General features: G+C 57.5%; 56 protein-coding genes (2 of these 56 running past the window's edge). 17 read left to right on the top strand and 39 right to left on the bottom strand.

Annotation, left to right across the window (positions count from 1 at the left end; genetic code table 11):
* The 3 genes in view from rfbD to rfbC are tightly spaced (each overlapping or abutting the next) and all read right to left on the bottom strand, a layout consistent with a single transcriptional unit that may run on beyond the window.
* Positions 1 to 14, bottom strand: partial view of a dTDP-4-dehydrorhamnose reductase gene (gene rfbD / locus AC13DE_RS05475; RefSeq protein WP_483047290.1) — the beginning only. The gene continues 853 nt to the left of window position 1, outside the view; 14 of the gene's 867 nt are visible here — the first part of the coding sequence; the start codon lies at positions 12 to 14; its stop codon lies off the left edge, out of view.
* On the bottom strand, positions 11 to 1,048 hold the full coding sequence (rfbB, locus tag AC13DE_RS05470; protein WP_483047289.1) for a dTDP-glucose 4,6-dehydratase: 1,038 nt from the start codon (positions 1,046 to 1,048) through the stop codon (positions 11 to 13). Before rfbB ends, rfbD begins: the two co-directional genes overlap by 4 nt.
* Positions 1,049 to 1,621: a dTDP-4-dehydrorhamnose 3,5-epimerase gene (gene rfbC / locus AC13DE_RS05465; protein ID WP_483047288.1), complete on the bottom strand. Its 573-nt coding sequence runs from the start codon at positions 1,619 to 1,621 to the stop codon at positions 1,049 to 1,051.
* Positions 1,622 to 1,923: 302 nt separating this feature from the next.
* Between rfbC and AC13DE_RS05460 the strand changes: the two genes are divergently transcribed.
* The gene (locus tag AC13DE_RS05460) at positions 1,924 to 2,106 is read left to right on the top strand and encodes a hypothetical protein (protein ID WP_483047287.1); all 183 of its coding nucleotides are present in this window, start codon (positions 1,924 to 1,926) and stop codon (positions 2,104 to 2,106) included.
* Between the two features lie 66 nt (positions 2,107 to 2,172).
* On the opposite strand, the gene AC13DE_RS05455 is transcribed toward AC13DE_RS05460, so the two are convergent.
* The 7 genes from AC13DE_RS05455 to AC13DE_RS05425 all read right to left on the bottom strand — a co-directional run bounded on the left by AC13DE_RS05455 (position 2,173) and on the right by AC13DE_RS05425 (position 9,104).
* On the bottom strand, positions 2,173 to 3,270 hold the full coding sequence (locus AC13DE_RS05455; RefSeq protein ID WP_483047286.1) for a C45 family autoproteolytic acyltransferase/hydrolase: 1,098 nt from the start codon (positions 3,268 to 3,270) through the stop codon (positions 2,173 to 2,175).
* 1 nt (position 3,271) lies between these two features.
* Positions 3,272 to 4,348 (bottom strand): extracellular catalytic domain type 1 short-chain-length polyhydroxyalkanoate depolymerase, encoded by a 1,077-nt coding sequence (locus AC13DE_RS05450; protein WP_483047285.1) that lies wholly within the window; start codon positions 4,346 to 4,348, stop codon positions 3,272 to 3,274.
* 30 nt (positions 4,349 to 4,378) lie between these two features.
* Entirely contained in the window at positions 4,379 to 4,795 is a 417-nt protein-coding gene (locus AC13DE_RS05445) for a CopG family transcriptional regulator (protein WP_483047284.1), read from the bottom strand.
* Between the two features lie 79 nt (positions 4,796 to 4,874).
* Positions 4,875 to 6,296 (bottom strand): UdgX family uracil-DNA binding protein, encoded by a 1,422-nt coding sequence (locus AC13DE_RS05440; RefSeq protein ID WP_483047283.1) that lies wholly within the window; start codon positions 6,294 to 6,296, stop codon positions 4,875 to 4,877.
* The gene (locus AC13DE_RS05435) at positions 6,296 to 7,531 is read right to left on the bottom strand and encodes a putative DNA modification/repair radical SAM protein (protein ID WP_483047282.1); all 1,236 of its coding nucleotides are present in this window, start codon (positions 7,529 to 7,531) and stop codon (positions 6,296 to 6,298) included. The genes AC13DE_RS05440 and AC13DE_RS05435 overlap by 1 nt, the downstream gene beginning before the upstream one ends.
* A gap of 101 nt (positions 7,532 to 7,632) precedes the next feature.
* Positions 7,633 to 8,007: a response regulator gene (locus AC13DE_RS05430; RefSeq protein ID WP_446297590.1), complete on the bottom strand. Its 375-nt coding sequence runs from the start codon at positions 8,005 to 8,007 to the stop codon at positions 7,633 to 7,635.
* Positions 8,007 to 9,104: an HWE histidine kinase domain-containing protein gene (locus AC13DE_RS05425; RefSeq protein ID WP_483047281.1), complete on the bottom strand. Its 1,098-nt coding sequence runs from the start codon at positions 9,102 to 9,104 to the stop codon at positions 8,007 to 8,009. The genes AC13DE_RS05430 and AC13DE_RS05425 overlap by 1 nt, the downstream gene beginning before the upstream one ends.
* Positions 9,105 to 9,527: 423 nt before the next feature.
* On the opposite strand from AC13DE_RS05425, the gene AC13DE_RS05420 reads away from it, so the two are divergent.
* Positions 9,528 to 9,878 (top strand): MbcA/ParS/Xre antitoxin family protein, encoded by a 351-nt coding sequence (locus AC13DE_RS05420; protein ID WP_446297592.1) that lies wholly within the window; start codon positions 9,528 to 9,530, stop codon positions 9,876 to 9,878.
* A gap of 23 nt (positions 9,879 to 9,901) precedes the next feature.
* Entirely contained in the window at positions 9,902 to 10,390 is a 489-nt protein-coding gene (locus AC13DE_RS05415; protein ID WP_483047280.1) for an RES family NAD+ phosphorylase, read from the top strand.
* A 130-nt stretch (positions 10,391 to 10,520) separates the two neighbouring features.
* Here the strand turns inward: AC13DE_RS05415 and cyoD are convergent, their stop codons facing one another.
* Genes cyoD through AC13DE_RS05395 form a run of 4 tightly spaced genes read right to left on the bottom strand, consistent with a single transcriptional unit; the run spans position 10,521 to position 14,501 of the window.
* Positions 10,521 to 10,838: a cytochrome o ubiquinol oxidase subunit IV gene (gene cyoD / locus AC13DE_RS05410; RefSeq protein ID WP_483047279.1), complete on the bottom strand. Its 318-nt coding sequence runs from the start codon at positions 10,836 to 10,838 to the stop codon at positions 10,521 to 10,523.
* Positions 10,835 to 11,458 (bottom strand): cytochrome c oxidase subunit 3, encoded by a 624-nt coding sequence (locus AC13DE_RS05405; RefSeq protein ID WP_446297595.1) that lies wholly within the window; start codon positions 11,456 to 11,458, stop codon positions 10,835 to 10,837. Before AC13DE_RS05405 ends, cyoD begins: the two co-directional genes overlap by 4 nt.
* A complete protein-coding gene (locus AC13DE_RS05400; RefSeq protein WP_483047278.1) occupies positions 11,455 to 13,545 on the bottom strand; it encodes a cbb3-type cytochrome c oxidase subunit I in 2,091 nt (696 codons plus the stop codon). The genes AC13DE_RS05405 and AC13DE_RS05400 overlap by 4 nt, the downstream gene beginning before the upstream one ends.
* Positions 13,542 to 14,501 (bottom strand): cytochrome ubiquinol oxidase subunit II, encoded by a 960-nt coding sequence (locus tag AC13DE_RS05395; protein ID WP_483047277.1) that lies wholly within the window; start codon positions 14,499 to 14,501, stop codon positions 13,542 to 13,544. The genes AC13DE_RS05400 and AC13DE_RS05395 overlap by 4 nt, the downstream gene beginning before the upstream one ends.
* Before the next feature lie 358 nt (positions 14,502 to 14,859).
* On the opposite strand from AC13DE_RS05395, the gene AC13DE_RS05390 reads away from it, so the two are divergent.
* Complete coding sequence (locus tag AC13DE_RS05390) at positions 14,860 to 15,111, top strand: DUF6522 family protein (protein WP_483047276.1); 252 nt, start codon at positions 14,860 to 14,862, stop codon at positions 15,109 to 15,111.
* Between the two features lie 345 nt (positions 15,112 to 15,456).
* Here the strand turns inward: AC13DE_RS05390 and AC13DE_RS05385 are convergent, their stop codons facing one another.
* Complete coding sequence (locus AC13DE_RS05385) at positions 15,457 to 16,035, bottom strand: DUF1190 domain-containing protein (RefSeq protein WP_483047275.1); 579 nt, start codon at positions 16,033 to 16,035, stop codon at positions 15,457 to 15,459.
* Between the two features lie 45 nt (positions 16,036 to 16,080).
* A complete protein-coding gene (locus AC13DE_RS05380) occupies positions 16,081 to 17,307 on the bottom strand; it encodes a glutathionylspermidine synthase family protein (RefSeq protein ID WP_483047274.1) in 1,227 nt (408 codons plus the stop codon).
* A 276-nt stretch (positions 17,308 to 17,583) separates the two neighbouring features.
* Here AC13DE_RS05380 and dddP point away from each other — a divergent pair, with 276 nt between their 5' ends.
* From dddP to AC13DE_RS05360, 4 genes are all read left to right on the top strand, one after another.
* Positions 17,584 to 18,924 (top strand): dimethylsulfonioproprionate lyase DddP, encoded by a 1,341-nt coding sequence (gene dddP, locus AC13DE_RS05375; RefSeq protein ID WP_483047273.1) that lies wholly within the window; start codon positions 17,584 to 17,586, stop codon positions 18,922 to 18,924.
* A 203-nt stretch (positions 18,925 to 19,127) separates the two neighbouring features.
* Entirely contained in the window at positions 19,128 to 19,445 is a 318-nt protein-coding gene (locus AC13DE_RS05370; protein ID WP_446297602.1) for a DMT family transporter, read from the top strand.
* A gap of 261 nt (positions 19,446 to 19,706) precedes the next feature.
* On the top strand, positions 19,707 to 19,931 hold the full coding sequence (locus AC13DE_RS05365) for an AbrB/MazE/SpoVT family DNA-binding domain-containing protein (RefSeq protein WP_446297604.1): 225 nt from the start codon (positions 19,707 to 19,709) through the stop codon (positions 19,929 to 19,931).
* Entirely contained in the window at positions 19,928 to 20,311 is a 384-nt protein-coding gene (locus tag AC13DE_RS05360; protein WP_446313305.1) for a type II toxin-antitoxin system death-on-curing family toxin, read from the top strand. Before AC13DE_RS05365 ends, AC13DE_RS05360 begins: the two co-directional genes overlap by 4 nt.
* A 247-nt stretch (positions 20,312 to 20,558) precedes the next feature.
* Here AC13DE_RS05360 and AC13DE_RS05355 read toward each other — a convergent pair whose 3' ends face one another.
* The 5 genes from AC13DE_RS05355 to AC13DE_RS05335 form a co-directional block, all read right to left on the bottom strand.
* On the bottom strand, positions 20,559 to 21,260 hold the full coding sequence (locus tag AC13DE_RS05355; RefSeq protein ID WP_483047272.1) for an ABC transporter ATP-binding protein: 702 nt from the start codon (positions 21,258 to 21,260) through the stop codon (positions 20,559 to 20,561).
* Positions 21,253 to 22,032 carry an ABC transporter ATP-binding protein gene (locus AC13DE_RS05350; RefSeq protein ID WP_483047271.1) on the bottom strand — a complete coding sequence of 260 codons (780 nt, stop codon included), beginning with the start codon at positions 22,030 to 22,032 and terminating at the stop codon, positions 21,253 to 21,255. The genes AC13DE_RS05355 and AC13DE_RS05350 overlap by 8 nt, the downstream gene beginning before the upstream one ends.
* Positions 22,029 to 23,891 carry an ABC transporter permease gene (locus AC13DE_RS05345; RefSeq protein ID WP_446313725.1) on the bottom strand — a complete coding sequence of 621 codons (1,863 nt, stop codon included), beginning with the start codon at positions 23,889 to 23,891 and terminating at the stop codon, positions 22,029 to 22,031. Before AC13DE_RS05345 ends, AC13DE_RS05350 begins: the two co-directional genes overlap by 4 nt.
* A gap of 75 nt (positions 23,892 to 23,966) precedes the next feature.
* The gene (locus AC13DE_RS05340) at positions 23,967 to 25,184 is read right to left on the bottom strand and encodes an ABC transporter substrate-binding protein (protein ID WP_483047270.1); all 1,218 of its coding nucleotides are present in this window, start codon (positions 25,182 to 25,184) and stop codon (positions 23,967 to 23,969) included.
* A gap of 53 nt (positions 25,185 to 25,237) precedes the next feature.
* Positions 25,238 to 26,305: an aromatic ring-hydroxylating dioxygenase subunit alpha gene (locus AC13DE_RS05335; RefSeq protein ID WP_483047269.1), complete on the bottom strand. Its 1,068-nt coding sequence runs from the start codon at positions 26,303 to 26,305 to the stop codon at positions 25,238 to 25,240.
* 157 nt (positions 26,306 to 26,462) lie between these two features.
* On the opposite strand from AC13DE_RS05335, the gene AC13DE_RS05330 reads away from it, so the two are divergent.
* Entirely contained in the window at positions 26,463 to 26,900 is a 438-nt protein-coding gene (locus AC13DE_RS05330) for a MarR family winged helix-turn-helix transcriptional regulator (RefSeq protein WP_446297611.1), read from the top strand.
* Between the two features lie 3 nt (positions 26,901 to 26,903).
* On the opposite strand, the gene AC13DE_RS05325 is transcribed toward AC13DE_RS05330, so the two are convergent.
* The 7 genes from AC13DE_RS05325 to AC13DE_RS05295 all read right to left on the bottom strand — a co-directional run bounded on the left by AC13DE_RS05325 (position 26,904) and on the right by AC13DE_RS05295 (position 34,873).
* Complete coding sequence (locus AC13DE_RS05325; protein WP_483047268.1) at positions 26,904 to 27,488, bottom strand: amino acid synthesis family protein; 585 nt, start codon at positions 27,486 to 27,488, stop codon at positions 26,904 to 26,906.
* Positions 27,485 to 28,069 carry an amino acid synthesis family protein gene (locus tag AC13DE_RS05320; RefSeq protein ID WP_446297613.1) on the bottom strand — a complete coding sequence of 195 codons (585 nt, stop codon included), beginning with the start codon at positions 28,067 to 28,069 and terminating at the stop codon, positions 27,485 to 27,487. The genes AC13DE_RS05325 and AC13DE_RS05320 overlap by 4 nt, the downstream gene beginning before the upstream one ends.
* Positions 28,062 to 28,910 (bottom strand): UPF0280 family protein, encoded by an 849-nt coding sequence (locus AC13DE_RS05315; RefSeq protein WP_483047267.1) that lies wholly within the window; start codon positions 28,908 to 28,910, stop codon positions 28,062 to 28,064. Before AC13DE_RS05315 ends, AC13DE_RS05320 begins: the two co-directional genes overlap by 8 nt.
* Positions 28,907 to 30,394, bottom strand: coding sequence for a 6-hydroxynicotinate reductase (locus AC13DE_RS05310; protein WP_483047266.1), 1,488 nt, complete (start codon positions 30,392 to 30,394; stop codon positions 28,907 to 28,909). Before AC13DE_RS05310 ends, AC13DE_RS05315 begins: the two co-directional genes overlap by 4 nt.
* Positions 30,387 to 33,134, bottom strand: a complete 2,748-nt coding sequence (locus AC13DE_RS05305; RefSeq protein ID WP_483047265.1) for a molybdopterin-dependent oxidoreductase — start codon at positions 33,132 to 33,134, stop codon at positions 30,387 to 30,389. Before AC13DE_RS05305 ends, AC13DE_RS05310 begins: the two co-directional genes overlap by 8 nt.
* Complete coding sequence (locus AC13DE_RS05300; RefSeq protein ID WP_446313720.1) at positions 33,134 to 33,970, bottom strand: FAD binding domain-containing protein; 837 nt, start codon at positions 33,968 to 33,970, stop codon at positions 33,134 to 33,136. Before AC13DE_RS05300 ends, AC13DE_RS05305 begins: the two co-directional genes overlap by 1 nt.
* Before the next feature lie 87 nt (positions 33,971 to 34,057).
* Positions 34,058 to 34,873, bottom strand: coding sequence for a ferredoxin--NADP reductase (locus AC13DE_RS05295; protein WP_483047333.1), 816 nt, complete (start codon positions 34,871 to 34,873; stop codon positions 34,058 to 34,060).
* Between the two features lie 134 nt (positions 34,874 to 35,007).
* On the opposite strand from AC13DE_RS05295, the gene AC13DE_RS05290 reads away from it, so the two are divergent.
* The 8 genes from AC13DE_RS05290 (at position 35,008) to AC13DE_RS05255 (ending at position 43,650) form a co-directional block, all read left to right on the top strand.
* Positions 35,008 to 36,198, top strand: coding sequence for an amidohydrolase family protein (locus AC13DE_RS05290; RefSeq protein WP_483047264.1), 1,191 nt, complete (start codon positions 35,008 to 35,010; stop codon positions 36,196 to 36,198).
* A gap of 380 nt (positions 36,199 to 36,578) precedes the next feature.
* Positions 36,579 to 38,270 carry a class I adenylate-forming enzyme family protein gene (locus tag AC13DE_RS05285; protein WP_483047263.1) on the top strand — a complete coding sequence of 564 codons (1,692 nt, stop codon included), beginning with the start codon at positions 36,579 to 36,581 and terminating at the stop codon, positions 38,268 to 38,270.
* Between the two features lie 33 nt (positions 38,271 to 38,303).
* Complete coding sequence (locus tag AC13DE_RS05280; protein WP_483047262.1) at positions 38,304 to 39,596, top strand: 3-hydroxyacyl-CoA dehydrogenase; 1,293 nt, start codon at positions 38,304 to 38,306, stop codon at positions 39,594 to 39,596.
* Positions 39,593 to 40,372, top strand: a complete 780-nt coding sequence (locus AC13DE_RS05275) for an enoyl-CoA hydratase-related protein (protein WP_446297616.1) — start codon at positions 39,593 to 39,595, stop codon at positions 40,370 to 40,372. Before AC13DE_RS05280 ends, AC13DE_RS05275 begins: the two co-directional genes overlap by 4 nt.
* A gap of 58 nt (positions 40,373 to 40,430) precedes the next feature.
* On the top strand, positions 40,431 to 41,717 hold the full coding sequence (locus AC13DE_RS05270; protein ID WP_483047332.1) for an acyl-CoA dehydrogenase family protein: 1,287 nt from the start codon (positions 40,431 to 40,433) through the stop codon (positions 41,715 to 41,717).
* A complete protein-coding gene (locus tag AC13DE_RS05265; RefSeq protein ID WP_446313717.1) occupies positions 41,714 to 42,481 on the top strand; it encodes an SDR family NAD(P)-dependent oxidoreductase in 768 nt (255 codons plus the stop codon). The genes AC13DE_RS05270 and AC13DE_RS05265 overlap by 4 nt, the downstream gene beginning before the upstream one ends.
* Before the next feature lie 9 nt (positions 42,482 to 42,490).
* Positions 42,491 to 43,282, top strand: a complete 792-nt coding sequence (locus AC13DE_RS05260; protein WP_446313716.1) for an SDR family oxidoreductase — start codon at positions 42,491 to 42,493, stop codon at positions 43,280 to 43,282.
* Positions 43,279 to 43,650, top strand: a complete 372-nt coding sequence (locus AC13DE_RS05255; protein ID WP_483047261.1) for a VOC family protein — start codon at positions 43,279 to 43,281, stop codon at positions 43,648 to 43,650. Before AC13DE_RS05260 ends, AC13DE_RS05255 begins: the two co-directional genes overlap by 4 nt.
* 21 nt (positions 43,651 to 43,671) lie before the next feature.
* On the opposite strand, the gene AC13DE_RS05250 is transcribed toward AC13DE_RS05255, so the two are convergent.
* The 11 genes from AC13DE_RS05250 to AC13DE_RS05200 form a co-directional block, all read right to left on the bottom strand.
* On the bottom strand, positions 43,672 to 44,733 hold the full coding sequence (locus AC13DE_RS05250; protein WP_483047260.1) for an amidohydrolase family protein: 1,062 nt from the start codon (positions 44,731 to 44,733) through the stop codon (positions 43,672 to 43,674).
* Positions 44,717 to 45,601: an acyl-CoA thioesterase gene (locus tag AC13DE_RS05245; protein WP_446297082.1), complete on the bottom strand. Its 885-nt coding sequence runs from the start codon at positions 45,599 to 45,601 to the stop codon at positions 44,717 to 44,719. Before AC13DE_RS05245 ends, AC13DE_RS05250 begins: the two co-directional genes overlap by 17 nt.
* 15 nt (positions 45,602 to 45,616) lie before the next feature.
* On the bottom strand, positions 45,617 to 47,566 hold the full coding sequence (locus AC13DE_RS05240) for an acetoacetate--CoA ligase (RefSeq protein ID WP_446297083.1): 1,950 nt from the start codon (positions 47,564 to 47,566) through the stop codon (positions 45,617 to 45,619).
* Positions 47,563 to 48,765: a serine hydrolase domain-containing protein gene (locus AC13DE_RS05235; protein WP_483047259.1), complete on the bottom strand. Its 1,203-nt coding sequence runs from the start codon at positions 48,763 to 48,765 to the stop codon at positions 47,563 to 47,565. The genes AC13DE_RS05240 and AC13DE_RS05235 overlap by 4 nt, the downstream gene beginning before the upstream one ends.
* Positions 48,766 to 48,867: 102 nt before the next feature.
* Entirely contained in the window at positions 48,868 to 49,572 is a 705-nt protein-coding gene (locus AC13DE_RS05230; protein ID WP_446297085.1) for an ABC transporter ATP-binding protein, read from the bottom strand.
* The gene (locus AC13DE_RS05225; protein ID WP_446297086.1) at positions 49,572 to 50,333 is read right to left on the bottom strand and encodes an ABC transporter ATP-binding protein; all 762 of its coding nucleotides are present in this window, start codon (positions 50,331 to 50,333) and stop codon (positions 49,572 to 49,574) included. Before AC13DE_RS05225 ends, AC13DE_RS05230 begins: the two co-directional genes overlap by 1 nt.
* Entirely contained in the window at positions 50,330 to 51,679 is a 1,350-nt protein-coding gene (locus tag AC13DE_RS05220) for a branched-chain amino acid ABC transporter permease (protein WP_446312334.1), read from the bottom strand. Before AC13DE_RS05220 ends, AC13DE_RS05225 begins: the two co-directional genes overlap by 4 nt.
* The gene (locus AC13DE_RS05215) at positions 51,676 to 52,632 is read right to left on the bottom strand and encodes a branched-chain amino acid ABC transporter permease (RefSeq protein WP_446297088.1); all 957 of its coding nucleotides are present in this window, start codon (positions 52,630 to 52,632) and stop codon (positions 51,676 to 51,678) included. The genes AC13DE_RS05220 and AC13DE_RS05215 overlap by 4 nt, the downstream gene beginning before the upstream one ends.
* An 82-nt stretch (positions 52,633 to 52,714) precedes the next feature.
* Positions 52,715 to 53,959 (bottom strand): branched-chain amino acid ABC transporter substrate-binding protein, encoded by a 1,245-nt coding sequence (locus tag AC13DE_RS05210; RefSeq protein WP_483047258.1) that lies wholly within the window; start codon positions 53,957 to 53,959, stop codon positions 52,715 to 52,717.
* A gap of 485 nt (positions 53,960 to 54,444) precedes the next feature.
* Positions 54,445 to 55,242: an IclR family transcriptional regulator gene (locus tag AC13DE_RS05205; protein WP_483047257.1), complete on the bottom strand. Its 798-nt coding sequence runs from the start codon at positions 55,240 to 55,242 to the stop codon at positions 54,445 to 54,447.
* Between the two features lies 1 nt (position 55,243).
* Positions 55,244 to 56,265 carry the 3' portion of a phosphotransferase family protein gene (locus AC13DE_RS05200; RefSeq protein ID WP_446312332.1) on the bottom strand. It continues 10 nt past the right edge of the window, so the window shows 1,022 of its 1,032 coding nt (coding positions 11-1,032); its start codon lies off the right edge, out of view; the stop codon is at positions 55,244 to 55,246.

Below are 56,265 nucleotides of genomic sequence, written 5' to 3'. Positions count from 1 at the left end.
ACGAGAATATTCATGCCCTGCCCAACCTGTCGCCGACACCCTGACGGTTTTGCAACGCTGTCCACCAATCTTCATTTTCAAGATACCAATCGACGGTGTGGGCCAGCCCTTCTTCCACGGTGACCGAAGGTTTCCAGCCCAATTCAGCGCGAATGCGCGTCGGGTCGATCGCATAGCGCTGGTCATGGCCGGGGCGATCGCTAACAAAGGTAATCAGATCGGCATGGGGCGCGCCACTGGGAATTCGTTCATCCAGCAGGGCGCATATCATCTTGACCAGTTCCAGATTACTGACCTCATTCTCTCCGCCAATGTTATAGCTCCGACCCAGTTCACCCTTGGTCAGCACGGTCAGCAGGGCATCGGCGTGATCTTCGACAAACAGCCAATCACGCACGTGAACGCCGTTGCCGTAGACAGGGATCGGCTGGCCAGCGAGCGCCTTGAGGATCACCACAGGCACCAGCTTTTCGGGGAAGTGAAACGGCCCGTAGTTATTTGAACAATTCGTCATGACAATCGGCAACCCGTAGGTTTCGCCCCAGGCGCGCACCAGATGATCGCTCCCTGCTTTTGAGGCGGAATAGGGACTGCGCGGAGCATACGGCGTATCTTCGGTGAACTGCCCGGCGGGGCCAAGCGAGCCGAACACCTCATCGGTCGAGATATGGTGAAACCGAAAGTCAGCCGGTTTCCCAGCCCCTTGCCAATAGGCCCGCGCGGCCTCTAGCAACGTGTAGGTGCCGGTGATATTGGTCTGGATAAACGCACCGGGCCCGTCAATGGATCGGTCCACATGGCTTTCCGCTGCCAAATGCATCACCGCATCGGGCCGGTGATCCGCAAAAATCCGGTCAAGCGCCACGCGGTCGCAGATATTTGCCTGTTCGAACGTATATAGCGGGCTGTCCGCGACGCTGGCTACATTCTCGAGACAGGCCGCATAGGTCAGCGCATCAAGATTGACCACACTGTGGCCCTGCGCCACCGCCAGCCGTACCACGGCAGAGCCAATAAACCCCGCGCCGCCCGTTATCAATAGCTTCATCTAGGCACCTTCAAACGTGAACGGGCTGTCAATATCAGCCAAACAAGGCGCATTTGCGTCCTTTTCGGACAACACCGGAAACACCCCCCCGAGACCCCAGTCAATGCCGATATCTGGATCATCCCACGCGATAGCACCTTCGGTGTGCTGCGCGTAATATTCAGAGCATTTATAGATAATCTCGGTCTCGGGTGCGCGCGTCACGAAGCCATGCGCAAACCCCGCAGGGACCAACAACTGCTTGCCATTCTCAAAACTCAGCTCAACCCCGAACCATTGCCCATAGGTCGGCGAGCCCTTGCGAATGTCCACTGCCACGTCGAACAAAGCCCCCCGCCCGCAACGCACCAGCTTGTCCTGCGCATGGGGCGGTGCCTGAAAATGCAACCCGCGAATTGTACCCAGGGTCATCGACAGGGAATGATTGTCCTGCACAAAAGGGATTGAAATCCCATGGTCGGCAAGCGCCTTGGCACTGTAACTTTCCGAGAAAAACCCCCGATGATCACCGAACCGCGCCGGGGTGATAACGACGACGCCAGAGAGCGGGGTTTGGTCTATTTTTAGGGGCAAAACGTGGCCTTATACCTGGGATTATATGATTTCTCGGGTTCAGCTTTCGTAACTTTGATCAATTTAGCAAGCGGTACTGTTTCCTTTGAAAGCCACTGCCAATCGTACGATGCGATAATGGTTATCAAATTTTACCTAACGCGCCTCGCTTTCAATGACAAATTAACTCCGATACCGACGCGAAAGCGGACAGTGATCATGATCCTACCGCTGTAGGCGAAGTCTTTATCACCGGCACCGCCGGTTTCCCTCTCAGCCTTCCTTTACGGGCCAAAGATTTCAGCGTTCGCGGATTTGACGGCATGACAGAATATTATGATGTCACCCGGATACAGCGCCGTCATAAGATATTGTTGCAGAACCCTAATTTTTCGATGGCCGCAGGGATGCTTGAGAATGGCGCACACGAGGAACCCGTATTTTTCAAGACTGGGAAAGCGGACACGGTACCAATCCGTCCGAAATACGATTGCGTTGCGTCTTAGGTAACGCTCATACCCTGGTCTGATGGTGATATCTGGCCAGGGCTCTCCGTTGCAAACCGCCATGGCTCAAGCGACGTCAATCCCTCTTGGCAAGAACCTGCGCCAATCGGGCTGTCGTCCTGCGGCGTATTCCATTCCAATTTGCACCCAGTCAATACCATCGCCTTGCGGCACCGATCCGACGGCGGCGGAACCATATCGCACTTCCCGCGTGCCTTCCGCAAACGCATCCAGTGATTGCACCCAGATCTCGTTGTCCCAATGCAGCGTCATCTTGCGGCATCTGGGTTCGTATTCAGCAGTGAAAAGCGTGCCGAAACCCTCGGCGTAACGATGCTGTTTCAATGGCGCTTGCGTGAATTGCCCGACCAAGGCAGCAGGTTCGGTGCCCTCGATCAAAACGCTCTCCAGATGTTTTGACCTTTGGTACGTGCGGGTAAACGCGGCTCGATCGGGAATACTGCCGTCGGTCTGGTGGTTCGTCGCAACTAGGCGCGGTTGCACCTTTGCGCCGCCACCGGCGTAAACCTCAACGCTCGCGGCGGCACCGGAGGCGTCAGCCACAACCACGTTATAAGGCATATGGGATGGCACGCGTTGCAGAACCCGCAGGGCTTCAGAAACTGTTTTACAGGTCTCCAGCACGTAGCGCAGGATCGTGGTAATACCAAAGCCACGGCGGGTTTCCTGCCGCCCGCCGTAGGCAAGCGCGACGCTGAGACCAGCGTCGTTGATGCCATCGGACAGTCCCCAGATGAATTCAATCATGCCCATGACCGGGCGGCCGGTCCAGGCGCTGTGCAACAACAGGCCTTCGTTCAGGTCGGGTGACAGGTCATAGTTGCGCACAAGGCGAATGTCGTCGCGCGATGCTGCCACGGCCAATGAACAACCGCCCAGATAGCTGGGCGGGCACCATGTCGACAGGAAACGCGCGGCACGATCCGTGCCGCCAGCCAACGCGGTAAGCTTGGCGTGAACGGGCACCAACTCGGGCATGTATTGCTGCAAGGCCGCTTCACACGCATGACGGTCCGGGCCGTTGTCGCCGCCGCGTGCAATGAACCATGCCTTGTAGGCGGGCCACGAGCGGCCCCAGCGGGCCGCCCATTTCGGGCCTGGCGCGGCTTCGCTGATCGCGTCAAAGGTAAGGGAATGTGTCATATCATGCGCCTTTCACAGGCAGATCGAGGAAGAAACGCAGCATTTCACGGCTGGCGTTGGGGCCTGCTGGATCGGTATACGAACCCGCCTGATCACCCCCCGACCACGCATGGCCGAGACCCTCGATCATCCATTCCTCCATCACAGAATGGCCCGCTGGTGCCAGTACTGTACGACGATTATAGCTGCGCCCCGCCACCGCGCCATCGTCCAGAAGCTCGGTGCCCGAGGGGGCGGAGGTGGCCGCGATGGCTTGAGCATTGGCAGCGTTTACCGTGCTGTCTGCATTGCCCTGAAAAATAATCGTGGGAATGGTTTCACCCGTATCAGTGCCGGTCGCACCCTGCCCCATCGCCGCAAAGGCCGATGGCACATCTTGGGCAGCTTTAAAGGGCAGACCGGAATGAGCGCCGACCGCGTCAAAAACATCTGCATAGGTCTGTCCCAACACGACAGCCATGGCAGCACCAGCAGACAAACCGGCAACAAAACTTCGACCTTTGGGTATGTTGTGATCGCGTTGCAACTGCTGCATGAGACCGGCCAAAATAGCTGGCTCGCCACCGTCGCGCTTCTGGTCAGTGGGTCTGAACCAGTTCCAGCATGACTGCATATTTGCACCGCGTGACTGCGCCGGATAGACTAGGATCAACCCGTGCTCATCGGCAAGCTGGTTCATACCTGTACCCTTGGCAAAGTCGACGGGCGATTGTTTGCAGCCGTGCAGCAGCATCACCAGCCCGGCAGGGGGCGCCCCTTTCAGGTCCGGGATATACAGGCGATAGTCCCGACTGTCGGCGGCACAGGAAAACGTTCCGCTGTCGAACCGGGCACCGTCCGGCAGAGATGGTTCAGGCCCGTCGCCCCCCGACATGGCCGATTGTGCAAGTCCAGCGAGCGTTGCGCGCAGACCTCGGCCTATCTTGGCTCTACCAAAGGGTGTTTTACCATGCCTAGACAAGCGCCCCGCCCCGCCCGCACCCAATGCAGCCTGGATCGCTTCAGTTGCAGCAGTGGGGTTACCTGCACGTACAAGCTCACTGGCCCGGCGCATGGCCGAGTTGAAATTATTGGTCATTTTGACTTCCTTTAAAGGATTAAATCGGGGTTAGCTGATCCGCTCACCGAGGGCTTTCTTCACATCCGCGCTGGCCTGAAGCGCACCCAGCACATTGATAGAACCAATGGTAGCGAGCGCGAGTTCCGGCGGCACATCGTGCGCGATACGCGCGAGGCCGACGACTTTGATATGCAGCACCTCGTTTGCGGCTTGCACGGCTTCCAGATCGGCGACGGTATAGTCGCGCAGGCCCAACTCCATCGTGTGCCGCTCAATTGATTGCGTTACCGTGGCAGACTGGTGGTCCAACTGGTTCCGGATCGCGGTCCGGATGAAATCGCTGCGAGTCGAATAAAAACCTTCCTGCACCAGCAGATCAATCCGGCCCAGATCTACAAAGCCCAGGTTAAGGGTGATTTTCTCGTTCTCGGGCTGTTTATCCCGAAGTTGCCTGACATTGCTCATGATGTTTCTCCATCCATGTGGATGGTATATGGCATCCCCAGGCCAGATTGCAACCGATACACAGGTCTCTCAGACAATTTTAGGCCAATAGTCGCACAGCGGCTGACAAATCGTCTCTGAATTGCACAGTTGCGTCGGCCTTAGCCTGTGGATCAGTCAGCCGAAGCAGATAAGACGGATGCAAGGTCAGCAGCGCCGGCGTGCCCGATGGCGTTTCTTCGATCTTGCCGCGGCGCGACAGGATCGCACCGCGACGTCCGGTCAGGCCTTCGGCGGCGGTAGCCCCCATGGCAAGGACCAGTTTCGGCCGCACCTGCGCGATTTCAGCATCCAGCCACCAACGGCAATGCCGGATTTCAGAGGCATTCGGCCGCTGATGCAAACGGCGTTTACCCCGCGGTGTAAATTTGAAATGCTTTACCGCGTTCGTCAAAAACGCCTTGCCCCTCTCCAGCCCTGCCTGCCCCGCAATCTGATCGAACAGCTGCCCCGCAGGCCCGACAAAGGGCCGCCCGCTTAAATCCTCTTGATCGCCGGGCTGTTCGCCCACGATCATCAGATCGGCATCCATCGGCCCCTCGCCCGGTACGGCCTGCGTCGCGTTGCAATGCAGCGGGCAGCGGGTGCAGGCGGCGATGTCCTTGGCTAGCGAGTCCTTCGGACCCTCCCACGCGGATTGATGCGCGGCAAGCTGGGCCTGCACCTGCGCCATGCGGGCGGGCGGCAAGGACGGTGCTGCCTCGGCCATGGCGCGGGCACGGGCGGGGGCGTCGGCGATCATCTGGGGGATATGCGCGGCCTCGGGCATGTTCTTCCAGTATTTCTTGGGCATCTCCGACTGCATGGCTTTGACCATCAGCCGCGCGGGGTTAAAGATGTTCTGGAAATAGGTGATCCACAGCTGTTCGCTCGCGTCTTCGGGCAGCGCGGGCTTTTCCTCCCCCTCGCGGAAGGTCAGTTTGCCCCCCTCGAAAATCGCGCAGACATCCGGCGTAAGAATGCGCCAATCCATGTCGCTGAACCGACGCAGAAAGAAATCAGCGGTGGGTTCTACCGTGTGATACGTCGGCTCGAACCACGCAGCAAAGGACCGGCGGGGGGCATCGGGCGGGCCAATCTCGCGAAAACGGACGAAGGCTTTCATCTTGTGCTGGCAGCGATGCACGTTCTTCTCCATCCGGCGCAAGCGCGACAGATCAGCATCACCGCGATCCGTCATCAACTGCGGCGCGTCCTTCAACCGCCAGAGAAAAGCATAAAGCCGCGCAAACCGTTCGGGATCACTGTGCCAGACGACACTGCTCGCCATGCTGATGAAGCTACGCGGCACGGTCACCTGCCCGCCCGTCTGCATCGGGGAGGCACCACCAAAAAGATCGGGTGCCGTGCTGGTATCGCCCCACAGGATCGCCTCGGGCGGGATGCCGGCGGCTAGAAACTGCCGCGCCGCATCACGCCACGCCTGTGCCGTGCCGATCTTGGGCATGACCGCGCGGTGCATCAGAATAGGGTCAGCTGTTCGGGCGGCGGCGCGAACCGCGCGCGCAGGTCGATACTGTCGGTCAACCCGCCTGGGGACCAGCCACCTGCGGTGACAAAGCTGCGGGCCTTTTTCATGGATGCGCCCATGCGGATCAGATCCTCGTAGCGCAGGGTACGGTGGCGGCGGGTGGACAGGATGCGGTTCACCGTCTTCACCCCGAACCCCGGCACCCGGAGCAGTAACTCGCGGCTGGCGCGGTTCACGTCCAGCGGGAACACCTCGCGGTGCACCAGCGCCCATGCGAGTTTCGGGTCGACCTCAAGATCAAGGTTCCCGTCCGCGGTGACAGATGTAATCTCGTCCAGCTGAAAGTCATAGAACCGCAGCAGCCAGTCCGCCTGATAGAGCCTGTGTTCGCGTTGCAAGGGCGGCCGGATCAGCGGCAGCTTGGCCGAGCTGTCGGGGATCGGCGAGAAAGCTGAATAATAGACGCGCTTGAGCTTATAGCTGGAGTAGAGCCGTGTGGACTGGCCCAGAATAGCCGCATCATTCGACCCGTCCGCCCCGATGATCATCTGCGTCGATTGACCCGCAGGCGCAAACCGTGGCGGGCGCTTGCCGGTGTGGGATTTGTCCTTTGACACCTCTTTACGCAGCCGGAAATCGGCCATCGCCTTGCGGATCTGGTCAGGCTTTTTTTCGGGCGCATATTGCTGAACGGCGGCATCGGTGGGCAACTCAACGTTGATAGATAGTCGGTCTGCCAGCAGCCCTGCTTCGGCAATCAACTCTGGCGCGGCGTCGGGGATGGTTTTCAGGTGAATATACCCGCGAAAATTCTCTTCGTGCCGCAGCTTGCGCGCGATCTGGACCATGTCAGACATCGTCGCATCGGGCGATTTGATCACGCCCGAGGACAGGAACAGCCCTTCGATATAATTGCGGCGATAGAATTCGATGGTCAGCTTCACCACTTCATCGACACTAAACCGCGCCCGCGTCACATTGGACGAAGCGCGGTTGATGCAATAGCTGCAATCATAGATGCAGAAATTCGTCATCAGGATTTTCAGCAGCGAGATACAGCGCCCGTCCGGCGCGTAGGCATGACAGATGCCCGACCCCTCGTTCGACCCCACGCCCTTGCCATCGCGCGAGTCGCGTTTCGTCGAGCCCGAAGAGGCGCAGGACGCGTCGTATTTCGCCGCGTCGCTTAAAATCGCTAGTTTTTGTTCAACAGTTTGCTTAGCCATACGTTCACTATATGTTCACGTTTGACCAATGTCATGCCCCCACCCTGCGCTGCAATGTCGCGGTGGGCTGGTTTACGCCTACCGTCATACGCTACCGCTGATTATTTGGTCTCTAGATCGGGGTAAACACGGCGCAAGGTTTCGATCAATTTATCACTGCTTACCGGCTTTTTCACGACCCGGTCTTCCGGACCAAGAAAGCTGATCTGTTCAGGATCATATGCGGTAATGTAGACAAACGGAATTCCCCTTTCGCGCAGGATATCGGCGACAGGTTTGGAGGTTTTGTTTTGCCCCAAGTTCACATCAAGAAACGCTATATCGATCTCGCCCTCGCGGGCCTTCACCTTGGCATCCTCCAGGTGGATACTCGGTCCGACAACATTGAAACCAATGTCTTCCAGCAGGTCGGTCATTTCAAAAGCTACGACGACCTCATCTTCTACAATGAAAATATTCTGTGGAGCATGCGTCATTATCTTGCCCGGCCTTCCTTCTGTTGCGGCATCTCTAGATGCCATTCATATCCGCCCGGCCCAAAGACCGTCCTGATTTTTCCGCCTGTTTCCGCCTCTAGGGCGCGCCCCGTGATAAAGCTGCCAAATCCGGTCTCGCTGGGTTTTTCGGCGGCCGGGCCGCCTGTTTCTACCCAATCAAGCGCAAGGGTTAAACCATCGGCGGTTGAGGTTTGTTCCCAGGTTAGATGGACTCTTCCCTCGGGGACCGAGAGCGCCCCGTACTTCATCGCATTGGTCGCCAGCTCATAAAATGCCATTGAGAATGACAGCGCCTGGCGCGAAGGCACCTCGACCTCTGGTCCCGACAGAATGATCCGCCCGTTTCCGATCGGTTCCAATACATCAGCCGCCACAGCCCCGACCATAGTGCGATCCCATGAGGTGCCCACCAATTTGGAATGTGCCGTCGCATAGGCATTTAGCCGTTGGTCGATGGTCTCGCGCACACCGCGTTGAATGCTCATCTTGCGCAGGGACTGGCTGACAATGGATTTCACCACACTAAAAGCATTCTTTACCCGATGGTTCAGTTCAGCAATCAGGATGTTCTGTGCTTCGCGCAGGTTGCGTTCTTCGTCGATATCGATCAAAGCGACAGTCGCGCCTATACGTTTGCCATCCGCGTTCATTACCGGCTCGCCGATGATACGCATCCAGAACCGTGTGCCATCGCCGCGCTGATAGTTCACATCGATCTTGGAATGGGTTTCGTTATCTCGAAGCACCCGAGCAAGAGGATATTCATGGCTTGCCACCCGGCTGCCATCTTCGTGGAACGAAACCCATTCACCGTAGGAATCCGCATCTTCCGAATGAAGCACCGGATGACGCACCATCTTTTCCACATGACTGTTTCCATAGATGATCCTCCCCTCCGCATCGGCCATCACCACCCCAACGGGCACGGTCTCCATCATCGCCTCTAGAAAACTCATCCGATGTGATGTTTTCCGTGCCTTGACCCTGCGGGCATCCGTTTCAGCATTCTTTGCCGCCAGTTCCTCTTGCAGGCGCAAGATTTCCGTCGCCATCGTGTCGGTGGACTTGGTCGGCATAGTGTTTCCTGAGTGATTGGAAGGACGCATTCCAAAATGACATAGACGGTTTGAGCTTTTTGTCTAGGTCGCCGTGGCGGCATTCAACTGTGACTCGACGATGTTGTCAGGAATTTTGATACGTCGGCAGATTTGCGACCGCCTGAAAAATCAGCTCGTGGCAAATCACGTTTTTCAATTCGTTTTTATTGTCGCCACTAGATTTTCGGCGTCCCGTACGCTGAAGCGGGACCTGTGCGTTGCTCGATGACTGGATGACTTTGCGCCCGCAGGGGTTTCCACGCAGACACGCCAACACAGTTGGATTGGTATTCCGGGATCAACCGCCGCGAAACGAACGCCAGCCCAATAACCTCACCAGTCTTCTTGATGTTCAGCTAAATTAACACTATATACTGTCACAACAGCCGATTGGAAGATGCCATGCATATCGAAACATACGCTGAAGGTGGGCAATTCGAACCCCGAAAGATCGCTTCCGCATTGCGCACGTCTGCGGAGGAGGTCGCGATGACAGTTGGCCTTGCCAAGGATGCTCTACAGCGCCGTACCCGTATCAATTCCGACAAGACACAACGCCGTTTGCGCGAGCTGGTCGAAGTGCTTAACAAGGTCGAGCCGCGTTTCGGGTCGGAGTTGATGGCATATGCGTGGTACCGGTCAGAACCCCTGCCCGGGTTTGATGGCCGGACCGCGATGCAGCTGGTGCAGGAAGGCAAGGCGCAGCAGGTTCTCGAGTATATTGACGCGGTCGATGCTGGTGTCTTCGCCTGATGCCTTTGAAGGAGGGGCGTTTTGTGGGGCAGATTTACCGTGCCTTGAATCCGGTCTATGCGCGCGACCCTCTGTCCGGTCGGGGCGCAGAACTTTATGGCGGGCGTTTCAACGCCAAAGGAATACCAGCGCTCTATCTCGCTGTTGATCCAACTGGTGCCTTGCGCGAAGCCAACCAGGCGGGCAGTCTCCAGCCAACCGTTCTTGTTTCCTACCAAGCCGATTTGGGACCAATATTCGATTATAGAGACGCAAAAGAACTTCACCGACACGGTATGTCGGAAAGTACCCTTGCAGATGCAGGCTGGCGGTCCAAGATGCTTGATGGCCAAACCGTACCAACGCAGGACTTTGCCGTTGCTCTCATCTCGAACGGCTTTGCAGGCCTTCTGTTCCAAAGCTATGCGAAAGGCGCATCCGCGACCGATCTCAACATCGTATTATGGAAATGGACAGGCGATAGCTGTGCTCTGGACGTTGTGGATGACGAAGGCCGTCTGTCTCGGTTGTGAACCAGTTCCGGCGTCGATCCCACATCCGCCTTGCTGAACTATAACAGTCATGTTCACTGACATTGTACCTGTCACGGTTTGATGGCGCGGCTTTGGTCACCGGACGCAGTTCAAATATCGGCGTCGGTTGTCATGCGATCATCCGGTTGGCCAGGCTGGCCATGATCCATATTGTGCCAGCGGCCATAATTGAAAGTAGAAGAACCGTAAACAGGATCAAATGGAGGTCTTCCCGTTTTTGCGTCGATAGATCGATATCAAGAAAAAAGCGTAGTTGGACGACGCCCTGAAGGATTGCCGATATGCCAATGACGGACAGTGCCGTTCCGAATGACAGTGTCCCCCACGCGACCAGTGCGAACGGCACCACCGTCAAAATCAGCGCAAGGGCAAACCCGATTAAATATCGGCGCAGCTCGCGGCGCAATTCAGTGTCGTGACCCATCATGCAAGCCCCCCAAGGTAGACGATCGAAAATATCGCGATCCAGATGACATCAAGAAAATGCCAGAACAGCGCCAGTCGCAACAGGCGGGTCTTGACCATTGGTATCAGTCCGAAAATCGCAACCTGAGCCAACATCACGACGATCCAGATTGCGCCGGCGGCAACATGTAAACCGTGCAACGGAACGAGCGCGAAGAATGCCGATAAAAATCCGCTCCGGCTGGGCACGGCACCGCTAGCGAACATGGTGGCGAAATCCCGCAACTCCAGCGTCAGAAAGCCAAGCCCAAGCCCCAACGTGACACACAACCACAATACAATATTGCGGATCCCCTTTTCATGGCGCAGCATCAATGTCGCAATACCAAAGGTAAGGCTGCTGGTCAGCAGCAGCATCGTTTGGATGAACACACTTTTAAGATCAAATACGTCGGCTGGTCCCGGACCGCCGGCAATCCCCATGGGGGTTACCGTGGTGACATAGGTCGCAAAGATCACGCCAAATAGGACAAGATCGCTCATGAGAAAAACCCAAAAGCCGAACATTACTTTTTCGGCATGCTGATGCGCTTCTCCGTGACGGATCCCAAGGTTTATACCCGGATGGCACTTGTCGGTCATTGTGCATCCTCCTGTGCCGCAAACCCCGTATTGTGGGGCGTTGCTTCCTCTAACCTATTAGCCGGCTTTGCATCCGCGATCTTCTTCAACCACTCTTTATGCTCGCGCGCGACATCTGCCGCAGGAATGACCCTGTGAACGTCTTTTCGGAACGTATCGCCTATCAGAGCAATCAGCATCCCAGTAACGCAGACCAGAGCGAGCCACCAAATCTGCCATACCAGTGCAAGGCCCAGTCCCGTGCCGCCGATGGAAACAATCATGCCTATAGCGGTGTTTTTGGGCAGCACGATATCCTTGTAGTTTTGAGAGGCTTCAAACGCAGTCCCGTGGGCCTTGTCCAACGCGAACATGTCGCGACTGGTCACCGTGGGAATGATCGCAAAGTTGTATTCCGGCGGCGGGGATGAAGTGGCCCACTCCAACGTGCGTCCGTTCCATGGATCACCCAACGGTACAGCAAGCACCTTGCGGTTACGGATGCTGACAAATAGCTGCACAACCAATGCCGCCAAAGCACCTATTATCAGGACGGCACCGAACACCGCAATCAACATAAGTGGTTGGAGAGAAGGGTCGCTGAAACTGACCGACCGGCGTGGCATCCCCAATAACCCGGCGACGTACAGGGGGAAGAATGTGAAAGCGAAACCGAAGATCCAAAGTGTTGCGGTGACATACCCCCACCCCTCGCTCAATCGGAAGCCAAAGGCCTTGGGAAACCAATAGTGATATCCTGCCAGCATACCGTACAGAACGCCCGGAATAAGAACGTTGTGGAAGTGCGCTACCAAAAAGACCGAATTGTGGACCTGATAATCAATGGTCGGGTTTGCCAGGATAACACCTGACAAGCCGCCGATCACGAACAGGATCAGGAACCCCGTGGCGTAAACCATCGGTACGCTGAAACGGATGCGGCCACGAAACATCGTGGCCATCCAATCATAAACCTTGACCCCTGTAGGAATGGCAATGACCATCGTTGCAATGCCAAAGGCGATATTGACGTTGGCCCCCTGTCCCATCGTGAAAAAGTGGTGCAACCAAACAGTGAAACTAAGCACCGAGATGGCCATTGTTGCATAGACAAGCGATGCGTAACCATAAAGCCGTTTGCCGCTATAGGTCGCAATCACTTCGGAAAAGACCCCGAACGCAGGCAGAACCAGCAGATATACCTCGGGGTGTCCGAATAGCCAGAACAGGTTGGCATAATTCATTAAATTCCCGCCCAGGTCATTCGTGAAAAAGTGAAACCCTAGATAGCGGTCCAACGCCAGCATCAAGGTCGAGACTGTGAGAGGCGGTAATGCAAAAATCAAAAGTATTGCGGCACAAAGTGCCGTCCATGTGAACAACGGCATCCTGAATAGATGCATCCCCGGTGCGCGCTCTTTATAGATAGTGACCGCGAAATTAATCCCTGTGAGCGTGGATCCGATGCCCGCGATCGCTACTGACCAGATCCAGTAATCCGGCCCGACACCGGGGCTGAACACCTTTCCGGTATAGGGTGGATATGCGGTCCAACCACCTGTTGAAAATTGACCCAGCACCAGCGAAATCATTACCAATACCGCGCCGACAGCCGTCAATCCCAGACTGATCTGGTTCATTACCGGAAACGACATATCACGCGCACCGATCTGTAGCGGCATGACGTAATTGATCAACCCAGCGACAAACGGCATCGCCACAAAAAAGATCATGATGGTTCCATGGGTGCTGAATAACTGAGAGAAATGATCAGGGGTCAAGAACCCGCTATTTAAACCTGTCGCCTGCTGGGTTCGCATCAACGCACCTTCGATCACGCCTCGGGAGAGCATGACGAGCGACAGCACTATATACATGATTCCGATGCGTTTGTGGTCAGTGCTGGTCAGCCAATTGCGCCACAAAGGACGCCACCACCCAAACCAGGTCAAGATTACCAGCACGGCTAACCCACCCAGCACCACCAAAGAAGCCGCGCCCGCCCCGATCAACTCGCTTGTGGTGGGGTTGTTGTAGGCCCGCACAAATGGCAGTTGTTCAAGAGTGAAAACGCCGAGGGGCCAGCCCCAGTCGAGCAAAGCTGTCATGGTGTGCCCCTTGTTTGATAGGTTGGGCTGCCAGGTTGTTGCATGGCATCGACCGGCTTGCCCGATGTATAGCGCCCACGCACGCTTGACAGAAGATCAGACGGAATAGCGTTGAAATAGATCACGCCGCCGGGGCGCTGCGGAACATCCAAAGCTTTTTGCGCCTGCTCTTTGGTCGATGGCTCCGCAAGCACCGCATAGGAAGCCGCATCCAGTATTCGACCCTCTTGGCGGACCTGTGCAACCCACGCATCAAAGTCGACTGGCGACATGGCTTTTGCGTTGAATTTCTGTTCGGCAAAACCCTTCCCGCTAAACTGCATATTCTTGCCCACGAATGTACCGGTCTGGTCTGCCTCTACATGTAATGCAGTGGTCATGCCGGGCATCACATAAATCTGACCCGCGAGTGCGCCAATGGCGAAAGACTGCATGACGCTGTCGCTGGTCATCTCAAACACGACAGGCTCGTTCGCGGGAAAGGCGACCTCGCCTACCGTGGCAATGCCCAGATCGGGATAGACGAACAGCCATTTCCAATCCAAGCCGATAACATGTACCCGCATTTCACCTTCCGTCGGATCTATCGGGCGATAAGGGTCTAGCGTCTTGGTCGCAGACCACAATTGAAATGACAGCACCACGATGATGATCAGGGGCACACCCCACATCACAAGATCAAGCGGACCAGAGAAATCCCAATCTGGCGCATATCGTGCCTTGGGGTTCTTATAGCGATAACGCCACAGCATCCATGGCACCAAGATCAAAACAGGAAAAACCGCAATCATGGTAATTGCGGTGACTCGGATCAAATGGGCTTTTTGCGCGGCAGCGATGGCCCCCTGCGGTGACATGAAGGTTGCAGAATTCTCGGCGCAGCCGGTCAGCAACAATGCCCCCGTCAGAACAACAAGGGTTAACAGAGACTGCCGCGATCCAAAGCGCTCTAGCATCAGTAATCCATACGGTCGATATACGCATTCGCGTCAAATTAATTCAATATTTCATCCTCAAGCCAGTCGTCGTCAACCAGGCGGTGGCACGTCGACAAGCCTAAGGGTACCAGGTCATTGATCTAGGCGTAGATGGGATCAATCAAGACCTATCGTGCAACTGGAGGACGAGATTTGCGCCCGCCTCATGATCTGTCAGAATGCTGATGCGTGGATTCTGTGCGCTCCTTACCGGAAGCAGGGTTGGATTGCCTGTGCTTTCCTCTTTATGGTCCGGGGGACCGGGCGCGTCGATAAGTCCCCACGCCGCGTGGGCCTTTGCCAGCGATATCCGAACCCTGATGGACAAATGCAAATCATGAAAATTGATCTCAGCCAACCCGAACCGATTGTCGATGCCACCGATCTTGCCCGCGTATTTGATCTGTCACCCGAACGCGTCAAAGAGCTTATGCGCGCGGGTGAGATTACCAGCCGGTTCGAGACCGGTGTAGGAGAGGACGCAGGCACGCATCGGCTGACATTTTGGCACGACCAGACCAAAGTGCGGTTCACCTGTGACGCAGCCGGAAACGTGCTGAAAACCGCCCGGGTCAAAACTTCGAGGTGACCGTGACATCAACGGTACAAATGCTTTGGTGAACCGCTCCGGCGCTGTTCTTGTGTGGATTTCGCCCTTTTCTTTCGTCCGGTGCGACATGGGCCCCAAACTTTATGGTGATCTAAGGTACCGTGCCGGTCGCCCCAAAACCCAAGCATTGATGATCAACTGGCCCGCGTTTGCCGCGGCTCATATAGACAGTTAGCATCAAACACGCGCACCGCGGTGGCACGAAAGCAGGTGGTCGGCCGGCGACACCGACTAATCAGCCAACCGGACAACCCCGCGAAGGGCAGGGAAAGGTGGCGGAAGCCCCACTTGCGACCGTCTTTTGCGAACTGATCACAGCATCGGCTAGCCGCCGAAACCCGTTCTGCCACCCACCTTGCCAAACCCGCCGCGCGAGCGTGCTGTCGCACTGGTCATCGGTTTCTTTCCGATGGTCGATGTCGGGCGCGCAAACTGTGACGTGCTCAACTTTGCGGCACCACTGTTTGTGGAAAACGTGCTGGAACGTGCGGCATTGGTGAACTTACCGTCCGAGGTTTTATAAAGCGGCTGTCCCGCCGACATGCCCTGCCGCCCGCCAAGCATGTTGCCGATGAGATACCCTGCCAGTAGCGGCATAAAAATACTGCCCGACCCGTTCTGTGTCGCTTCCGCTTCTGAACCGCATGCACCCTGGCCGTGCTGCTCTTCGCAAACCTGCAAGCTGTCATAGCGCGGCGCCGCTTCCACATGGAGCGTTTCAGCCTCGGCAAACGAAGTCTCGCAATCCTGAGCCGAGAACGCCCCCCCCTTCGCGGCAGCGTCCGTGCAGCTTTGCAAATCGGGGAAGGCCGCGGCATCCACCTGTTCGTGACGGCAGCCCGCGAGAGCAAAAGCAGCGGCTCCGACAATGGCGATGGCAACCCGTTTTGAGCGTTTGGTCATGGTTTAGGTACTTTCCTGTTCAGCCAGCGTCATGTGTAATGCATTTCACGCGATAATATAATGTGGTTTGAAACGCGATAGATCCTGGGTGATCCGCGACCGGTCTTCGCGGACCCCGATGCCTGCACAGGTCTGGCCGACGATCCAAGCACCCACTACGGGGCGAAAGCCGTCGAATTCGGGTAACGGTGCATAGGCCTGGATGATGCGCGGGTGCTCCGCATAGTCGGTGTTGGTCGATTGCTCGATGATCTCGCCACCCTTGTGGATCGAGACCGACGCGCCTTCGCGTGACAGGATCGGCTTGCGTACATAGCCAGCGGCAAACTGCGCCTGCGCCCGATCATACGCCGGCGCGGTCTCGGACTTCGCATTGCCCTGACCTGATAGAGCACTGGCGATGTCGCTTTCAAAAAACGCGGGCAGCAGATTTGGGTGGCCTTCAAACATTTGCCACAAAACCGGCAGAAGGCCTTTGTTTGAAAGCACTGCCTTCCACGCGGGCTCCAGAAACAGGCAGCCCGAACCGGCAATATGCGCGGCATATTCATCGCGCAGCAGATCTTCCCATGGGTAAAGCTTGAAAAGCACTGCAATCCGGCGATCTTGATCATCCAGAAAGTGCCCGTCCTCGCTCAGTGCGATTTTATCCAGGTCAGAGTAATGTGCGCCCAGACCGGCCTCACGCGCTGCCCATCCCATGGCTTCGACGGTACCGTAATCTTCTGGATTTCCAGCCACGGCGGTAAAATGCAGATCGCTACCTGTCTCGAAAACCTCTGCAAATCGCGCAACAAGCGCCTCGTGGATGCCGTTGAACTGGTCTGTTCCTTCAGGCAGAACGCCTGCGGCCAACTGATCCTCTAGCCACTGCCACTGGAAAGCAGCGCTCTCATACAGCGACGTCGGGGTGTCAGCGTTGTATTCCAAAAGCTTTGCAGGCTCCTCCCCGTTATAGGAAAAGTCGAAGCGGCCATAGATTTCCGGGTCCTCATCGCGCCAGCTTTGCGCGACCAGATCGCGGTGTTCCTCGGGGATTGCCAGACGCTCCATCAGCTGTTCGCTCGAGATGATCTGGGCGACCGCTTCGCGGCACATGGCATGCAGTTCGGTGGCCGGATCTTCGATGTCCATTTCGATCTGGTCGAGCGTGAAAGCATAGGCCGAAGTCTCGTCCCAATAGGGTTCGCCATGCATATCCGCAAAACTGAAACCGACGTCGCGTGCATGATCGCGCCAGTTGGGCCGCTCGGTCAGGGGCATTTTTTTCACCGTACCAGACTCCTTGGTTGTACCTTCGGTTAAGGGATTTTCGACCGTTTCACCAGAAGGGTTTAAAGCTGCCTTGGCGCAATCTGGACAAAGTGGCCGAAATCAGCCCCAACCTGCTGCCCCGCCGCGTACGACCGGCAGTTTCAGCGATACAGACACGATAGGTGTTAGTGCGCTTACCAATGCGCTCGTTTCCCTTGCGCCATTTCATGTCGCAAAACGGCAACTAAGCCCAAAAAATCCGCGCGAGGCTGGCGGTGATAGAGGAGAGCAGCCATGGACCGCCACCATCGCGACACGCGCAAAATCGATCCCACTCGCGGCACCACCCTTGGCGACGGCTCCGCGAATGACCAAGACCGAATGGAAATCGGGCCGACGCAACTTGCGATGCGCGAGTGGGAAGCGGCGGGACTTACGCTCCCCAATCTTGCGGATATGCGCAGCTATCGACACAGGCGACTGACACGACACATCGTTGAACGTGACTATGCCGGTTTGCTGATGTTTGACCCGCTCAACATTCGTTACGCCACCGACAGCACCAACATGCAGTTGTGGAACACCCACAATCCCTTTCGCGCGGTGCTGCTTTGCGCAGACGGTTACATGGTGATCTGGGACTACAAAAATGCACCTTTTTTGAGCGCTTTCAATCCTCTGGTCCGCGAGGTGCGCAGCGGGGCCTCCATGTTCTACTTTGCCACGGGCGACAAAACCGCAGCAAAGGCGGACGTCTTTGCCAACGAAGTGCGCCAGGTGCTGCAAGAACATTCAGGCACGAACAAGCGCCTCGCCATAGACAAGATCATGCTGCACGGTGCCCATGCCCTGCAGGCGCAGGGGCTCGAGATCAAGGACGGCGAAGAAGTCACTGAAAAATCAAGATCGGTCAAATCGATCGACGAAATTCACGCGATGCGCTGCGCAAGCCACGCCTGCGAAACGTCTGTCAAAGCAATGGAGGACTTCGCGCGCGCAAATGTCGGTGACGGCAAAACCTGCGAAGATGACATTTGGGCGGTCATGCACGCAGAGAACATCAAACGCGGTGGCGAATGGATCGAAACGAGGCTGCTTTCATCGGGACAACGCACCAACCCATGGTTTCAGGAATGTGGCCCCCGGATATGTCAGCAAAACGAAATCATCTCGTTCGACACAGACCTTATTGGGAGCTATGGCATTTGCATCGACATCTCTCGTTCGTGGTGGATTGGCGACCAAAAACCGCCGGCCGATATGATCTATGCGATGCAACACGCTCTCGAACACATCACGACCAATATGGAAATGCTGCGCCCCGGTGTGACGGTCCCCGAACTGACTGCGAACTGCCACACCCTGGACGATCAGTTCCAGGCGCAGAAATATGGATGTCTGATGCACGGCGTGGGCCTGTGCGATGAATGGCCGTTGGTTGCCTATCCTGACCAGGCCGACGCAGGCGCATTTGATCACCCTCTCGAGGCGGGCATGGTACTGTGTGTCGAAGCGGCCGTGGGTGCCGTTGGTGGAAAGTTCACCATCAAACTTGAAGACCAGGTGCTCATTACAGAAGACGGTTACGAGAACCTGACCCGGTATCCATTTGATGCGGCGCTAATGGGAGGCTGAGCGACTGTTCGTTCATGTGCCGTAAATTTGTTGGAGTAAGCGTCTTGATCGGATCTTGCTGTTATGCACTTTATAGTACGTAACAATCGCTTCCGCCCCGTTGTGCCTTTGCGGACAAAGCGGTTGGAGTTATGAAACACCCGGTCAGGACGACCTGACCAGATATGGGCTTGCCGGGACGACCCGATACTTTGGAGGTCGAAATGGCGTGGATTGCACTTTTCATAGCAGGTCTGTTGGAAACAGGATGGGCTGCCGGTCTAAAGTCGCTTTCCGGAGGCTTCAGACTTGGCATAGTCGTTGCGACAGCGGCTATGATGCTCGCCAGCCTTGGGGCTTTGTATTGGTCGATGCGTTCCTTGCCTTTAGGTGTTGCGTACCCGATCTGGACCGGCATCGGGTCCGTCGGGTCCGTTGTTGTCGGAATTACCGTATTCAAGCAAGATATCGGTATCTTTGGCATCGCTGGTGTGGCCTGCCTGGTGATCGGTATATTTCTGGTTGGCCTTGAAACCCATTAACATCGGGGGGAAATGACCGACCGACATGTCTGGACCCGCTTTCGGGGACTGATACCGTCGGCAGACGTACGCCTGATCTTTCCGGTCCAAGGACTGGCAGTTTGGCGAGATGCGGTAATGCCGGGTTTCGCCGGCGGTTCCTCAACCCTTTACGAGCCAGCCGGAGAGCTGAAGCACAGACAGACTGCTTGGATCACCGCACCAAAGTTGACAAAATGAGCGGTCAGAGTATATACATCTGTATACACCAAGGAGAGCACCATGATTGAATCCAAAATACGCAAAGTAGGTAATTCCGCTGTGGTGACCCTGAGCGCCGAGATGCTTGCCCTGCTGGACGCCAAGGAAGGCGATACGCTTTATGCGGTGCGCACTGACGACGGTGGGTTGAAACTGATGACCCAAAACCCCGAACTCCAGGCTGCTCTTGCCGCAGCCGAGGCTGTCATGGATGAAAACCGCGACCTGCTTCAGGCACTTGCATGACCCGATGGGTCTGGATGCCGCTGCCCGCATTGCATGTCATCCATGACCGCCAGATTTCCCGACACGGCGGCGCACCGGGCACCCGTGATCCGTCGCTTTTGGAAGCGGCCTGTGCGCGACCTCTGAACCGGGCCGGGTACGGCAATCCGGATGTTCATGCACTTGCGGCAGCGTATGCATTCGGCGTTGCAAAGGCCCATGCCTTTATTGATGGAAACAAGCGCACCGCCTTTGTGACTGCGTTTACCTTTCTGCGGCTCAACGGCATTGAAATACGCCCCGATCCTAAAGTCGGGGTCAGGATGATGGAGGATCTGGCATCAGACCAGCTGAGTGAAGAAAGCTTCGCTGCCTGGCTGCGTTCGCTCGACGTCGAATGACGGTAAGTGCCCGAACCGATGCAGTTCCGCATCCCCGCAAGGCACGGGCCGGGGGCGCATCGGTGTGTTTTCGCTTTGCGGGCAGCAGCGTGGGAACGTCGGCAAGGCGCGGTATCCGCCGTTAGGGATAGACGTTTGGGGCCATTCAAAAGGTCAACGGCCACATTTTCGGATTTCGGCAAACGCCAATTGAGTGTTTACGGATCGCCGAGCCTTGGGTTTTTATCCGGCAACCATAGCTCAGCAATTAAATCGACAGGTGTTGATCGCGGATATCGGGATGAGCTTGCAGGTCTGCCAGGCTCCCTACGAATTGCTGAGTGCCGTGTTCGATGATCACGACGCCGTCGGCTACGGCTTGGGCAAAATGCAGATTTTGTTCAGACAGCAAGACAGTGAGCCCATCCTGCTTGAGCTGCAAAATCGCGCGCGCCATTTGCTCTACGATGACCGGAGCAATCCCTTCTGACGGTTCATCCAGCAGGATAAATGCCGGATTTCCCATCAACGTGCGCGCGATGGTCAGCATCTGCTGTTCCCCGCCGGACAAGGCCTTACCATAGTTCTGGCGCCGCTCGGCTAGGTTTGGAAACAGATCAAACACCATGTCTTCGGTCCAGGTGGTGCATCCCTCCCGAGGCGGCTGTCGCCCGACTTCCAAATTTTCTGCAACAGTCAGCTGTGTGAATATCCGCCGCTCTTCGGGGACATAGCCCAAACCATTGCGCGCGACGCGGTGACTGGGCCAGCCGGTGATATCCTGCCCCTGATAGGTCACGGTCCCGGTACGCGGGCGCACCAATTGCATGATCGATTTCATCGTTGTCGTTTTGCCAGCGCCGTTGCGCCCCAACAGCGCAACCACCCGCCCGCGATCGACACTAAAGTTCAGGTCGTTCAGCACATGCGCCTTGCCATAGAATGAATTAACGCCCTTCAACTCAAGCATGTGCATCTTCCTCGGCGGCTTTGAACAGGGTACCGCCGCCAAGATAGACCTCTTGCACCTGACGGTTGTTGCGAATTTCGTCTACGGTACCTTCGGCGATCAACTGGCCCCGGTTCAACACCATGATCCGGTGCGAATGGGCAAACACCACATCCATGTCATGTTCGGTAAACAAAACGCTGATGCCGCGCTGCGCAAGAATATCGGCGGTAAGCTGCATGAGCGCGATCCGTTCGCGCGGGGCCATTCCGGCGGTGGGTTCATCCATAAGTAGCAACACAGGATCATGCGCAAGGGCAACCGCCAGTTCCAGCCGCTTGAGGTCGCCATAGGCCAAAACCGCACAATGACGGTCTGCCTGATCCGCCATCCCGACAGTCTCGAGCAGCGCCAGCGCCTTGTCGCGATAAAGTTTGTGGGCAAAGCTGGTCAGTGAATACAGCCGTCGGTGATGTGAGATCAGCGCCATCTGGACATTTTCGACCACGGTCATCGACACATAGGTGGCGGTAATCTGGAACGTGCGCCCCACCCCCATGCGCCAGATCTTACGCGGCTGCATCCCTGCTATGTTTTTACCCATCAACTGCACCGTACCGGACGAAGGTCTAAGCTGCCCCATCAGCATGTTGAAGCAGGTGCTTTTACCCGCACCGTTGGGGCCGATCAGTGCCAGAAGTTCCCCCTTGGCGAGGTCAAAGCTGACATCATCAACCGCCTTGATCGCGCCGAAGTTCCGCGACAGGTTTCGTACAGAGAGGATCGGGCTCATGTCGCGTCCTCCGGAGTTTTCAGCAGTCCAATGCGTTCACCGGCTTTGCGCAGCGATCCAACGATCCCTTCAGGGCCAAGGATCACGACAAAGATAATCAGCAGGCCCAAGGTCAGACGCCAGTATTCAAAGCGGGTCAGGTAATCTTTTGCACCCTCAAAGAATGCACCGCCGACCCACCCCCCGGACAAGGTTTTTACCCCGCCCAGAAACACAACGATCAATGCATCGAAGCTTCGGGCGGTTTCAAGTTCATTGGGGAAGATACTGCCTTTGGAGAAGACGAATAAACCGCCTGCCAGTCCGGCCATGGTGCCGGCAAAGGTAAAGGCAACCCACTGGACGCGTTTGGTGTTTATCCCGGTTGCTTCGGCTTGGCGCGTACTGTCACGCGCAGCGCGAAGCGCATAGCCAAACGGGGCGTGAGCCGCTTGTCGCAACAACAATATCCCCCCGACACACAGCGTGAAGGCAAGATAATAATACACGGTATTGTCAGATGCCCAGGCCGATGGCCAGATGTTGACCAGTCCGTCATCGCCCCCGGTCACATCACCCCATTGGAAAGCCAGGCTCCACAGAAGCTGCCCGAAGGCAAGGGTCAGCATCGCGAAATAGACGCCGGTTGAGCGCAGGCAAACCCATCCGATGACAATTGCCGCAAGCCCCGCGCTGACCGGAGCCAGCACCAACGCAAGCTCCATCGGGGTACTGGCATAAGTAACCAGCAAGGCAGCGGCATATGCCCCGCCGCCAAAGAACGCGGCATGGCCAAAGCTGACCAACCCGCCTTGGCCCAGCATAAAGTGAAGCGATGCGGCGAACAGGCAAAAGATCATGATGTCAGTAACCAGCACAACGGCGAAGTTGCCCGAATAGAGCGGCAGCAACGCGAGGATCACCAGTAATGTAGTCACCAGAAGACGTATGCGCGGGCCGGCAGGTTTGATCGGCCGTTCCGGTTCGCCGGTCTGCCCATGTTCGCCCGCAACTTCCTCTTTTCCCAGCAGGCCGAACGGGCGGATCATCAGAACCACCACCATCACTACAAACATCAACACCAATGTCGATTGCGGCGCATAGGTTACGCCGAACACATTGAGAATCGAGATAATCACCGCCGCAAGATAGGCACCGGGCAGCGACCCCATGCCCCCGATCACCACCACGACAAACACAGCCCCGAGAATGCTGAAATCCATCAGCAGATCGGCACCGCCCTTGGGCAGTTGCAAGGCGCCACCCAGACCCGCCAATGCGCACCCGAGAAAAAACACGCCGGTAAACAGCCATGACTGGTTCACCCCCAACGCACCGACCATCTCGCGGTCCTGGGTTGCGGCCCTTACCAAGGTCCCGACCCGCGTCCTGGTGATGAGATACCACAACCCGATCGCCACAAACGGCGTGATCGCGATCAGCGCGATATCGTACTGGGGCACCGGTTCGCCCATGATGCGGATAATACCCTTGAGGCCCGGTGCGCGTGGCCCAAGCAGATCTTGCGGGCCCCATATCATCAGCGTCAGGTCCTGAATGACAAGGATCACCCCGAATGTGGCGACCAGTTGAAACAGTTCAGGGGCCCGGTACACCGGGCGCAGCACACATATTTCAACGATCACCCCGATCACGCCCACAATCAGACCAGCAAGCAGGATAGCCCCCCAAAACCCCGCGACACCCGGCAATGCCTGCATAAGAGAATACCCGACATACGCCCCCAGCATATAGAACGACCCATGGGCAAAGTTCACCACGCGGGTCACTCCAAAGATCAGTGAAAGGCCCGACGCCACCATGAAAAGCGCACCTGCATTGGCAAGCCCAGTGAGAATCTGCGCGATAAATAGGCCCATGGCCACCTCGTGATATTCCGGGGGTGGGATCGAACACTGCGGAAAGAGACCCCTGTGTCCGCAGTGATACGATGGTTATTCTGCGGGACGCAGCTTTGACACTTCTTCGTCCGATGGCAGGTAGTCGGCACCATTCAGATATGACCAGTCGGTCATTACACCTGCGCCGTCCTTGAGCATGGTTTTACCTACAAACGCGCCCATGGTCGCTTGGTTGTCAATTTCGCGAAACGTGATCTCTCCTACGGGGGTCGAGACATTCAGACCTTCAAACGCCATGCGGATCGCATCGCTTTCGGTTGATCCGGCTTTCTCTATCGCCGCGGCAACTGTTTCGGCGGTCATATAACCGACCAGCGACCCAAGCTTGGGGCTTTCCTTGAATCTCGCCTGATAGGCATCGACAAAAGGTTTGTTGGCCCCGTCTTTATCGGTGAAATCATACCAGGGGTATCCGGTCACGACCCAGCCTTCGGGGGCTTCGTCGGCCAGCGGTTCAAGGTATTCGGGTTCACCCGACAAAAGACCATACACGGTACGACCTTCAAACAATCCGCGCGTCGTGCCTTCGCGGACAAATTTCGCCAGGTCAGGACCAAAGGTCACGTTATAGATCGCATCGGGCTTGGAGCGTTCCAGCGCCTGAACCTCGGCACCAGCGTCGATCTTGAACAAGGCGGGCCACTGTTCGCCGACAAATTCGACCTCCGGCTTCAGTTTGGTCAACACTTCCTTGAACGCAGCGACCGCATCTTTGCCGTAGGCGTAGTTTGGCGCGATCGTTGCATATTTCACCGCATCTGTCTTGGCCGCCTGTTCAGCAAGCATCGCGGCCTGCATATAGGTCGAGGTGCGCAGACGGAAGGTCCATGGGTTGCCCTGGCTCCAAGTCAGGGCGTCGGCCAAGGGTTCGGCGGCAAGATAGACCCACCCCTTTTCGGCGGCCACGGATGAAATTGCCAAACCGACATTGGACAGGATGGATCCGGTAATCATCACCGTGCCTTCGCTGGTCATCAGTTCTTCGGCGATCTTGATCGCCTCGCCGGGGTCGCCCTGATCGTCGCGAAAGATGAATTCCAGCGGTCGGCCCATCACGCCTCCTTCGGCGTTGATCTCTTCCAGGGCAAGCTCAATGCCCTTCTTGTAAGGCTCTGCAAACGCGGCAAGGCGCTTGTAGTGGTTGATCTCTCCTACCTTGATAGGCTCGCCCGACTGGGCTGCTGCACTTAATCCGGTGAGGCCAAGTGCGACAGCCCCGGCTAGTGTTGCGAAAAGGGTCGTTCTGGTCATCTGGTGGTCCTCTCGTGTTAGGATCTGCCGTCTTTTGCGGCTCTTGTCAGTGGCTAATCATGCTGTACGAAAACCGGCGAAACCGGTTCACCCAGATCATCGGTGGCTTCGGCCTCGATCGTGTCTCGGATGCGTTTGCGGTACACGTTCGGGGCTTTGTCGATCGCAATTCTGATCGGCTTGCGCTTTTGCGGGCGCTGCTCCTCTTGATGGACGGCTTCCAAAATCGCCTTGTCCTCGGCGAATGCCACCCGAAACATGGCATCCATCTGGTCTGATGCGCTTTCATCACCCAAGGCAGTGTTGCGTAGGTGTAACCAATGGTCGATCGTATAATCCTCTGTCACGGGCGTGACGAAATGCAGCGCAAAGATGCGCACCCCGTTGTCGCGTTGATCTTCGGGAAGCGCAAGTTTGGCGTCGGCGGATCCGAAATCTATCACGGCCGTCGAAGGCATATGCAGATAGTAATAATGCCAGCGGTCCACGTTACCGTCAAAGCCACCGAACTTCTTGAAAAAACCGATAGGTTCGGCATCTCTGATCCAGCGCCATGCGACGATCACCTCGCCCGAGGTTTTCACGTGAACCGGCACATTTTCGGATGCCGCGTTGCCAAGCGTCGTCGGGTGGACGAAACTGACATGGGCCGGATCAACCAGGTTTTCGGCGACATTGAGGTAGTTCGCGCGGATGTGCAGCTTGTCGCCGTGATGCAGGTGCCAGCCATCCTGGGCCAGTTCCGGCATATCGAATGCCAGTGCGGGGTCTGCCTTGTCGGGGTCTCCCATCCAGACAAAAACAATGCCGAGCCGCTCCAGCACGGGAAAGCTGTCCACATACGCCGATTTGGGCAAATTGGACTGCCCGGGCACGCGCACGCATCTGCCGTCGGTGCCAAAGGTCATCCCGTGATACCCGCATTGGATCGTGTCGCCGATCCTCTTTCCCTTGGACAAGGGAAGAAGCCGGTGCGGGCAGCGATCTTCGAGCGCGTAGATATGGCCATCACTGGCGCGATAGAGTACGAGGTTTTGGGCAAGCATTGTCAAAGCAACCATTTCTGCGCCAAAGTCGCGTGACCAACCTGCGACATACCAAGCGTTTCTGACGAAGGGCATTGCATCTCTCCCAGCTTTCGACTTTCTTATGAAGGCCTAAAAAATTGTTAGCTGTCAAACAATATTTTGCATCTGTTCTTATGTAGACCTCAGATTAAAACCGTGGGAAGATACTGCATAAAAACTAATCACCTGCTGGAATGCACTGGATAGATACTTGGCTGAACCGCTGAAAAAGACGCCCGCCGAGGCGCGCTATACGCTCGAAGAGCAGATCGGTTTCAAGCTGCGTTTGGCCAACCAAAAGCATCTGGAAATATTCAATCGCCAGATGCCGGATATCACGCCAACCCAATTTGCCGTATTGGCAAAGTTGCGCGATGAAATTTGCATTAGCCAGAACCATCTGGGGCGTCTGGTCGGCATGGATGCGGCCACGACCAAGGGTGTCGTGGACCGCTTGCGCAAAAAGGGGCTGGTGCAAAGCGCCCCGTCCAAAACCGACATGCGGCGGCTGGAAATCTCGCTGACCGACGCGGGCGTCAGCCTGACCGCCGAGGCCGTCGTGACGGCGCAGCAGATCTCTGCCGAGACCGTAAACAACCTGACCCCGCGCGAGGTTGACCGCCTGCTAGCCTTGCTCGAGAAACTTTAGGCTCTAACGCAGGCCGTCTTTGCCTTCGGCCTCGGCATGGGTCAGCCCGCCGACACGGGGCAATGGACGCCCGCTGTCGGTAACGGCGACGGCCACCAGTATCTCGCGCCCGCGTGGCGCGTCGTTCAGCCGTACCTCGATCCCGTCGAAATGGCTGCGCACATAGGCGGCGTCCTTGTGCCCCAAAGGCACGTCAAGCACCTGCCCCGGTCCGCCCATCTTTTTCGAAGACGGCACCAGTGCGGCCCCTTTTTCGACGGCCTTGCGCAATGGCGCGCCAAGCTTTGGGTGCAAGATGGCGGCGGCGTGTTCCAGCTCTCCGCCTTCCCCGACCATCGCCGCCTTGCCGTAGCTTTCGGCCTGGGCCGGGGTAATGCCAAGCGCGGAAACGCATTTATCACCCAAAAGCCCGCCAAGTTCCTCTCCGATGTCCATAAGCGGGGTCAGATCCTGTGAATAAGACCCCGCAAACGGGTTTTGGATCACAGCGATGGCGACTGCTTTACGTGTGGGCGGCGAAATGGTTTGGCCAATTTCACGGTGGGTTTCTTCGACCCAGACGGCAATCTTGCGGATCTCTGCGCTCATCTCAATCCATCCTCTCCGATGATGTCCTTTGCGGCCAGGCCCCCTGCCCGGTTATGCACCCGTGCCCCCGTGGTCATCACCAATATCACCGCCATTTCGTCAGCGCGCGGGCTGTCGTTCAGACCGACTTCGATGGAATCGAAATGGCTGCGCACATAGGATGCATCCACATGTGTAACGGGCACATCCAATCGGGTACCGGCCGCACCGACCTTTTTGGTGGACGGCACAATCGCCTTGGCCCCGCCCAATACGTCGCGCATCGCATAGCCGCCCGGTGCGTGCCATAGCGCGCCATGCTCCAGCTCTCCGGCGGTGCCGATGATCGCACCCTTTCCGTAACCTTCGACCTGTTTGGCCTCGCCACCCAGAGCAGCCAGCAGCTTGTGCGCCATTTGCACCCCAAGCGGTTTGAGGTCTTCCATGAATGGCTGAATGTCTTCGACATACGACCCTGCATAGGGGTTTTGGATCACAGCCATCACCGCCCCGCGTTTTAACGGCGTGTTGGCGCGGGGGCCGCCTTCGTGGAATATCTCTTCGATGCTGGTGACGATTTTGCGGATGACGATTTCAGGCATGTTCGGGTGCTTTCTGTTGGAACTTCAAGGTGGCGGGCAAACCCACAACCGCATTCTGACCTTGCAGGAAAAGAGCAGCGCCGTCGATCAAACACGCTTGACGCAGCGCGTTGGCCGCCGTTTCACCTGCACAAAGCGCCCGCGCGACGTCGGATTGGGCAAGACGCCCCACATGCGTGACAACGGTTGTCGACCCCAGATCAGAATCGTCGCGCACCACATTGGCGGGCGCGCGTGTTATGCTGGCGTTGTCTTGCAGATCCACAGCGTTGCCAAGTTGCGTCGCGGCGGCGTCGGCCATGGACGCCGAACGTGCCAGAACCGTCACCGCATCCGCGATACCCAGGCTAAGGCTGCGGCCGCGTTGCCCGCTGGTCGCGATCCCGCGAATGGCGTCGGTACTGCCGATGTCAACAACGCCGAGATTTCCGTTGTCCGGCGACGCGATGGCCACGCGAAATGTCGCGGCCCCGGTCAGGTGCAATGCGATATCGCCACCATTGTTCACATAGGCGCGGGTCAATGCGGTGGCTTCGGTCATCGCGGCCAGAATTTCCTGCGCAACTGCCCCCGCAACCGCAATCATCGGCGTGGTGACACCATCCGCATAGGGCAGCGCCGCGCGATACATGCGCCGGGCGATCTTGCCTTCCGGACGGCGTTCGACAGGTTGACGCAGCAGCGGTAACTCTGCCGCAAGCTCGTCCAAAACAGACTCGAACCTTGCGAAAGCCGCGCGAAAGGCCACACTGCGCGCCCCGTCGGACCCGATGATCAAATCGATCGGCCCATGTGACAGATGCAGCCTGTCACCGCTTAAAAGAGAAGCCTGCGGCATCATTCCCTTGATTTCCCCCACCCGTAGTTTTCCCGGTCATTGGGGTTGGTCTGAAGCCCGGTCTGGGTCACGCGGCGCACGTCCGGGGTGACAACTTTGGCCAGGGGCTGGATATGCTGAACATGTCCGCCAAGCGCACCGTAATCTTCGCGCCGCAAGGTAAATTCAATCGGGGCCACCAGAGCGGGCGTCGGAACGTATCCAAAAGAATTTGTCGGCATGTTCATCACATCTACCATCACCGTGATGCCGCCGCCGGGCCAGACATAGGCTTCGGCCCCGCCACAAGACACGTGGGTCAGCGATTCCTTGACCGACCGCGTCAACCGCACCGGATTTTCAGTGACCCCGGCGCGCAGGCTGCCACCGGCACCGCCCATGAACAACACCGAACACAGCGATGGTTCGCAGTTTTCGGCGATGCGTTCCGCCACCGTCAGCAGTTCTGGGGTAATTTCGGCAGGCCGAGGCACCAGGTCATCGTCGAGCGTGAAATATGCCCATTGTTCGCCCGTGGTCGATATCATCAGCAGCCGCAGTCCCGGCCAGGCGCGTTTCGCGTCGGCATCGCGCAGAATGGTCAGAGGATCTTCGACGTCGGTACCGCCCCAACCGGTGCCGGGATCTGCGACCTGAAAATAGCGCCCTGGCGTCGATCGGCGCCCGTTGATGCGAATGCCCGATGGGGTCATGTTCAGACCTTTTCCAGCCTCGTGCTCGCTCAGGACGCCGGTGATGTGGTCATCGACAACCACGACCTCGTCGACATGGCCGTGCCACTGTTTCGCAAACATCCCGATGGTGGCAGAGCCACAGCCGACACGCATCAGCTTTTCGGGTGTGCCGTTGATGATCGGTGCCTTGCCGGCCTCGATCACCATGGTCACACCACCGTCAATCGTCACCTCGACCGGTTCACGGTTACATAGCCGCAACAGCGCGTCACAGGTTGCACGCCCTTCTTTCTTGGACCCACCGGTCAGGTGTTCGACGCCGCCCAGCGATAGCATCTTGGAGCCATATTCCGACGTCATCACGTGACCGATCGCTTCGCCCTCGGCCCGCACCACGGCGCGCTCTTCGCCGATGTGGCGATCGGTGTCGATCTTCACCTTGACGCCGCAATAAGAAAATATGCCTTCGGTCACGACAGTGACCATATCAACGCCGTCGACCTCTTGGCTGACGATAAAGGGGGCGGGTTTGTAATCTGGGTATGTCGTGCCCGCGCCGACCGCCGTCACGAAATCGCGCCCGCCTTGAATCACATCGCCATCCCAATCTTGGGCGTTGTTACCCTGATCCAGAAACGCGACGGCTTTTGCGCCCGATTGAATGACCGTCAGCGGGTCAAGCCGCACCAATTCGCCCGCGTGATTGGCATATCGGTCACACGCCCCTGATTTACCATCGGCGATAAAACACATGACGGGGCACGCGTCGCAGCGGATTTTCGCGGGTTTTGGGTCGCGCAGGTCGTCAGGCATGTCCCGCCTCCTTCAGGGCTGTACGCAGGCGCGTGGGGGTGGCCGGAGTGTGGGTGATACGCGCACCGGTGGCGTGATATATCGCGTTGAATATCGCAGGTGCCGTGGGGATCAACACGTGTTCGCCCAATCCCTTGGCACCATAGGGGCCGTGTGCATCCGCTATTTCCAGTATCAGGGTTTCAATGGGTGGGATGTCACCGATGGTGGGGATAAGATAATCGTGCAGGTTTTCGGTGCGTCCGGGTATGTATTCCTCCATCAGCGCCATGCCCAACCCTTGGGCAATGCCACCCTGCACCTGTCCTTCGACCAAAAGCGGGTTGATCGCGCGCCCGACGTCATGCGCCGCCACGAAACGCAACGGCTTACACAGGCCCAAGGCTATATCGACTTCGACAACCGCAAGCTGTGCTGCATAACCAAATTGCGCATAGGGTTCGCCTTGCCCGTTTTCGTCCAGCGGCTTGACCGGCGGGTCATAGGTTTCCTGTGCCATCAGAACATATCCTTGATCATCTGGCGAAAGACGCTCTAGATCCAGGGTTTGGCTGTGGGGGCCGTCACTGACGTTAATCCGGTGATCCTTTGCGATGATTTGCGCGGTCGGCCCCGCATTGACCTGACGCAGGATATCGGCACGAAGCGCCTCGCCTGCCCTGAGTGCGGCGTTGCCCGACACAAAGGTCTGCCGCGAGGCGGAGGTTTTGCCGGCGTCCGGGGTGATATCGGTGTCGGCCCCCACTACGGTAATGTCGGATACTGGCACTCCAAGCGCCTTGGCAAAGATCTGCGGGATCACCGTGTTGGACCCTTGCCCGATATCCATCGCCCCTTGGTGCAGCACGATTGTGCCGTCCCGTCGCAGACCTGCCTTGATGGTTGACGGGTTGGGCAACGACGTGTTGCCGCAGCCATACCACGCGCTTGCTAGCCCGACCCCGCGTTTCACCGCGCTGTTTTGGTCATTGAACGCTGCGCATTCAGCCTTGGCCGCGTTCCACGCGGGGCGCAGAGCCTCGAGGCACTGCCTGATCCCGACTCCTTGGGAAAACACCTGTCCGCAGACGGTGCGCACCCAGTCGCCAAGAGCGTTCTTTACGCGAAACTCCAACGCGTCCATACCCAGCTTTTCCGCCAGCAGGTCAAAGGCGGTTTCCTGTGCAATTGCAGATTGCGGCACCCCGAACCCGCGAAAGGCCCCCGACGGCGGGCAGTGCGTGTGCACGGCGCGGCTTTGGGCACGGTAATCGGGAACGTAATACGGGCCAGAGGCGTGAACCGGCACACGGTTGGCCACCGTCGGTCCCCAGCTCGCATAGGCACCTGTGTTGAAATTACCGTCGAACCGCAGCCCCGACAAGGTTCCGTCGGCGTTTGCGCCAACCTTGATCCTGATCTGGGCCGGGTGGCGTTTGGTCGTCGATTGCATGGTTTCGTTACGGCTGTAGGTCATGCGCACCGGTTTGCCGGTTTTCAGCGCGGCCAAGGCAATGAACGGCTGCAGGGAAAGGTCTATTTTTGATCCGAACCCGCCGCCGACGGCAGTCGGAACGATACGGATATCAGCAGGCGGAAGGTCCAGAATATATGCCAGTGCCTCGCGGTCCATCGCCGGGGCTTGGGTGCAGGCGTGCACATGAAGGCGGCCCTGCACAACTTCGGCAAACCCTGCCTCGGGTTCGATATAGCCATGTTCCACGAAGCTGGTCTTGTGCACCGCTTCGACGCTGAAATCCGCGTTTTTCAGCGCGGCGTCGGCGTCGCCACACTGCACGAAACCACCGCACATGATATTGCCGGGTCGGTCGTCAAACAACTGCGGCGCATTCGGTTCCAGCGCTTCGTCGATGTCGGACAATGCCGGTTGAACACTCCATTCGATCGGAAAGCTGGACATGTCGATGGCATTTACCGCATCGGCGTCGCCCACCACACAGGCGACAGCCTCGCCGCGGAACCGCACATGGCTGACAGCGAAAACCGGTTGGTCGATGAACCCGGGGATCACGCCAAAGGCATTGCGTCCCGGCACGTCCTGGGCCGTCAGCACGGCGGCAACGCCCGGCAGGGTCGCCTGCCACTGTGAAATATCGCCCAATGTGAACGATGCCGAGGCGTGGGGCGATCTTATCACCCGCGCGACCAGTGCATCGACGGGTGCCACGTCATCACCAAACTTTTCCGTTCCGTCGACCTTGGGACGGCCATCCAGCCGACGCGTATGCTGCCCCAGATCTTGCGGAGCCTCGATCAGTTCATCCGCGGTATGCGCACCGAGGACGGCATCAATGATCTTGCGATAGCCGGTACAGCGACATAGCACACCCCCAAGCGCGTCTTGGACCTGCGTTTGATCAGGTTGCGGCGTTTTGCGCAGCAGCGCCACCGCCGACACCATCATCCCCGGCGTACAAATTCCGCATTGCGCGGCTTGGTGATGTTGAAAACTTTCCATCAAGGCTTGGGCATCGCTGTCTGCCTTGACCAGACCGGACAGGGTTTCAACCGACCGTCCCGCAGCTTGTTGCGTTGGCATCAGGCACGCGCAAACCGGGGCACCGTCAACCAGGATGGTACAGGCCCCGCAGTCGCCCGCGTTGCAGCCGATCTTTACATCCCGGTGCCCCAAGCGTTCGCGCAAGGAATAAGACAAACGCTCGCCCGCGGCGACGTCAACCTGAGATATCGTGCCGTTCAGGGTGAATGAAGTGGGGGTCGTGGCGGTGCGTTGATCCATCAGGCGTTCCCTTCCAGAGCAAGAGACAGGGCGCGGCGGATCACCTCGGCGCTGGCTGCATCGCGGTATTCGGCACTGGCACGGATATCGGCAATCGGTGACAGACCGGCGATCATGTCGGCGGTCACGTGGCGCATCATGCCGGTGACAGGCCGGTTGCGCAGGTGGTCTTCGAGTGCCGTCAATCGCAGGGCCACGGGCGACGCCGCACCGATTGCTATTGCGATCTCAGACAGCTTTTCCTGCTCGACCGTGGCCAAGACGGCGACCATGCAGATTGAGATGACCAGATACTTGCGCGCCCCAAGCTTGAGGAAACTGCCCCGGCTGTTCGGGGAGATCGCAGGTATATGTATTGCCGTCACCAGTTCATCTTCGGCGCGGTCGGTTCTGCGTACCCCGAGCAAGAATTCGCCCAGAGGCAGCCGCCGCGTCATCCGGGCGGTGGCCAGTTCGACCTCGGCCCCAAGCGTCAGCAAAGGCGGCACCCCATCGGCGGCAGGCGAAGCATTGCACAGGTTGCCCGCAACCGTACCGACATTCTGTATCTGGACAGACCCGACTTCGCGGGCGGCCTGTTTCAGCCCGTTGAACGCCGCGGGAAGCTCGGCGTTCACGATATCCGTCCAGGTGGTCGCCGCGCCGATTGTCCACCCGTTGTCGGTGCGGGTTATGCCGCGCAGTTCCGACAGACGTGAGATATCCAGCAAGGTGCCGCGAAATTGCCTGTCGGCCTGCGCCGGGAACCAGTCAGTACCACCCGCGATAACCGACGCCGGCCCGGCCGCCAGCGTGTTCAGTGCATCCTCAAGTGTCGTCGCGGTGATATAGCTCATGGCTGCGCCTCCCATCCGGGTTTGAACTTGTTGGTATACTAATAGAAATTAGACAAAAGCGGTTCTGTCAAATCAAATCGACACGAGTCAGCCCACGAACGCTTTTTCGACTACAAAAGTGGCAGGACGACTATTGGCACCTTCTTCCAGACCAAAGCTTTCAAGCGCGGCCTTGGTGTCGTTCAACATGGCCATCGACCCGCAAATCATCGCACGGTCGGTATCGGGATCAATCGGCGGCACCCCCAGGTCGCTGAACATCTTCCCCGACGCCATCAGATCGGTCTGCCGCCCCACACGCGGCCAATCTTCGCGGGTAAGCGTGTCGTAAAGCGTCAGTCGTGGGCTGAGTTCCCCAACCAGGGGATCATTCTTGAGGTCGTTCAGCAGATTACGCCCGAACGTCAGCTCTTGAGAGGTTCGGCAGGTGTGGCACACAATCATTTCATCGAATTTTTCGTATGTTTCCGGATCCCGGATGATCGACGCAAACGGGGCGATGCCGGTACCGGTGGCAAACATCCACAACCGCTTGCCGGGCAACAGCGCGTCATTGACAAGCGTGCCGGTGGGCTTGCGGCGCATCAGCACCGTATCGCCGACCCTGAGCCGTTGCAGATATCTGGTCAAAGGCCCGTCAGGCACCTTGATCGAATAAAACTCGATCTGTTCATCCCAAGACGGTGAGGCGATCGAATACGCCCTGAACACCGGTCTGTCCGCATTGGGTAGACCGATCATCACGAATTCACCGGACCGAAAGCGAAATGCCGGGTCGCGGGTGATGCGAAACCTGAACAGACTATCACTGTAGTGCTGAACCTCGGTCACAGTCTCGGCATATACACCGGGGGGAATGGGGAACCCGATTTCGGCATCCTGCAACATCGGCGCGGCATCCATGTTCGACCTCACGAAATTAATTATCATGCAATATCATTTGTACACTAACGACATTTAGTCAAGCATTTCGTCTTGATCCAGCCCATTTTTATGTTAGCGTTCAAATGAAACCATGCTGCTTGAAAGGCGGACCGATGTCAGACACCTCAGCGAAACTTGTCATCCGAAACATTGGTATGATCCTGTCCGGCAAGATGGAGGAGCCGATTTTCGATGGTGACTGCGTGATCGCCATCAATGGCAAGATCAGCGCTTGGGGATATGAAAAAGATCTCGATTGCGAAGCGGCCGCAACCGAAGTTGACGCCCATGGCGCCACCCTTGCGCCCGGATTGATCGACAGTCATGTTCACCCGGTCGTCGGAGACTATACGCCGCGCCAGCAACAATTGGGGTGGATCGATTCGACCTTGCACGGCGGGGTGACCACACTGATCTCTGCCGGCGAAGTGCATATGCCGGGGCGCCCGAAAGATATCGTCGGCCTCAAGGCGATGGCGATCGCGTCGCAGCGTTGGTACGAAAACTTCCGCCCCTCGGGCGTCAAGGTCCACGCGGGTGCGCCGGTGATCGAACAGGGCATGGTCGAGGAAGACTTTGCCGAGATGGCCAAGGCCGGGGTGACCCTGCTGGGCGAGGTCGGACTGGGCACGGTCAAGGACGGCAAGACTGCCGCGCAGATGGTGGGATGGGCGCGCAAATACGGGATGCAAAGCACGATCCACACCGGCGGCCCGTCGATCCCCGGGTCAGGGTTGATCGACGCGGATATGGTGCTTGAGACAGGCACGGATGTAGTCGGACATATCAACGGAGGGCATTCTGCCCTTCCAGACGACCAAATCATCTGCCTGTGCGAAGGCTGTAAGGCCGCGCTCGAGATCGTGCACAACGGCAATGAACGCGCCGCCTTGCTGACGCTGAACACCGCGCGCGAGTTGGGCAAGCTTGATCAGTTGATCCTGGGCACCGATGGTCCGGCTGGGTCCGGCGTGCAGCCTTTGGGGATCATGCGCATGGTCGCGATGCTGTCGTCGCTTGGCGATGTGCCTGCCGAGATCGCCTTTTGCTTTGCCAACGGCAACACAGCGCGGCAACGCAAGCTGGACACCGGCTTGATCGAGGTCGGCAAATGCGCGGATTTTGTCCTGATGGATCAGGCACAGCATGCGCCCGGTAACAACTTGCTGGAATCGGTGCAGCTTGGCAATCTGCCAGGCGTCGGCATGACGGTGATTGACGGGGTGGTGCGCAGTTTGCGCAGCCGCAATACGCCGCCCGCCACCCGTCTTCCCGAACTGGTCACAGGCACGTTGGGTGCCTGAAGACCCGCGCTGGATCGGCGCGATGGGCCCGCGCCCCCGCGTCCCGCAGCCGGTGGTTTCCACAGCTTGATCAAAGCAAACGGCTTCTTTCCTCCGGCTCCCGGAAAGAAGGGCTTTCATTACCTTTATATTCATGTTCAATTTTCGCCAATACGTGCGCGCCGCGTATTGCGTAGCGATTTGGCACGCCTGAAGCCTGTCGAATGCCAGTTTGCGGAACATCGTTCCATCAAGCGGTATTGGCAGTTTGAATTTTAGCGCTTAGGCTACGCAAATCAGAGTCGCGGACAATCGTGGAGGAATGTCCGAACCCCGGCTCTATTGGGGAGGAAACAAATGGCTAAAACTTATCAGGCGATGCCGCGGACGGGTGACTGCTGATGCCAGCTATGACCATGGAAGAGGCCATTCGGCATACGACTCAAACTAACCCGACATTTGAGATGTCTCACGCAGATATTCGCGGGGTCACGTATCGTACCTTCAAGAATATCCCCGCCACCATCGGCCAACTCATGCTCGCCAGCCGCGAAATTCACGATCAAGGCCGCGCTGAATTTCTGGTCTATCAGGACGAGCGATGGACATATGACGGTTTTTGCGACGCCGTTCACCAGATTTCACACGCACTTCGCGATGATCTGGGGGTCAAGCCTGGTGACCGCGTGGCGATTGCGATGCGCAATTACCCGGAATTGTTAATGTTGACCCTTGCGATCGCTTCTGTCGGTGCGGTCGTGGTGTTTGTGAACGCGTGGTGGACCACCGAAGAACTGGATTATGCATTCAAGGACAGTGCCGCCACAACGGTCTTTGCCGATGCGCCACGGCTTGAACGGATATCCCCGCTTATTGAACCGCTGGGGCTGAATGTCGTTGGTGTACGAGACGGTGAAGCGGATTCAGATCAAACACTTACAGCATTGATGAACCCCAAGCCCACGACCCCGGTCGAGGGAGTGACGCTTGAGACCGACGATGACTTTGCGGTGATGTATTCGTCCGGCACCACCGGCAAGCCCAAGGGCGTGGTGCAGACACACCGGGGTGCGTTATCGGCTGTGTTCACATGGCTGATCCAGGCGGTTTGCGCCCCGCTGGTAAATCCGCCCGAGCCGGGGGCACCTCCGGCACCCAGACCGTCTGGGTTGATTGTCACACCGCTTTTCCATGTCACTGCGACGCATCCGCTGTTTTTGCTCAGTTTGCCCGCAGGGGCCAAGATATCGTTGTTACACAAATGGGATCCCGAAGAAGCGGTTCGGGTTATCAAACGCGAAGGTGTGACGCGCTTTCTTGGTGTTCCGACCCAATCCGCCGACCTGCTGCAAGCCGCCAAGCGCATGGGTGAAACGCTTCCGACGCTAAGCTGGCTTGGTGCTGGGGGGGCCAAACGGCCCGCCGCGCAGGTCGCGCAGCTGCAAGACCAGTTTCCCACCGCCGAAATCGCTACGGGATGGGGGATGACCGAAACCAACGCGCTTGGCATCGGGGTGGTCGGGGCCGAATACAACAAGCGCCCGAACGCCGCGGGAAAACTGCACCCGCCGTTACAGGATGTGCGGTTTCTGGACGATGCCGGTAACGATGTGCCGCAAGGTGAGCTCGGTGAAATCACCGTCAAAAGCCCCGCCAACATGCGGTGTTACCTGAACAAGCCGGACGCGACAGCGGAAACCATGCAAGACGGCTGGCTGCGTACTGGTGATCTGGGGGTGATCGACGCCGAAGGCTATATCACCATCCTTGATCGCAAGAAGAATATCATCATCCGAGGCGGCGAAAACATCGCTTGTCTGGATGTCGAAGGGGCGCTGCACACGCACCCCGATGTGATCGAGGCTTGCGCGTTTTCCCTGCCCGACAGCCGCCTGGGAGAGGTCGTAGGTGCCGCCGTCCAGACCCGCAACGGCAAGGAAATCACGCAGACCGACATGGCAAAGCATCTCGAACAACGGCTCGCGAAGTTCAAGATTCCCGTAACGCTGTGGTGTCAGGACACGCCGCTGACGCGCGGTGCCACTGATAAAATAGACCGCCGTGCAATCCGCACTGAGTGTCTTGAAAAGTAAGGCCCGTTCTTGGGCTTCGAAGAAAGGAATACTATGAACACCCCCTCCGACGAACAGATTGGCGCTTATATCGGTGCCGCCGGCAAAGCTGCGTGGCAGGTCCCGGACCTGCCTGACGACACCCCACTTCGTGACATCAAATCGGTCGGTATCATCGGCGCGGGCACGATGGGCGGCGGCATCGCGATGAACTTTGCCACCGCAGGCATCCCCGTCACCATTGTCGAGACAACTCAAGAAGCGCTGGACCGCGGTTTGAAGGTCGTGCGCGGCAACTATCAGCGCAGCGCCGACAAGGGCCGCTTCCCGCAAGAAGAAGTCGAAGCGCGGATGGATCGCTTTGACGGCAAGCTGGAACTGGCGGCCTTGGCCGATTGTGATCTGGTGATCGAAGCCGTGTTCGAAGACATGGAGCTCAAGCGCAAGATTTTCACCGAGCTGGACCGCGTGATGAAACCGGGCGCGATCCTGGCGACGAACACCTCCGCGTTGAACATCGACGAAATCGCGGCGATGACCAAGCGCCCCGAAGACGTGATCGGGCTGCACTTTTTCTCGCCCGCCAACGTGATGAAACTGCTCGAAATCGTGCGCGCGAGACATACTGCCGATGATGTGGTCGCGACCTCCATGGATCTGGCGGCCAAGATCAACAAGATCGCCGTGCTCGTCGGCGTTTGCCCCGGTTTTGTCGGCAACCGCATTTTGTTCGCGCGCCAGAAACAGGCCAACAAGCTGCTGCAACAGGGCTTGATGCCGTGGGATGTGGACGCCGCACTGAACGCCTTTGGCTTCAAGATGGGGCCGTTCCAGATGTCCGATCTGGCCGGTCTGGATATCGGCTGGTCCAAAGGGGCCAAGACCGAGAACCCGATCCGCGATGCGCTGTGTGAAATGGACCGACGTGGCCAGAAGACCCAAGCGGGTTTCTACGACTATGATGAATCCCGTCGTCCGATCCCGTCGGATGTGGTTGCCGGTGTGATCAAGGACATCACCGGCGCCGAAGCCAACCAGATGTCGCAGGAACAGATCATCGAGATCTGCATCTACCCGATGATCAACGAAGCGGTCAAAATCCTTGAGGAGAACAAGGCGCAGCGCCCCTCTGACATCGATGTGGTCTGGCTGAACGGCTATGGCTGGCCCGCCGATAAGGGCGGCCCGATGTTCTATGGCGATATGGTCGGTGCGCAGTCCGTGCTGGACGTGATGGAAAAGCTGGGCGCCGAGGACCCCGAATTCGCGCCCGCTGATCTGCTGCGCGATCTGGCCAAGAATGGCGGGAAATTCACTGAAATCGACACCGGAGGGCTGAAGGTATGAGCTATCAATATATCACCACCGAAAAGAAGGGTCACATCCTTGTTGTGACCATGAACCGCCCCGAGGTGTACAATGCCGTGCACGTCGACATGCATAATGAAATGGCCGATTGCTGGGACGCTTTTGCAGCGGATCAGGATCTTTGGGTCGCGGTTCTGACCGGCGCGGGGGACAAGGCGTTCTCTGCGGGGAACGACCTGAAAGCCACCGCTGCGGGCGGGTCAAAGGCGACAATGCCCGCCAGCGGCTTCGCCGGTCTGTCCTCGCGTTTTGATCTGGAAAAGCCCATCGTTGCGGCCGTCAACGGTTTCGCCATGGGCGGCGGATTTGAAACCGCGCTGTCCTGCGACATCATCCTCGCCTCAGATCAGGCAAAGTTCGCCCTGCCCGAGGTCAAGGTAGGCTTCTTCGCGGCCGCATCCGGCGTGCAGCGCCTGTCGCGCTATATCGGACGGCTTGCCGCGCAAGAGCTGATGTTCACCGGGCGCACCATCATGGCCGACGAAGCATTGTCGCTGGGCTGCGTCAACGCGGTGCATCCGGCGGATCAACTGATGGCGAAAGCCATGGAGAAAGCGGAAGAACTGTGCAGCGTGTCGCCGTCGGCGGTCAAGGCGACCAAACGCGTACTCAACGATATGTATGCCCGCGACGGAATGCAGGACAGCATCGCCTACTCTCGTGAAGTGATCGCGGATCTTAGCAAGACCGAAGACTTCAAGGAAGGCGTGAACGCCTTTGTCGAAAAACGCAAACCCAATTGGGTCAATAAATAATAAATCGAATTTAACAGCCGGGAGGCACTTAATGTCACATAACGAAGCAATGGCGGGAATGAATAACCTGGAGATGTCGGAAAAGGCCAAGCCGCTTCTGGCCGCCGTGATCAAACACATCCGCGAGAACGTTGACCCGATTACTGATGAATACTACCGCTTGGGTGAAGGGCGCACCGATCGGTGGTCACATGCGCCGGGCCAGCTGGAACTTCTTGAAACTGCAAAGAAAAAGGCGCGCGAAAGCGGTCTCTGGAACTTTTTTCTGCCCAATGCCGAAACTGGCGAAGGGCTTTCAAACCTGGATTATGCCTATATCGCGGCAGAGCTTGGCAAGAGCCCGCTGGCCTCTGAAACGCTGAATTGTTCCGCGCCTGACACCGGCAACATGGAAGTGTTGGAACGGATCGGCACGCAGGAACAAAAAGACACATGGCTCAAGCCGCTGCTGGCCGGTGAAATCCGCTCTGCCTTCGCGATGACTGAACCCGATATGGCGTCCTCGGATGCCAAGAATATCTCTACCTCTGCCGTGCTGGAAAACGGTGAATGGGTCATCAACGGCGAGAAATACTATATCTCCGGTGCCGGTGATCCGCGCTGCAAGATCATGATTACCATGGTAAAGACGTCACCAAACGCCGAACCATTCCGTCAGCAGTCGCAGATCCTTGTGCCCATCGACACCCCCGGCGTTGAAATTGTCGGCCCGATGCATGTCTTTGGTCACGACGACGCGCCGCACGGTCACATGCACATCAAGTTCACCAACGTGCGTGTGCCCGAGGAAAACATCCTCTGGGGCGAAGGCAAGGGCTTTGAGATTTCCCAGGTCCGTTTGGGGCCAGGCCGCATCCACCACTGCATGCGCTCCATCGGGGCGGCGGAAAAGGCGCTGGACCTGATGATCGAACGGGGCCTCAGCCGTGAAGCCTTTGGCAAGAAGATCATTGATCTGGGCAAGAACATGGAAACGATCTCTCGCGCCAAGATCGAGATTGAAGCCATGCGCCTGATGGTTCTGAAAGCCGCCAAGGCGATGGACGTTCTGGGCAACAAAGAGGCCCGCATCTGGGTCAGCATGATCAAGGCGATGGTGCCGGAAAAAGTCTGCAACATCATCGATCAGGCGATGCAGGTGCATGGTGCGACAGGTATTTCGCAGTGGTCGCCGCTGTCGGGCATGTACACGTCGCAGCGCACGCTGCGCTTTGCCGACGGCCCCGATGAGGTGCACCACCATGTGATCGCCCGTGCCGAGGTCAAGGATTACCAGGAATCCAATCTGCGCACATCGCGGGCGCGCGAGGAGATCGCGACAGGCCGCTCGCGGGGTGGCGTATGACCCTGTTCGATCTGACCGGAAAGGTGGCGCTGTTGACCGGTGCCTCCAAGGGCATGGGGCTGGCGATGGCCAAGGCCCTTGCCGAGCATGGCGCGACCGTCGTCATCTCGGCTCGCAAGCAAGACCAGCTGGACGCCGCCGCCGCCGAGATCAACGCGATTGGCAAGGGCAAGGCTTACGGCGTCCCCTGCAACGTTGGTTATAAAGAGCAGCTGCAAGCGCTGGTCGACGAGACCCACAAGCTGGCGGGCAAGATCGACATCGTGATCGGCAATGCGGGCGTGAACCCCTACTATGGGCCCACGTCCGAGATCCCCGATGATGCCTATCAGAAAACCATGAACGCAAATGTGCTGTCCAATCTTTGGCTGGCACAGATGGTGGCACCCGACATGATCGAAAAAGGGGCCGGTTCGATGGCGTTCACCTCGTCCATCGGGGCGTTCAAACCATCGGTCATGCTGGGCACTTATGGGATGTCCAAGCTGGCGCTGATCGGCCTTGTGCGCAACCTTGCCGCCGAATTCGGGCCCAAGGGACTGCGGTTCAACGCAATCTGTCCGGGTTTGGTGAAAACCGAATTCGCGCGCGAGCTGTGGGACAATCCTGATGTCGAGAAACGCATCAAGAATGAAATTCCGCTGCGCCGTCTTGGCGAGGCGGAAGATTTCGCGGGGCTCGCCGTGTTCCTCGCCTCTGATGCAAGCCGCTACATGACCGGTCAGGCGCTGACCGTTTGTGGCGGGTCGAACATGTGGACGTAAGGGGCTGCTATGGAACTGAAGGATAAAATTATTGTCGTCACCGGTGCCGCGAGCGGCATCGGCAAGGCGCTCGCTCTCAAGTTTGCAGCGGAAGGGGCCAAAAAGGTTGTTTGCGTTGATCTGAACAAGGACGGCGCGCAGGCCGTCGCCGACGAGATCGACGGTGTGGCTTTCGGCGTGAATGTCGGGGTCGAGCAAGAGATTGCCGATATGATCGAAACGGTCGAAAACGACATCGGGCCGATTGATCTGTTCTGTTCGAATGCTGGCATTCTGGTGGCCGGCGGGATGGAAGTGCCCAATGACGACTGGCAGCGGATCTGGGATATCAACGTGATGGCCCATGTCTGGGCGGCACGCCATCTGGTACCGAAAATGATCGAACGCGGCGGTGGCTATCTGCTGAACACCGCGTCGGCGGCGGGTCTGCTGAATCAAGTCGGGTGTGCACCTTACGGCGTCACCAAACACGCGGCCGTCGCCCTAGCCGAGTGGCTGGCGCTGACCCACGGCGACGACGGCATCAAGGTTTCGGTGCTTTGCCCGCAAGCGGTACGCAGCGAAATGACCCGCGGCCACGAGGATTCCGTTGCCGCTATCGACGGTCTGCTTGAACCCGAGCCCGTCGCGGACGCTTGCATCGAAACCATTCGCAACGAAACGTTTCTTGTTTTGCCGCACCCTCAGGTATTGGATTACATGCGCAAGAAAACCGACAATTATGACCGCTGGATCGGGGGGATGCGCAAGCTGAACCGTGCCTACGGCCATGTTCGCAACCCCAAGAAAGCATCGTCATGATCGGATATACAACTGTCGGCACCGCTGACATGGACCGCGCCAAAAAGTTCTATTGCGATCTTTTCGAAAGCAAGGGGGCCAAGGTATTGGTCGATGCGGGGCGCATTGCAATGATCGGCACAGGCCGGGGCACGCCGATGATTGCCGTTTGCGCACCGTACAACAAAGAGGCCCCTACCCCCGGAAACGGGGTGATGGTGGCGTTCACTGCCGAGACCAAGCCCGAAGTGGATGAATTCTATGCACGGGCAATCGAGCTGGGGGCGACCTGCGATGGCCCCCCCGGCCAACGGGTGCCGGACCGTTTCTATGGCGCTTATGTGCGCGATTTCGACGGCAACAAGCTGTGCTTTTTCAAGTTCGCCTGATAAAAAGCGCTGCCGTCCGCGTTACGCGGGCGGCAGACTATAGACGCGACGCGCTGTGCCTGAAAACAACGCCTCTTTGGCAGTTTCATTCAGGTCCGCAGCCATCTTCTTGAACGCGTTCCAGATGACCTGATAGCTGACCGCCGTGCGGTCGACGGGAAAATTGCTCTCGAACATGCAGCGGTTCGGGCCGAACGCATCCAACATGTGCGCATACCATTTGCCCTGAGTTTCAACGATTTCATCCGAAGATGGCGGCAAATCACGGTGCATATAGCCAAAACCGTTGTCCGGCATACACAGGCCGCCCAGCTTGGCCATCACATTGGGGCATTCTGCCAGCTCCGCCATATGATCCTTCCACGCAGCGAAAATTTCATCGCGCCTGCCTTCAAACCGGCCGACTCCAAGCGGCGTGCCGAAATGGTCAAGGATCAGCGTGGTGTGCGGCACCGCGCGGGCAAGGTCCAGAAACTCTTGGTGTTGATGATGGTAATGCCAACTGTCCAGGGTCAGCCCCCGTTCGCCCAAGATCGCAGCCCCGCGGACGAAATCGGGGTTGCCATATTGGTTCGGCACACCGCGCCCGGGGATGGCAAGGTGCTGCGGTTCGGGGTCACGGGCACCGGAATTGCGGATCCCTTTGAACAGTCCCTTTCCCGCCTCTTGATGCGCATCCAGTGCCTCGTTCAGCAAGGTCGGGTCAAGCACAAGTTCGGTTTGTCCGATAATCCCGGCAATCTGGGCACGGTCAAGCGGCACCGAAGATGCCATTTCCGCGACGGTCCGGGTCTCTCCGATGGATTTAAGGTGGTCGGGCGCGTCCTGATCCCAATACGAACGGCATTCGATGAACATGGTCTGCACCACGTTATGACCCGCTTCGGTATCACGCCGCAACGCTTCCATTTCATATACGGCGGGATTTTCGGATGTACCGTGACGCCAAAGATGATGATGCGGGTCCACGATCTCTCGGTCGGGGTCGATGATGTCTTCGACCACCAGCCCCAGCCAGTCGTCGCGCAGTTCGATCCCGGGTTCCCATCCGGGATAGCGGCCACCTTTATCCGTCACTTGCATCGCCTTTCGGTTTGTAGGGACGCATCAACCCTTCTTGGGCGACACTAGCGACAAGCTTGCCGCTTTGGGTATAAATCAGCCCGCGGTTAAATCCGCGTGCCCCACCGGTGTACGGCGCGTCCAGATCATAGAGATGCCATTCTGAAAAATCGATCGGTGCGTGAAACCACATGGCATGATCCAGGCTGGCGGACATCACCCCGCGCTGGAACCACGTCAGCCCATGCGGACGCAGCGAAGATCCAAGCAGGTTCATGTCAGAGGCATAGGCCAACAGGCAGTGCTGCATTACAGGCGATTGTCCTTGGGCGGCTTGCATCCGGAACCACAGATAGTTCCTGTCCGCTGCCTTTTCGGGATTAAACAGATCACGTGGTTCGACTTCGCGGATCTCGATAGGGCGTTCGCGCACGAAATCGGCACGGTGCTTTTCGGGGATCCGGTCAATATAGGGTTCACGCAAATCAGGGCGGTCCAGCCAATGCTCGGGGCCTTTCACGTCGGGCATATCGTGCTGATAGTCCCAGCCATCCTCTTCCACGTGAAACGACGCCGATAGGTTGAGGATCTGCTTGCCGTGCTGGATCGCGATAACGCTACGCGTGGTAAAGCTGCCCCCATCGCGGGCGCGGTCCACCTGATAGATGACCGGGATGGACGGATCACCCGGCCGCATGAAATAGGCGTGCAGTGAATGGCAGGTGCGGTCGGGGACCGTGCGATAGGCGGCCATCAGCGCCTGTGCAATCACATGTCCGCCGAAAATCCGGGTGGTGGTTTCACCCCCCGATCCGATGCCGCGAAACAAATCGACTTCCAACTGTTCAATATCAAGCAGTTCGAGCAGTTGGCGAGCCACGTCAGTCATCACGGTTCCGTCCTTTCAGGTCGCCCGTCGCCCGGCATAGGCAACGAAGAAATCGAAACTGCCCGGATTGGCCATTGAATCAAGGTTGACCACCTTTGCAGGATCTTGTCCAAGCAATAGTTTTTTGACGGGAACCTCAAGCTTTTTACCCGATAGTGTCCGGGGGATTTCAGCAACTTCGACGATTTCGTTGGGAATGAACCGGGCCGAGACATTTTTGCGGATCGCGGCGTTGATCTTGTCCTTGAGAGCATCATCAACCGTCACGCCCTTGGCCGGCACCACGAACAGCGGCATAAAGCTTTCGCGCCCCAGAAATTCGAGGTCGACAACAAGGCTGTCCATCACCTCGTCCAGCCCTTCGACGGCCTGATAGATTTCCGCACTGCCAAGGCGCAGACCCTTGCGGTTGATCGTGGCGTCTGACCGGCCGTAAATGACCGACCCGCCGTTTTCATTGATCTCGATCCAGTCGCCGTGGCGCCAGATGCCGGGGTAGGTATCGAAATAGCTGTCGTGCAGGCGACTGCCGTCGTCATCGCCCCAGAAATACAACGGCATCGACGGAAGCGGTTCGGTGCAGACCAGTTCACCCACCGTACCGATCAGCTCTTTTCCGTCTTCGTCATAGGCGCGCACCGCGTTGCCAAGCGCGCGACACTGCATTTCGCCCGCCCGCACCGGCATACCGGGGTGACCAAGTACGAAAGCCCCGGCAAGGTCGGTCCCGCCCGAGATAGGGGCCAGCCAGACGTCTTGCTTCACGTCCCTGTAGATCCAGTCATAGGCGTCCGAGCTGAGAGGCGACCCGGTAGACCCCAGCGACTTGAGCGCCGAAAGGTCCACCTGCTCCCGTGGGGTAATGCCCGCTTTCATGCACCCGCTGAAAAACGCGGCACCGGCCCCGAAGAAGTCAAGCTTTTCATCCGCGACAAATCGCCAGATCACGCCCATATCGGGATAATTGGGTGCCCCGTCGAACATCGCCACTGTGGTGCCCTGGCCCAAAGCGGTGAACTGCGAATTCCACATGATCCAGCCGGACGAGGTCAACCAGCAATAGCGCCCGCCGGGTTTGAAATCATGATGCAAAGATTGTTTGGCCGATTCCAGTATGATGCCGCCGTGACCGTGGACGATCGGCTTCGGGTTGCCGGTTGTGCCCGATGAATACACGATCCACAGCGGGTGGTCGAAAGGGACCTGCACGCTTTCATATGCCACGTCACGCCCCAGCAACGTATCCCATGCGACGTGGCCCTCGGGCAGATCGCCGACAAAGGGCACGGTGATGCATTGAACCAGGCTGGGCAGCTCAGCTTCGAGCCCGGCCAGAATTTCGCGACGGTCCACGGTCTTGCCTGCGTGCACATATCCGTCTTGTGCAATCAACACCTTGGGTTCGATCTGCTTGAACCGATCAAGGATGGCGACATGGCCCATATCCGGGGCGCACAGCGACCAGATCGCCCCGATGCTTGCCGTCGCAAGAAACGCAATCATTGCGGTTTCGGTGTTGGGCAAGACCGCGACGACCCGGTCACCTTTTGCCACCCCCATTTCACGCAGATGCGACGCCACACTTGACACCTGCTGGCGCAGTTGCGCCCAAGTGAGGCTTTTGCGGCCAAAGGTTTCCGATTGCACGATAAGCGCATCACCGCCCGGCTGTTGATCCACATGTTTCATGATCTGGTCGGTGAAATTCAACATCGCACCGGGACACCATTGCGCCCCCGGCATCTGACGCTTGGCCATGACGGTGGTAAAGGGCGCACTGGCCTTGACGTTGAAAAACTCCCAGATCGCCGACCAAAAGCCGTTCAGGTCGGTCACGCTCCAGTTCCACATTTCGTTGTAATCGGCAAAGGTTAGACCGCGCTTGTCGCGCAGAAACCTTTCAAAGGCTGCCATTGTCGAGGCCTCTACCCGTTCGGGTGCCGGGGTCCATAAAACCGTGGTCATTTCATTGCTCCATGGATAAGCGCTTTCAATTGCGGGCGTGCCGGATAAGAGCTGGAAGGGGCCAGTTGGGTAAAGAACACCACAGATAAATCCAGCACCGGATCAACCCAGAAGAATGTCGATGCCATGCCACCCCAACTGAAATCACCGATGCTGCTGGGGACGCGCACCCGGCCGGGGTTCATCACAACCGCCCCGCCAAGGCCAAAGCCCATGCCCTCCATCGGTTGCTCGGCAAAGCTGGCCGGACCCATCGACGCAATGTCGCCCGGTAAATGATTGCGCATCATAAAGTCGAGCGTCTTGGGTGAAACAAGACCGGCACCGCCGGTGCGCAGCATTTCGGTAAACTTCAGGTAATCGTCAATGGTGCCGACCAACCCGCCGCCGCCCGAATGCATCTGCGCTTTCAGAAACGGTGACTTTTCGGGGCGATCCACACAGCGCAATACCGGTTCGGCCGGTTTGGCATCGTTCAGCGCATAAGCACTGCCGGCAAGCGGAGTGTAGAGCGCCGCGAAACGGTCGGTGCCGGCCTGTGGGACCGAAAACCGGGTGTCATCCATCCCCAGCGGGCCAAGAATTTCGCTGACCAAAAAGTCTTCCAGCGTCTGGCCTGACACGATTTCGACGACACGTCCCAACACATCGATGCTGACGGAATATTCCCAGCGGGTGCCGGGCGGAAAGGCCAAGGGCAACCGGGCCACCCGGTCTGTCATGTCGGCCAACGACCCCTGGTCGGCCCGGAACAGAATATCGGCCTCTTCCATCGCCTTGGCGGTCACGCCGGGGTTGAAAGGATAGCTGAGGCCCGAGGTATGCGTCAGCAAGTGATGCAATGTCGGAGTTTTACAGGCTTCGGTCTGCGAGATGTCGGTCGCACCGGGCACAAGACATTCCATGTTGGAAAAGCCCGGAATGAAATCCGATACCGGCGCATCAAGATGGAAAAGCCCCCGTTCGGCCAACATCATGATCGCGACTGACGTGATCGGCTTTGTCATGGAATAGATCCGCGCGATGGTGTCTCTTTCGAACGGTTTCCCGGTCTCAAGATCGCGTTTGCCGGTGGCGTTGAAATACACCTCCTGCCCTTGTTGTGCGACCAGTACCGAACAACCGGCAAAGCGATCGCGATCCACATAGGATTGCATCCACTCACCGATGCGGTTCAGTCTATCTTTATCGAATGCCAAGAACTTTTCCTCTCGAAACGCACCTGCGCCTCAGGAGGAAGAGGCCGCAGGAAGCGACGTAATTACCATACAAAAACGGATGCGGGGTGATGTTGCCGCGGATCAGACTTCGAGCCATTCCTTGCGCACATCGTCACGGGCTTTCAGATCGGCGGGGGTCCCTTCGAATACCACCTGACCGTGCCCCATGACATAGACCCGATCGGCAATATCCATCGCAATTGACAGCTTTTGTTCAACCAACAGCGTCGAGATCCCGCGATTTGCGATTTCCTTGAGCACTTCGGCGACCTTCTGGACCATTTGCGGCGACAGTCCCTCGGTCGGTTCGTCGATCATCACCAAGTCCGGGTCACCCATCAGGGTCCGGCACATCGTCAACATCTGCTGTTCACCCCCAGACAGCACCGACGCTTCGACGTCGGCCCTGCGGTCGAGGTTTTCGAACATGTCGAACATCGCTTGCATCGACCAACGGCCCGCACCATCAACCTGGCCGGGCTTCAACCCCAGGGTGAGGTTCTGCCGCGTTGTCAATCCGGGAAAAATGTCTCTGTTTTCCGGTACATAGCCGATGCCCATGTTGGCGATTTGAAACGCCTTCTTACCGGCAATTTCCTGGCCCTGGAACTTGACCGACCCCTTGGGTTCGACCTCGCCCATAATCGCCTTGCAGGTGGTGGACCGCCCCACCCCGTTGCGGCCCAAAAGTGCGACGATCTCGCCCTCTTTGACGTTGATGTTCACACCTTGAAGGATGTGAGACTTGCCATAATAGGCATGCATATCTGTGACTTCGAGCATCATTAGTGTTCTGCCTCCAATGCGGCGCCCAGATAGGCTTCTTGGACGCGGGCATTCGCACGCACCTCTTCGGGTTTGCCGGTGGCGATGATTTCGCCGTATACCAAGACCGAAATCCGGTCAGCCAGACCAAAGACAACGCTCATGTCGTGTTCGACCATGATCAGGGTTTTTCCTGCTGTGACCTTGAGGATGAGGTCGGTGATGTAATCTGTTTCGGTATTACTCATCCCGGCGGTGGGTTCGTCCAGCATGATGACATCCGCGCCACCTGCTATGGTGATCCCGATCTCAAGCGCGCGTTGTTCGGCATAAGACAGGGTACCGGCAGGCAAGTTCCGTCGACCCAACAGGTTGATCTGATCCAGGATCTTTTCAGCCTCGTCCGTCAGATCGTGCTTGCGGTTTACCAGATGCCAAAAGCTGTATTTATACCCCTGCGACCAGAGCAATGCGCAGCGCACGTTCTCAAACACCGACATGGCCGGAAAGATATTGGTGATCTGAAACGACCTGCTAAGCCCTTTGCGGTTGATCTGGTAAGGTTCCAACCCAGCCAGGTCTTCGCCGTGCAGCTTGACCGTCCCCGCGGTCGGCGCGAACCGGGCGGTGATCAGGTTGAACAGCGTGGATTTACCGGCACCGTTCGGGCCAATGATCGCATGCCGTTCAGCCTTGCCGATGCTAAGGTTGATGCCGCGGATAATTTCGGCTTTGCCAAAACTTTTCTTTAGCCCTGTGAGTTCGAGTGCGGGTGTGCTCATGACTTGCCTCCTGCCGTGTTCGCCGCGCTCCAGGCGTCCCTGAGATCAGACGCGGTGACTTTGGCAATGCCAAGCCCGATCGCCGTCACAGCGATCGCGATCAGCCATGGCAGCAGCGTATGAGTGTCAAAGGTCATCCAGAATACCGTCATTTCGTTGTCGCCCGGGATCGCATGGCGGTAATGGAAGGTCATCTCGACCAGTGCAGCCAGCCCCGCCAGCCCGAGCGCGGCCGGAAGCAACGTATAGAGATAGGGTTTGATCAGCGTACCGGCTTTGCCCAGTTTGAACACGGGCACGTGCATCATGATCAACCCGGCCAGGCCTCCTGGGAAAAACATCACTGTCGCCACGAACAGAACACCTGCGTAGAACGCCCACAGCTCGGTCGACAGGCTGAGAACGGTTTGCAACAACGTGAACGCGATTGCCCCGATAATCGGCCCAAAGAAGAAACCGACGCCGCCCAGGAATGTCACCAGAAGGATCACCCCAGAAGAGGCGGTATTCAGGTTCTCCTCGGTCAAGATTTCATAGTTGATCGCGAACAACCCCCCCGACACACCTGCGAAAAAGCCAGATGCGACAAAGCTGTAATAGCGGACCCAGCGTGCGGAATACCCCAGGAATTCGGCGCGTTCGGGGTTATCACGCACGGCGTTAGCCATGCGGCCGACCGGCGTCCGGCTCCACAGATACATAAGTGCGGCAGCGATCACCACCCAGGCCGCTGTCAGGTAATACACTTCGATCTGCTGAAGAAACTCCACGCCAAAGAAAGGTTGCGCATAGGTGCGATCGCCGCTGATGCCTTCTTCGCCGCCGAAAAACGCAACGATAATGACCGACGACGCGGCGATCAATTCACCCACACCAAGTGAGATCATTGCAAAAACCGTACCCGCCGAACGAGTGGAGAAAGACCCCACGATCAGCGCCAGACCCATGCCGAACAAACCGGCAAATACGGGCAGGACCACCAGCGGGATGGTCGAGAAAAAGTCCGACATGTTCATGATATGCATTGCTGCGAAACCGCCGACACCTGCATAAACCGCATGGCCAAACGACAGCATCCCGCCTTGCCCCAGCAACATGTTATAGGCCAGCGCGAACACGATGGTGATCGACATCTGGTTCATGATCGTCAGCGCCGAGTTATTGGTAAAAACCAGCGGCAGGAACGCAAGCACTACCGCAGCGATCACCCAAGGTGCCAGTGAAAGGGTCATTGACCCTGACCGCATGCGTTCAACCGGTTTGGACGGATCCGTGGTGATCTGCTCGTCTTCGCGAGCCCCTTTAGGGTCAATTCTGGGGTCAATTCTAGGATCTGAAACTGTCATGAGCTGCGCTTTCCGAAAAGACCTGCGGGGCGGAAGATAAGGATCAACACCATCAGGATATAGGGCAGGATGTCTGCGATCTGCGGGCTTGTAATGCTCCACAAGTCACGGAAAATGCTTTCATCAAGATTGTCGGGTGTCGAAATACCTATTCCATTCAGGACGCTTTTCATTTCGATATTGTAGGATTTTGCGAATGTGGTGATCCAGCCGATCAACAAAGACGCTGCCAGCGCCCCCCACAGCGACCCAAGACCGCCAATGACAATCGTAACAAAAACGATGGAGCCGAGTACAAAGGCCATGCCCGGGAATGTGCCCAGAACCGGGCCCGCGATCACACCGGCGACACCCGCAAGAGCGGTACCAACTCCGAAGACGCCCATGAAGATCAAGGGCACGTTATGGCCCAATGCCTCGACCGTGCGCGGATAGCTTAGTGCGGCCTGAATGATCATACCAACGCGCGTTTTGGTCAGGACATATAGCAACCCGATAAAAATGGCGACCGACGTGAAGATCATGAAGACCTTATAGGCAGGGATAGAATTGCCCGAAATCGCGAAAGCCGTGAAGTCGAGAACTTCAGGGACCGAATATGGCATCTGGTTTTTACCCCAGATGAATTGCACCAACTCTTCAATAAGCAGCGCCAGACCAAAGGTGAAAATCAGCTCTGGCACGTGGCCGTACTGGTGCACGCGCCTCAGCCCGTATCTTTCGACGCCTGCGCCGAGAACGCCAACGATCAGCGGCGCGATGAGCAACCCCATCCAAAAGCCGAGGGCAATGCTGATCTGATACGCGAAATAGGCACCAAGCATATAAAAGCTGGCGTGGGCAAAGTTCAAAACACCCATCATCGAGAAAATTAGGGTCAGACCGGCGGACAGCATGAATAACAGCAATCCAGTAACCAGCCCGTCGATGATGTTGACGAGAATGAGGTCCATGAGGCCCCTCCAGTAGAGTGGTGACAAGGTGCAAGATGCAGATCCGCCTGCGCGAACGGCAGGCGGATCAAAAAATAACGCTTTACGGGCGCTTCATCTCGCAGGTTGTTGGGATGTCCATCGACGCCATCTTGACAGTCGATTCAGTGAAGACACCAAAGCCCGAGTTGTCATAGTCAAAGTCGATGTTTTCGTTCGTGTGAACGCCAACATTCATGTCCTGGATCAACTGGTGATCCTGTGGGCGCATGAACACTTTACCGCCCCACATGCTTTCGTATTCCATGTTTTCCAACTTGGAGGCGACCGCAACCACATCGGTGGCTGTACCTGCTTCGGTAATCGCCTCGGCCAGCATGCCGATCACGTTGAATATCCGGCTCTGGTCGATATTGTCTTCTGGATACTTCACCTTGAACGCCTCATAGGTGGCGCGGGCTTCTTCGGTGGCGATCGGGTTGATACCGCCTTGCGAGATCAAGCGGATTTTGCCTTTGCCGCTTTCACCGAATGCACCCGTGATGCCGGAACCGGCGGCATAATAGGTATAGATTGGGCCGGTAAATCCGTTATCGATGATTGCCTTACCAAGGCCCAGCATGTCGGCACCCCAGTTGCCCGTGATAACCGCATCGGCACCTGAAGATACGATCTTGCGCGCGTAGGGGGTAAAGTCTTTCACCTTGCCGATCGGGTGCAATTCGTCACCGACGATTTCGATGTCGGGGCGCTTTTTACCCAGCATGTCGTTTGCAGCGGCTGCCACGGCTTTCCCGAAGGAATAGTCCTGACCGATCAGGTAAACTTTCTTGATGCTTTCGTCTTTCGCGATGACATCTGTCAGCGCGTCCATCTTGATGTCGGCGTTCGCATCAAAGCGGAAGTGCCAGAAGTTACATTTGTCATTGGTCAATGCAGGGTCAACCGCAGCGTAGTTCAAAAACAAAACGCGGGTGTCCGGATTACGCTTGTTATGCTTGTCGATGGCTTCGGTCAGCGCGTTGGCAACACCCGAGGAGTTACCCTGTGCGATATAGCGAATGCCTTGGTCAATCGCGACCTGAAGCTGAATCAGCGACTCTTTCGGGCTGATCTTGTTGTCGAAAGCGACAATTTCCATTTTCTGACCGTCAAGCAGCCCGCCCTTTTCGTTTACCATGTAATCGGCGGCGAATTCGAACTGGTGCAATCCATTAGTGCCAGTGCTTGCAAACGGACCGGACAGTGGATCAATAAAAGCGATCTTGATGTTTTCGGCAAAGGCAGCGCTTGCGCCAATGATCAGTGAAAGCGCAGATACCGCGCCCAGCTTAGTGATACTTTTCATTTTTATCCTCCCAAGGACGGCCCGGCGCTTTGATGCGTTTTGGGATTGCCAGACCTTGGGTGGAGCCTTGCACAATGGGGCTTATTGTCAAGCGCATCTTTATAAAAGTTGCGAGACATTACCGTGAGTTATCTCATTTCTTGCGTGGTGGATCGCAAGCATCCAGAGCCTGCTGCGTGGCATCTTTGCGTAACAATTGTGCGGGGGAAAACTTAACTGATTGTTATCTCTGGATTTAATCAGACGTGAATTTTTCGTGGCTTTGCTGAATATTTCGCCCTAACCTGACACCTGTCCGGATTTAGCTTCAACCAAGAATTTTGAGCCACCGTTCCCAATTTTTCACAGTGGGATTTTCGCGGGCAAACCGTCGACTTTCCAGCCCCGCAAAAGCTGGACTTGTTCCGCTATGCGGAACTCGAATCCGCTGAAATTTTATGATTCTTGTGGGTCTGTTCTGACAGGCATCTATGCGGAAAATGGCGCTAGAACCGGATGCTGATCGACTCTGCCGCCTTGATCAATCGTTTGGCATAGACAGTTTCCAACTGCTTCCGTTTGACGTGGAAAGACGGGCCGCCGATGTTCAAACCATAGACCTGCGACCCGTTCGGGGAAAAGACAGGGACGGCAATGCCGTTCACGTCGGGGCGCCAGTCCCCATAGCTCGAACAGTAGCCGCGCAGAGCATATTCCTCGACCGCAGCGGCGCAGCTCGCGCGACCGCGAGCTTCGGTCGCCTGGTCAATTTCCCCGGCAAAGGCGAACGCCTTCTCGCGCGCGATATCGTCCATTCCGACCATGATCGCGCGCCCTATGGCGGAATCGAACAGCGGTAACCGTGACCCCACCCGGATCTGAAGCGCGACGTCCTCGCGCGAACGTTTGGTGGCAATGTATACCACGTCCAGCCGATGTGCCTCACCCAGGGCCACGGTGATATACGAATTCGGACCGTCGCGCAGGCGGCGCATTTCATCTTCCGCGCGGTCACCGATTTCCATGCTCGTCAGGACGCCAAAGCCAAGCTGCAAGACCCCGGCCCCCAGCCGGTACGTGCCGGTGCGGGTATCTGCGACCAGGTAATCCAGTTCGCATAGCGTATGGGTCAATCTTGAAACCGTCGCTTTTGGCAACCCCGTACGTTCCGCAAAATCCGTATTGGTCAGCGCCGCTTCGTTTTCGCGAAAGCAACGTAGAACATCGAGCCCACGCGCCAGAGCCGTGACGAAATTGCGGTCCTTGGTTTCTATCGGATCGGTGGCAAACTCGTTCGGGGCCATACTATTTTCTTTCAAGTGCCTTTAGCCCGTTAGCAGCGAATACCGGCACATAGGCACCCACTTTCATTGCACGCTCTGGGTTGGAGGCGTTTCCGTCCAGAGCCCGCTTCAACACCCCCTGAATAATGCCGGCCATGCGGAAGAAGCAAAAAGCCAGGTAAAAACCAAAGTTGTCAATTCCCTTCAGACCCCGGCGTTCGCAATACCTGGCGATGAACTCCTCGTCGCTTGGCAAGCCAAGCTCTTGGCGGTCCACACCGCCAAACCCGCGTCCCTCGGTGCCTGCCGGCATCTGCCATTGCATGATCACCGCGGCCAAATCCGCATAGGGATGCCCGATGGTTGAAAGCTCCCAATCCAGAATTGCCAGACACTTGGTGCCGTCTTTTTCAAACATCATGTTGTCGATCCGGTAATCACCGTGCACCAAGGTGCGCTGGCCGTCATCGGCAGGAATGCTCTGCGTCAGCTTTTCAATCAAGCGGTCCATATCGGGCAAGACTTCTGTCTCAGACGCCCGGTACTGCTTGGTCCACCGCGCGACCTGACGTTCATAGTAATTGCCTGGAGGGCCGTAATCCGACAGGCCTACCGCATCAATGTCGACGTCATGCAAGGCCGCCAGCACCCGGTTCATCTCGTCTATGACACCTGCGCGCGCCGCGTTGTCCAGTTCGGGCATGCGCGGGTCCATGAAGTTGCGGCCATTCACGTGATCCATGATGTAAAAGGCCGACCCGATCACATCATCATCTTCGCACAGCAGGTGCATCTTGGCGACGGGCACATCCGTATCCGCCAACGCGCGTTGCACGCGATATTCGCGGTCCACGGCGTGGGCGGATTTCAACAGAACCCCCGGCGGTTTGCGACGCAGCACATAGTTGCGCGATGGGGTTTTCAGCAGGAACGTCGGGTTCGACTGCCCTGCCTGAAACTTGGAGACCTCAAGCGGACCTTCAAAGCCCTCAAGGTGCTTTTCCAGATAAGCGCTGACCTTTGGAATATCGAGTGTCTGGGTGT

The sequence above is a fragment of the Sulfitobacter sp. L-8 genome (genome assembly GCF_056859255.1).
The sequence above is the reverse complement of the archived record's forward strand: the minus strand, read 5'-3'. Positions and strand labels throughout refer to the sequence as shown.

Bases quoted from the DNA above. Each gene is read 5' to 3' on its own strand.
- AC13DE_RS05425 (WP_483047281.1), bottom strand. From the start codon at position 9,104: ATGCCGACCAAGTCCACCGACACGATGGCGACGGAAATCTTGCGCCTG.
- AC13DE_RS05265 (WP_446313717.1), top strand. From the start codon at position 41,714: ATGACCCTGTTCGATCTGACCGGAAAGGTGGCGCTGTTGACCGGTGCC.
- AC13DE_RS05240 (WP_446297083.1), bottom strand. From the start codon at position 47,566: ATGACCACGGTTTTATGGACCCCGGCACCCGAACGGGTAGAGGCCTCG.
- AC13DE_RS05440 (WP_483047283.1), bottom strand. From the start codon at position 6,296: ATGCACCGCGCGGTCATGCCCAAGATCGGCACGGCACAGGCGTGGCGT.
- AC13DE_RS05285 (WP_483047263.1), top strand. From the start codon at position 36,579: ATGCCAGCTATGACCATGGAAGAGGCCATTCGGCATACGACTCAAACT.
- AC13DE_RS05295 (WP_483047333.1), bottom strand. From the start codon at position 34,873: ATGGATGCCGCGCCGATGTTGCAGGATGCCGAAATCGGGTTCCCCATT.
- AC13DE_RS05395 (WP_483047277.1), bottom strand. From the start codon at position 14,501: ATGCTAGAGCGCTTTGGATCGCGGCAGTCTCTGTTAACCCTTGTTGTT.
- AC13DE_RS05255 (WP_483047261.1), top strand. From the start codon at position 43,279: ATGATCGGATATACAACTGTCGGCACCGCTGACATGGACCGCGCCAAA.
- AC13DE_RS05455 (WP_483047286.1), bottom strand. From the start codon at position 3,270: ATGACACATTCCCTTACCTTTGACGCGATCAGCGAAGCCGCGCCAGGC.
- AC13DE_RS05225 (WP_446297086.1), bottom strand. From the start codon at position 50,333: ATGAGCACACCCGCACTCGAACTCACAGGGCTAAAGAAAAGTTTTGGC.
- AC13DE_RS05390 (WP_483047276.1), top strand. From the start codon at position 14,860: ATGAAAATTGATCTCAGCCAACCCGAACCGATTGTCGATGCCACCGAT.
- AC13DE_RS05345 (WP_446313725.1), bottom strand. From the start codon at position 23,891: ATGGGCCTATTTATCGCGCAGATTCTCACTGGGCTTGCCAATGCAGGT.
- AC13DE_RS05450 (WP_483047285.1), bottom strand. From the start codon at position 4,348: ATGACCAATAATTTCAACTCGGCCATGCGCCGGGCCAGTGAGCTTGTA.
- AC13DE_RS05360 (WP_446313305.1), top strand. From the start codon at position 19,928: ATGACCCGATGGGTCTGGATGCCGCTGCCCGCATTGCATGTCATCCAT.
- AC13DE_RS05280 (WP_483047262.1), top strand. From the start codon at position 38,304: ATGAACACCCCCTCCGACGAACAGATTGGCGCTTATATCGGTGCCGCC.
- AC13DE_RS05325 (WP_483047268.1), bottom strand. From the start codon at position 27,488: ATGAGCGCAGAGATCCGCAAGATTGCCGTCTGGGTCGAAGAAACCCAC.
- AC13DE_RS05305 (WP_483047265.1), bottom strand. From the start codon at position 33,134: ATGGATCAACGCACCGCCACGACCCCCACTTCATTCACCCTGAACGGC.
- AC13DE_RS05210 (WP_483047258.1), bottom strand. From the start codon at position 53,959: ATGAAAAGTATCACTAAGCTGGGCGCGGTATCTGCGCTTTCACTGATC.
- AC13DE_RS05405 (WP_446297595.1), bottom strand. From the start codon at position 11,458: ATGACCGACAAGTGCCATCCGGGTATAAACCTTGGGATCCGTCACGGA.
- dddP (WP_483047273.1), top strand. From the start codon at position 17,584: ATGGACCGCCACCATCGCGACACGCGCAAAATCGATCCCACTCGCGGC.
- AC13DE_RS05430 (WP_446297590.1), bottom strand. From the start codon at position 8,007: ATGACGCATGCTCCACAGAATATTTTCATTGTAGAAGATGAGGTCGTC.
- AC13DE_RS05340 (WP_483047270.1), bottom strand. From the start codon at position 25,184: ATGACCAGAACGACCCTTTTCGCAACACTAGCCGGGGCTGTCGCACTT.
- AC13DE_RS05300 (WP_446313720.1), bottom strand. From the start codon at position 33,970: ATGAGCTATATCACCGCGACGACACTTGAGGATGCACTGAACACGCTG.
- AC13DE_RS05435 (WP_483047282.1), bottom strand. From the start codon at position 7,531: ATGGCTAAGCAAACTGTTGAACAAAAACTAGCGATTTTAAGCGACGCG.
- AC13DE_RS05445 (WP_483047284.1), bottom strand. From the start codon at position 4,795: ATGAGCAATGTCAGGCAACTTCGGGATAAACAGCCCGAGAACGAGAAA.
- AC13DE_RS05260 (WP_446313716.1), top strand. From the start codon at position 42,491: ATGGAACTGAAGGATAAAATTATTGTCGTCACCGGTGCCGCGAGCGGC.
- AC13DE_RS05250 (WP_483047260.1), bottom strand. From the start codon at position 44,733: ATGCAAGTGACGGATAAAGGTGGCCGCTATCCCGGATGGGAACCCGGG.
- AC13DE_RS05335 (WP_483047269.1), bottom strand. From the start codon at position 26,305: ATGCCCTTCGTCAGAAACGCTTGGTATGTCGCAGGTTGGTCACGCGAC.
- cyoD (WP_483047279.1), bottom strand. From the start codon at position 10,838: ATGATGGGTCACGACACTGAATTGCGCCGCGAGCTGCGCCGATATTTA.
- AC13DE_RS05370 (WP_446297602.1), top strand. From the start codon at position 19,128: ATGGCGTGGATTGCACTTTTCATAGCAGGTCTGTTGGAAACAGGATGG.
- AC13DE_RS05355 (WP_483047272.1), bottom strand. From the start codon at position 21,260: ATGCTTGAGTTGAAGGGCGTTAATTCATTCTATGGCAAGGCGCATGTG.
- AC13DE_RS05205 (WP_483047257.1), bottom strand. From the start codon at position 55,242: ATGGCCCCGAACGAGTTTGCCACCGATCCGATAGAAACCAAGGACCGC.
- AC13DE_RS05245 (WP_446297082.1), bottom strand. From the start codon at position 45,601: ATGACTGACGTGGCTCGCCAACTGCTCGAACTGCTTGATATTGAACAG.
- AC13DE_RS05460 (WP_483047287.1), top strand. From the start codon at position 1,924: ATGACAGAATATTATGATGTCACCCGGATACAGCGCCGTCATAAGATA.
- AC13DE_RS05270 (WP_483047332.1), top strand. From the start codon at position 40,431: ATGAATAACCTGGAGATGTCGGAAAAGGCCAAGCCGCTTCTGGCCGCC.
- AC13DE_RS05215 (WP_446297088.1), bottom strand. From the start codon at position 52,632: ATGGACCTCATTCTCGTCAACATCATCGACGGGCTGGTTACTGGATTG.
- AC13DE_RS05400 (WP_483047278.1), bottom strand. From the start codon at position 13,545: ATGACAGCTTTGCTCGACTGGGGCTGGCCCCTCGGCGTTTTCACTCTT.
- AC13DE_RS05275 (WP_446297616.1), top strand. From the start codon at position 39,593: ATGAGCTATCAATATATCACCACCGAAAAGAAGGGTCACATCCTTGTT.
- AC13DE_RS05420 (WP_446297592.1), top strand. From the start codon at position 9,528: ATGCATATCGAAACATACGCTGAAGGTGGGCAATTCGAACCCCGAAAG.
- AC13DE_RS05315 (WP_483047267.1), bottom strand. From the start codon at position 28,910: ATGATGCCGCAGGCTTCTCTTTTAAGCGGTGACAGGCTGCATCTGTCA.
- AC13DE_RS05350 (WP_483047271.1), bottom strand. From the start codon at position 22,032: ATGAGCCCGATCCTCTCTGTACGAAACCTGTCGCGGAACTTCGGCGCG.
- AC13DE_RS05290 (WP_483047264.1), top strand. From the start codon at position 35,008: ATGTCAGACACCTCAGCGAAACTTGTCATCCGAAACATTGGTATGATC.
- AC13DE_RS05220 (WP_446312334.1), bottom strand. From the start codon at position 51,679: ATGACAGTTTCAGATCCTAGAATTGACCCCAGAATTGACCCTAAAGGG.
- AC13DE_RS05365 (WP_446297604.1), top strand. From the start codon at position 19,707: ATGATTGAATCCAAAATACGCAAAGTAGGTAATTCCGCTGTGGTGACC.
- AC13DE_RS05310 (WP_483047266.1), bottom strand. From the start codon at position 30,394: ATGCCTGACGACCTGCGCGACCCAAAACCCGCGAAAATCCGCTGCGAC.
- AC13DE_RS05320 (WP_446297613.1), bottom strand. From the start codon at position 28,069: ATGCCTGAAATCGTCATCCGCAAAATCGTCACCAGCATCGAAGAGATA.
- rfbB (WP_483047289.1), bottom strand. From the start codon at position 1,048: ATGAAGCTATTGATAACGGGCGGCGCGGGGTTTATTGGCTCTGCCGTG.
- AC13DE_RS05230 (WP_446297085.1), bottom strand. From the start codon at position 49,572: ATGATGCTCGAAGTCACAGATATGCATGCCTATTATGGCAAGTCTCAC.
- AC13DE_RS05385 (WP_483047275.1), bottom strand. From the start codon at position 16,035: ATGACCAAACGCTCAAAACGGGTTGCCATCGCCATTGTCGGAGCCGCT.